This is a genomic window from Pseudomonas sp. 22526 (genome assembly GCF_052044735.1).
Classification (GTDB): Bacteria; Pseudomonadota; Gammaproteobacteria; order Pseudomonadales; family Pseudomonadaceae; genus Aquipseudomonas; species Aquipseudomonas piscium.
Genome location: NZ_JBQENK010000010.1, coordinates 75,350 through 131,985 on the forward strand (window position 1 = coordinate 75,350; position 56,636 = coordinate 131,985).

The 56,636-nt window shown below is 64.8% G+C and carries 50 protein-coding genes (1 of these 50 cut by a window edge); 29 read left to right on the plus strand and 21 right to left on the minus strand.

Annotated elements, in window-relative coordinates:
* Positions 1–51: 51 nt before the first annotated feature.
* Both hexR and ACTJKT_RS16820 read right to left on the minus strand, forming a co-directional pair.
* Positions 52–918, minus strand: coding sequence for a transcriptional regulator HexR (gene hexR / locus ACTJKT_RS16815; RefSeq protein WP_025131545.1), 867 nt, complete (start codon positions 916–918; stop codon positions 52–54).
* Positions 919–1,165: 247 nt separating this feature from the next.
* Complete coding sequence (locus ACTJKT_RS16820; protein ID WP_440787840.1) at positions 1,166–4,030, minus strand: putative bifunctional diguanylate cyclase/phosphodiesterase; 2,865 nt, start codon at positions 4,028–4,030, stop codon at positions 1,166–1,168.
* Positions 4,031–4,276: 246 nt separating this feature from the next.
* Here ACTJKT_RS16820 and uvrD point away from each other — a divergent pair, with 246 nt between their 5' ends.
* The 4 genes from uvrD to ACTJKT_RS16840 all read left to right on the plus strand — a co-directional run bounded on the left by uvrD (position 4,277) and on the right by ACTJKT_RS16840 (position 9,074).
* Positions 4,277–6,460, plus strand: coding sequence for a DNA helicase II (uvrD, locus tag ACTJKT_RS16825; RefSeq protein ID WP_009041397.1), 2,184 nt, complete (start codon positions 4,277–4,279; stop codon positions 6,458–6,460).
* Between the two features lie 276 nt (positions 6,461–6,736).
* Positions 6,737–7,615, plus strand: a complete 879-nt coding sequence (locus tag ACTJKT_RS16830; RefSeq protein ID WP_063433438.1) for a Tim44 domain-containing protein — start codon at positions 6,737–6,739, stop codon at positions 7,613–7,615.
* A gap of 139 nt (positions 7,616–7,754) precedes the next feature.
* Positions 7,755–8,162, plus strand: coding sequence for an SMI1/KNR4 family protein (locus ACTJKT_RS16835; RefSeq protein ID WP_007927598.1), 408 nt, complete (start codon positions 7,755–7,757; stop codon positions 8,160–8,162).
* Between the two features lie 147 nt (positions 8,163–8,309).
* The gene (locus ACTJKT_RS16840; RefSeq protein WP_440787986.1) at positions 8,310–9,074 is read left to right on the plus strand and encodes an alpha/beta hydrolase; all 765 of its coding nucleotides are present in this window, start codon (positions 8,310–8,312) and stop codon (positions 9,072–9,074) included.
* Here ACTJKT_RS16840 and ACTJKT_RS16845 read toward each other — a convergent pair.
* Complete coding sequence (locus tag ACTJKT_RS16845; protein ID WP_440787841.1) at positions 9,071–10,834, minus strand: cation:proton antiporter; 1,764 nt, start codon at positions 10,832–10,834, stop codon at positions 9,071–9,073. The two genes, ACTJKT_RS16840 and ACTJKT_RS16845, sit on opposite strands and share 4 nt — an antisense overlap.
* A gap of 265 nt (positions 10,835–11,099) precedes the next feature.
* Here ACTJKT_RS16845 and ACTJKT_RS16850 point away from each other — a divergent pair, with 265 nt between their 5' ends.
* Entirely contained in the window at positions 11,100–11,582 is a 483-nt protein-coding gene (locus ACTJKT_RS16850) for an acyl-CoA thioesterase (protein ID WP_025806946.1), read from the plus strand.
* A 69-nt stretch (positions 11,583–11,651) separates the two neighbouring features.
* On the opposite strand, the gene pdxY is transcribed toward ACTJKT_RS16850, so the two are convergent.
* A complete protein-coding gene (gene pdxY, locus ACTJKT_RS16855; protein WP_009051636.1) occupies positions 11,652–12,524 on the minus strand; it encodes a pyridoxal kinase PdxY in 873 nt (290 codons plus the stop codon).
* 116 nt (positions 12,525–12,640) lie between these two features.
* Between pdxY and ACTJKT_RS16860 the strand changes: the two genes are divergently transcribed.
* Positions 12,641–13,036 carry a DUF3301 domain-containing protein gene (locus ACTJKT_RS16860; RefSeq protein ID WP_009051637.1) on the plus strand — a complete coding sequence of 132 codons (396 nt, stop codon included), beginning with the start codon at positions 12,641–12,643 and terminating at the stop codon, positions 13,034–13,036.
* Between the two features lie 131 nt (positions 13,037–13,167).
* Here ACTJKT_RS16860 and ACTJKT_RS16865 read toward each other — a convergent pair whose 3' ends face one another.
* The 4 genes from ACTJKT_RS16865 to dksA form a co-directional block, all read right to left on the minus strand.
* Entirely contained in the window at positions 13,168–14,130 is a 963-nt protein-coding gene (locus ACTJKT_RS16865) for a CobW family GTP-binding protein (RefSeq protein ID WP_440787842.1), read from the minus strand.
* A 162-nt stretch (positions 14,131–14,292) separates the two neighbouring features.
* Positions 14,293–15,003, minus strand: coding sequence for a DUF1826 domain-containing protein (locus tag ACTJKT_RS16870; protein WP_440787843.1), 711 nt, complete (start codon positions 15,001–15,003; stop codon positions 14,293–14,295).
* Positions 15,003–16,211 carry a zinc metallochaperone GTPase ZigA gene (gene zigA / locus ACTJKT_RS16875; protein WP_440787844.1) on the minus strand — a complete coding sequence of 403 codons (1,209 nt, stop codon included), beginning with the start codon at positions 16,209–16,211 and terminating at the stop codon, positions 15,003–15,005. The genes ACTJKT_RS16870 and zigA overlap by 1 nt, the downstream gene beginning before the upstream one ends.
* A gap of 24 nt (positions 16,212–16,235) precedes the next feature.
* Positions 16,236–16,640 (minus strand): RNA polymerase-binding protein DksA, encoded by a 405-nt coding sequence (dksA, locus tag ACTJKT_RS16880; protein WP_440787987.1) that lies wholly within the window; start codon positions 16,638–16,640, stop codon positions 16,236–16,238.
* 134 nt (positions 16,641–16,774) lie between these two features.
* Here dksA and ACTJKT_RS16885 point away from each other — a divergent pair, with 134 nt between their 5' ends.
* On the plus strand, positions 16,775–17,155 hold the full coding sequence (locus tag ACTJKT_RS16885; protein ID WP_440787988.1) for a glutamine synthetase: 381 nt from the start codon (positions 16,775–16,777) through the stop codon (positions 17,153–17,155).
* A gap of 116 nt (positions 17,156–17,271) precedes the next feature.
* Here ACTJKT_RS16885 and ACTJKT_RS16890 read toward each other — a convergent pair whose 3' ends face one another.
* Positions 17,272–18,492 carry an N-acetylmuramoyl-L-alanine amidase gene (locus ACTJKT_RS16890; protein ID WP_440787845.1) on the minus strand — a complete coding sequence of 407 codons (1,221 nt, stop codon included), beginning with the start codon at positions 18,490–18,492 and terminating at the stop codon, positions 17,272–17,274.
* Positions 18,493–18,622: 130 nt separating this feature from the next.
* Between ACTJKT_RS16890 and folE2 the strand changes: the two genes are divergently transcribed.
* Genes folE2 through thrS form a run of 8 tightly spaced genes read left to right on the plus strand, consistent with a single transcriptional unit; the run spans position 18,623 to position 26,217 of the window.
* The gene (gene folE2 / locus ACTJKT_RS16895; RefSeq protein ID WP_440787846.1) at positions 18,623–19,519 is read left to right on the plus strand and encodes a GTP cyclohydrolase FolE2; all 897 of its coding nucleotides are present in this window, start codon (positions 18,623–18,625) and stop codon (positions 19,517–19,519) included.
* The gene (locus tag ACTJKT_RS16900) at positions 19,516–20,184 is read left to right on the plus strand and encodes a metal ABC transporter ATP-binding protein (RefSeq protein ID WP_307949376.1); all 669 of its coding nucleotides are present in this window, start codon (positions 19,516–19,518) and stop codon (positions 20,182–20,184) included. The genes folE2 and ACTJKT_RS16900 overlap by 4 nt, the downstream gene beginning before the upstream one ends.
* A complete protein-coding gene (locus tag ACTJKT_RS16905) occupies positions 20,184–21,050 on the plus strand; it encodes a metal ABC transporter permease (protein WP_440787847.1) in 867 nt (288 codons plus the stop codon). Before ACTJKT_RS16900 ends, ACTJKT_RS16905 begins: the two co-directional genes overlap by 1 nt.
* Positions 21,051–21,061: 11 nt before the next feature.
* On the plus strand, positions 21,062–21,946 hold the full coding sequence (locus ACTJKT_RS16910; protein WP_440787848.1) for a metal ABC transporter substrate-binding protein: 885 nt from the start codon (positions 21,062–21,064) through the stop codon (positions 21,944–21,946).
* A complete protein-coding gene (hisI, locus tag ACTJKT_RS16915; RefSeq protein ID WP_440787849.1) occupies positions 21,943–22,380 on the plus strand; it encodes a phosphoribosyl-AMP cyclohydrolase in 438 nt (145 codons plus the stop codon). The genes ACTJKT_RS16910 and hisI overlap by 4 nt, the downstream gene beginning before the upstream one ends.
* Entirely contained in the window at positions 22,377–22,937 is a 561-nt protein-coding gene (locus ACTJKT_RS16920) for a gamma carbonic anhydrase family protein (RefSeq protein WP_440787850.1), read from the plus strand. Before hisI ends, ACTJKT_RS16920 begins: the two co-directional genes overlap by 4 nt.
* A 2-nt stretch (positions 22,938–22,939) precedes the next feature.
* A complete protein-coding gene (locus tag ACTJKT_RS16925; RefSeq protein WP_440787851.1) occupies positions 22,940–24,277 on the plus strand; it encodes a dihydroorotase in 1,338 nt (445 codons plus the stop codon).
* 41 nt (positions 24,278–24,318) lie between these two features.
* Positions 24,319–26,217, plus strand: coding sequence for a threonine--tRNA ligase (thrS, locus tag ACTJKT_RS16930; protein WP_440787852.1), 1,899 nt, complete (start codon positions 24,319–24,321; stop codon positions 26,215–26,217).
* A 132-nt stretch (positions 26,218–26,349) separates the two neighbouring features.
* Here thrS and ACTJKT_RS16935 read toward each other — a convergent pair whose 3' ends face one another.
* Entirely contained in the window at positions 26,350–26,871 is a 522-nt protein-coding gene (locus ACTJKT_RS16935) for a DUF3617 domain-containing protein (protein WP_025806930.1), read from the minus strand.
* Positions 26,872–27,003: 132 nt separating this feature from the next.
* Between ACTJKT_RS16935 and cls the strand changes: the two genes are divergently transcribed.
* Positions 27,004–28,443, plus strand: a complete 1,440-nt coding sequence (gene cls, locus ACTJKT_RS16940; RefSeq protein WP_440787853.1) for a cardiolipin synthase — start codon at positions 27,004–27,006, stop codon at positions 28,441–28,443.
* Between the two features lie 10 nt (positions 28,444–28,453).
* On the opposite strand, the gene cfaB is transcribed toward cls, so the two are convergent.
* The 5 genes from cfaB to ACTJKT_RS16965 all read right to left on the minus strand — a co-directional run bounded on the left by cfaB (position 28,454) and on the right by ACTJKT_RS16965 (position 35,918).
* Positions 28,454–29,641 (minus strand): C17 cyclopropane fatty acid synthase CfaB, encoded by a 1,188-nt coding sequence (gene cfaB / locus ACTJKT_RS16945; RefSeq protein ID WP_025806928.1) that lies wholly within the window; start codon positions 29,639–29,641, stop codon positions 28,454–28,456.
* Positions 29,642–29,954: 313 nt separating this feature from the next.
* Positions 29,955–31,859, minus strand: a complete 1,905-nt coding sequence (locus tag ACTJKT_RS16950) for a cation-translocating P-type ATPase (RefSeq protein WP_440787855.1) — start codon at positions 31,857–31,859, stop codon at positions 29,955–29,957.
* Positions 31,856–32,914: a protease modulator HflK gene (hflK, locus tag ACTJKT_RS16955; RefSeq protein ID WP_123412955.1), complete on the minus strand. Its 1,059-nt coding sequence runs from the start codon at positions 32,912–32,914 to the stop codon at positions 31,856–31,858. Before hflK ends, ACTJKT_RS16950 begins: the two co-directional genes overlap by 4 nt.
* Complete coding sequence (gene hflC / locus ACTJKT_RS16960) at positions 32,911–33,954, minus strand: protease modulator HflC (protein ID WP_028683618.1); 1,044 nt, start codon at positions 33,952–33,954, stop codon at positions 32,911–32,913. The genes hflK and hflC overlap by 4 nt, the downstream gene beginning before the upstream one ends.
* Entirely contained in the window at positions 33,951–35,918 is a 1,968-nt protein-coding gene (locus ACTJKT_RS16965) for an SPFH domain-containing protein (RefSeq protein WP_440787857.1), read from the minus strand. Before ACTJKT_RS16965 ends, hflC begins: the two co-directional genes overlap by 4 nt.
* Before the next feature lie 240 nt (positions 35,919–36,158).
* On the opposite strand from ACTJKT_RS16965, the gene ACTJKT_RS16970 reads away from it, so the two are divergent.
* The 7 genes from ACTJKT_RS16970 to lpdA all read left to right on the plus strand — a co-directional run bounded on the left by ACTJKT_RS16970 (position 36,159) and on the right by lpdA (position 43,593).
* On the plus strand, positions 36,159–36,827 hold the full coding sequence (locus tag ACTJKT_RS16970) for a CDP-alcohol phosphatidyltransferase family protein (RefSeq protein WP_440787858.1): 669 nt from the start codon (positions 36,159–36,161) through the stop codon (positions 36,825–36,827).
* A 10-nt stretch (positions 36,828–36,837) separates the two neighbouring features.
* Positions 36,838–38,595: a bifunctional alpha/beta hydrolase/class I SAM-dependent methyltransferase gene (locus ACTJKT_RS16975; RefSeq protein ID WP_440787859.1), complete on the plus strand. Its 1,758-nt coding sequence runs from the start codon at positions 36,838–36,840 to the stop codon at positions 38,593–38,595.
* A complete protein-coding gene (locus tag ACTJKT_RS16980; protein ID WP_440787860.1) occupies positions 38,595–39,938 on the plus strand; it encodes a phosphatase PAP2/dual specificity phosphatase family protein in 1,344 nt (447 codons plus the stop codon). Before ACTJKT_RS16975 ends, ACTJKT_RS16980 begins: the two co-directional genes overlap by 1 nt.
* Entirely contained in the window at positions 39,928–40,395 is a 468-nt protein-coding gene (locus ACTJKT_RS16985) for a hypothetical protein (protein WP_440787861.1), read from the plus strand. The genes ACTJKT_RS16980 and ACTJKT_RS16985 overlap by 11 nt, the downstream gene beginning before the upstream one ends.
* Before the next feature lie 9 nt (positions 40,396–40,404).
* Positions 40,405–41,028 carry a lysophospholipid acyltransferase family protein gene (locus ACTJKT_RS16990; RefSeq protein WP_440787862.1) on the plus strand — a complete coding sequence of 208 codons (624 nt, stop codon included), beginning with the start codon at positions 40,405–40,407 and terminating at the stop codon, positions 41,026–41,028.
* Position 41,029: 1 nt separating this feature from the next.
* Complete coding sequence (locus ACTJKT_RS16995) at positions 41,030–41,962, plus strand: phosphatidate cytidylyltransferase (RefSeq protein WP_124303795.1); 933 nt, start codon at positions 41,030–41,032, stop codon at positions 41,960–41,962.
* Between the two features lie 230 nt (positions 41,963–42,192).
* On the plus strand, positions 42,193–43,593 hold the full coding sequence (gene lpdA / locus ACTJKT_RS17000) for a dihydrolipoyl dehydrogenase (protein ID WP_440787863.1): 1,401 nt from the start codon (positions 42,193–42,195) through the stop codon (positions 43,591–43,593).
* An 87-nt stretch (positions 43,594–43,680) separates the two neighbouring features.
* On the opposite strand, the gene ACTJKT_RS17005 is transcribed toward lpdA, so the two are convergent.
* A complete protein-coding gene (locus tag ACTJKT_RS17005) occupies positions 43,681–44,154 on the minus strand; it encodes an Lrp/AsnC family transcriptional regulator (protein WP_009051665.1) in 474 nt (157 codons plus the stop codon).
* A 146-nt stretch (positions 44,155–44,300) separates the two neighbouring features.
* Here ACTJKT_RS17005 and ACTJKT_RS17010 point away from each other — a divergent pair, with 146 nt between their 5' ends.
* Positions 44,301–44,927 carry a LysE family translocator gene (locus ACTJKT_RS17010; protein WP_440787864.1) on the plus strand — a complete coding sequence of 209 codons (627 nt, stop codon included), beginning with the start codon at positions 44,301–44,303 and terminating at the stop codon, positions 44,925–44,927.
* Between the two features lie 166 nt (positions 44,928–45,093).
* Here ACTJKT_RS17010 and ACTJKT_RS17015 read toward each other — a convergent pair whose 3' ends face one another.
* From ACTJKT_RS17015 to ACTJKT_RS17035, 5 genes are read right to left on the minus strand one after another with little or no spacing between them, the layout of a single operon-like run.
* The gene (locus tag ACTJKT_RS17015) at positions 45,094–45,918 is read right to left on the minus strand and encodes a class I SAM-dependent methyltransferase (protein ID WP_440787865.1); all 825 of its coding nucleotides are present in this window, start codon (positions 45,916–45,918) and stop codon (positions 45,094–45,096) included.
* Positions 45,912–47,069, minus strand: a complete 1,158-nt coding sequence (locus tag ACTJKT_RS17020) for an acyltransferase family protein (RefSeq protein WP_440787866.1) — start codon at positions 47,067–47,069, stop codon at positions 45,912–45,914. The genes ACTJKT_RS17015 and ACTJKT_RS17020 overlap by 7 nt, the downstream gene beginning before the upstream one ends.
* On the minus strand, positions 47,066–47,953 hold the full coding sequence (locus ACTJKT_RS17025; protein WP_440787867.1) for a methyltransferase domain-containing protein: 888 nt from the start codon (positions 47,951–47,953) through the stop codon (positions 47,066–47,068). The genes ACTJKT_RS17020 and ACTJKT_RS17025 overlap by 4 nt, the downstream gene beginning before the upstream one ends.
* A complete protein-coding gene (locus tag ACTJKT_RS17030; protein WP_440787868.1) occupies positions 47,953–49,257 on the minus strand; it encodes a glycosyltransferase in 1,305 nt (434 codons plus the stop codon). The genes ACTJKT_RS17025 and ACTJKT_RS17030 overlap by 1 nt, the downstream gene beginning before the upstream one ends.
* Complete coding sequence (locus ACTJKT_RS17035; protein ID WP_440787870.1) at positions 49,257–50,861, minus strand: glycosyltransferase; 1,605 nt, start codon at positions 50,859–50,861, stop codon at positions 49,257–49,259. Before ACTJKT_RS17035 ends, ACTJKT_RS17030 begins: the two co-directional genes overlap by 1 nt.
* 430 nt (positions 50,862–51,291) lie before the next feature.
* Between ACTJKT_RS17035 and ACTJKT_RS17040 the strand changes: the two genes are divergently transcribed.
* The 5 genes in view from ACTJKT_RS17040 to ACTJKT_RS17060 are tightly spaced (at most 3 nt apart) and all read left to right on the plus strand, a layout consistent with a single transcriptional unit that may run on beyond the window.
* Complete coding sequence (locus tag ACTJKT_RS17040) at positions 51,292–52,203, plus strand: GDP-mannose 4,6-dehydratase (protein WP_440787871.1); 912 nt, start codon at positions 51,292–51,294, stop codon at positions 52,201–52,203.
* Positions 52,200–53,171 (plus strand): GDP-mannose 4,6-dehydratase, encoded by a 972-nt coding sequence (gene gmd / locus ACTJKT_RS17045; RefSeq protein ID WP_440787873.1) that lies wholly within the window; start codon positions 52,200–52,202, stop codon positions 53,169–53,171. The genes ACTJKT_RS17040 and gmd overlap by 4 nt, the downstream gene beginning before the upstream one ends.
* Before the next feature lie 3 nt (positions 53,172–53,174).
* On the plus strand, positions 53,175–54,617 hold the full coding sequence (locus ACTJKT_RS17050) for a mannose-1-phosphate guanylyltransferase/mannose-6-phosphate isomerase (protein WP_440787875.1): 1,443 nt from the start codon (positions 53,175–53,177) through the stop codon (positions 54,615–54,617).
* Entirely contained in the window at positions 54,617–55,414 is a 798-nt protein-coding gene (locus ACTJKT_RS17055; protein WP_025806910.1) for an ABC transporter permease, read from the plus strand. Before ACTJKT_RS17050 ends, ACTJKT_RS17055 begins: the two co-directional genes overlap by 1 nt.
* A protein-coding gene (locus tag ACTJKT_RS17060; protein WP_440787877.1) for an ABC transporter ATP-binding protein crosses the window boundary here: on the plus strand, positions 55,414–56,636 show its 5' portion. The gene runs 43 nt beyond the window's last position; only the first 1,223 of its 1,266 coding nucleotides appear in the window; its start codon is at positions 55,414–55,416; the stop codon falls past the right edge of the window. Before ACTJKT_RS17055 ends, ACTJKT_RS17060 begins: the two co-directional genes overlap by 1 nt.

Consider the following 56,636-nt stretch of genomic DNA (forward strand, 5'->3'; position numbering starts at 1 on the left):
CAAGCCTCGCTCCTACAAGGTATGCGGCGCCCGCGATGACGGCGCTCGCGATCAATCGTCCAGGGCTTTCACCGACTTGGGCGACAGGCGCAGGCTGCGAAGGCTGCGCTTGACGCTCTTGAGGTGGTTGACCAGGCTCGGGCCGCGGGCCATGGCCACGCCCATCGCCAGGACGTCGATCACCACCAGGTGGGCGATACGCGAGGTCAGCGGGGTGTAGATCTCGGTGTCTTCGTGCACGTCGATCGCCAGGTTGACGGTCGACAGCTCGGCCAGCGGTGTCTGGCTCGGACACAGGGTGATCAGCGAAGCGCCGCTTTCACGCACCAGGTTGGCGGTGATCAGCAGGTCCTTGGAACGCCCGGACTGGGAAATGCAGATCGCCACGTCGCTGGGCTTGAGGGTCACCGCCGACATCGCCTGCATGTGCGGGTCGGAATAGGCCGCCGCGGTCAGCAGCAGGCGGAAGAACTTGTGCTGGGCATCCGCCGCCACCGCGCCGGAAGCGCCAAAGCCGTAGAACTCCACGCGCTGGGCCTGGGACATGAGGGTCACAGCCCTTTGCAACTCCACCGGATCGAGCTTCTCGCGAACCTCCATCAGGGTGTGCAGGGTGGTGTCGAAAATTTTCAGGCTGTAATCGGCGACCGAATCGTCTTCGTGGATCGCGAACTGGCCGAAGCTCGCCCCGGCCGCCAGGCTCTGCGCCAGCTTGAGCTTCAGGTCCTGGAACCCCGAGCAACCGATGGCCCGGCAAAAGCGCACGATGGTCGGCTCGCTGATACCCACGCTGTGGGCCAGATCGGCCATGGAACTGTGCATCACAGCCGCAGGGTCGAGCAGCACATGATCGGCGACCTTGAGCTCCGACTTGCGCAAGAGATGGCGTGATTGGGCAATGTGCTGCAACAGATTCAAAGGGCTGGACTCATTGTTATGGGGCAGACGCCCAAGGATGTAGCAATTTTGTAGTTATACTACATGAATTCGCTTTTTGCCTGCTCAATGCGTAACTGAATCACCTTTGCACCCCACTGTTTTAGCCTCGCGTGCTCTTTGTAGCTGCTGGCGCAGCCTGCACTCGCACTGGGCGGTATCGCCGCCGCAGCTTCGGTGAAAGCCGAATCTCAGATATTCCTGAAAACCTGCTGCCCCCTGGCGACGGCTACAAAGTCTCGGCCCTCAATAGCGCCGCAAGGCCCTCGGCTTCCACCGGCCGGCTGATCAGGTAGCCCTGCACCTCATCGCATTTCTGCTCCTTGAGAAACGCCAGCTGCCCCGGATGCTCCACCCCTTCGGCCACCACTTTCAGCGACAGCCCATGGGCCATGGCGATGATCGCCCGGGTGATCGCCGCGTCGGCACCGCCCTCGCTCAGGCCGCGGATGAACGCCTGGTCGATCTTTACGTAGTCCACCGGAATCCGCTTGAGGTAACTCAGCGAGGAATAACCGGTGCCGAAATCGTCGATGGCCAGTTTCACCCCCAGGTCACGCAGCTGCTGGAAGGTGGAAACGATGTGTTCGACGCTGTCGAGCAGATGGCTTTCGGTCAGCTCCAACTCGAGGAAATGCGGCGCCAGCCCGGTTTCTTCCAGCACGCTGCGCACCTGGCTGACCAGCTTGCCCTGGCGCAGCTGATGCACCGACAGGTTCACCGACACCCGAATCGCCGGCAGCCCCTGGCGCTGCCACTCGCAGGCTTGCCAGCAGGCCTGGCGCAATACGAACTCGCCGATCGGGCCGATCAGCCCGATCTCCTCCGCCAGGCCGATAAAGTCCCCCGGCGGCACCCGCCCCAGGTCGGGATGGTCCCAGCGCACCAGGGCCTCGGCGGCATTCAGGCGCCCAGTGGCGAGGCACAGTTTCGGCTGGTAGAACACCTTCAGCTGGCGCTCCTCGACCGCCTTGCGCAGCTGGTTCTCCAACTGCAGGCGCTCCAGGGTGCTGGCTTGCAAGCTGGCGGTGTAGAACTGGAAATTGTTGCCGCCCAGGTGCTTGGCGTGTTGCATGGCGATGTTCGCCTGGCTGATCAGCGCCGGAATTTCCCGCGCGCTGTCGGGCAGCATGCTGATGCCCATGGAGGCGCTGACCACCAGCTCATGGCCTTCCACGGTGATCGGCAAGCGCAGCTTGGCCGACAGGCGCGTGGCCACCCGGGTCAGGCTCGACAGGCTGCCATAGGCATCGAACAGCACCGCGAATTCATCGCCAGACAACCGGGCGATGGTGTCGGCTTCCGGCAGCGCGTTGACCAGCCGCCGCGCCATTTTCTGCAACAGCTGGTCGGCGACGTCGTGGCCCAGGCTGTCGTTGAGCAGCTTGAAACGGTCCAGATTGATATGCACCAGGGCCAGGCTACGGCCGCCCTGGCGCATCCGTTGATGGGCTTCGCGCAAGCGTTCGCGGAACAGCGAACGGTTGGCCAGGCCGGTGAGTTCGTCGTAATGGGTCAGGTAGCGCATGCGCTCTTCGGATTCGCGCCGCGCCGACAGATCGGCGAAGAAGCCCACAATATGGCTGATATTTCCCCGAGCATCGCGCACCACATTCAATTGCAGCCACTGCGGGTACAGCTCGCCGTTCTTGCGCGCCTCCACCAGTTCGCCCTGCCAGCTGCCGTGCTGTTCGAGGGCCTGATGAATCACCGGATAGTGCCGCCGCGCATCGCGGCTGCACGGCAGGTCGACCACATTGCGCCCGAGCATGTCCTCGATCTGGTAACCGGTAACCCGGCTGAAGGCCTGGTTGACCGCCAGCAGCACGTAATCCGGGTCGAGGATCACGATGCCCTCGCTGGCCGCCTCGAACACCATCGCCGCCAGGCGTTGCTGCTCTTCCTGCTGCTTGCTGGCGCTGATATCGCGCCGGGTGCCGACCATGCGCAGCACCCGTCCACCGGGGCCGCGCTCCACGGCGCGCCCACGGTCCTCGATCCACACCCAGTGGCCATCGCCGTGGCGCACGCGGTATTCCACCAGGTAATCCTCGGTGCGCCCCTTCAGGTGCTCCACCAGCGCGCGCTTGAGCAGCGGCAGGTCTTCGGGGTGCAGCAACGGCTTGAGGTGGCTGAGCATCGCCCGCACGAACTCCGGCTCCAGGCCGAACAGCTCCTTGATATGGCTGTGATGGACCTCGTCGGTCTGCAGGTTCCAGTCCCACAGCCCCAGCTGGCTGGCCTTCAGGGCCAGGGCCAGGCGCGCTTCGCTCTTGCTCAGGGCCTGGTTGGCCGCGTCCAGTTCGAGGCTGCGCTGGGCCACCCGGCTTTCCAGGCCGACCTGGGCTTCGCGCAGCTCTTCTTCGGCACGGCGGCGCTGCTCGACTTCCCGCAGCAGCTCGCTGTTGAGCTGTTCGCTGCGGCTCTGCGCCTGTTGCAGGTGTTCGATCAGCGCCTGGTTCTGGAAACGCCGCAGCAAGCCCATCTGGATCAGGCGGTTGACCTGCCAGGCCACCACACTCAGCGACACCAGCAGAATCAAGCCCAGCCAGCCCCAGCCTCGCTGCTGCTCGTCGCCGCCCCAGAACAGGTAGCCGATCGCCGGCAACAGGCAGGGCAAGGTAAAGGACAGGAAGGCCGGCAGGCTGACCGCGTAGGCCACGCTGGCCGAGAGGATCGCCGCGCCGATCAGGCCGAAGACCCAGGCCTGTTGCAGGAAATTGTCGGTGGGCATCAAGGCGATGCCGGCGCAGGCCAGGGTCAGGCCGCTGACGGCGGAGCCGAGCAGGAACATGCGGCGCCAGACCGGTTGCGCCTGGCGGCTGGGAATCGCCGAGTCGAACGCCGCCACCTGGATCACCCGCAGGGCGACCAGGGCCAGCAACCAGACCATCCACACGCTGACCAGCCAATAACGCTCGGGGCTCCACAGCAGCCAGGCGCAGACCAGGCCGTTGAGCAGCATGAACAGGGTGGGCAACAGGGAGCCCTGATAAAGCAGGCGCGTGCGCTCTACCGCCATCTCCATGGCGTATTGCTTGCGAACAACCCGAGGCTCCACTGAGGGTCCGGACGGGCCAGTGCTGAGTGTCATAGGCAGTGTTCTTATAATGATTGAGCCCGAAACGTCGCCGGAGCATACACAAGCAACCGCCCGGACCAAACAGCCTGGAATCATAAAACCGACAAATCCGCTCGAGCGCCGATCCCGGTGAAATTCCTCCAGCCAAGCCCGGCCAACGGCTGCAGCCCGTGACCGACCGGTCGTCCCCAGCGTTCTTTTATCGGCTAAACCAAAGCTTGGTTTGCCCGGTGTGCGCCAGCCCCCTAGAATGCCCCGATGCGCGATGATCTCTCCCTTCTGCTGAACTCCCTCAACGATGCCCAACGCCAGGCCGTAGCCGCCTCCTTGGGTCGTCAGTTGGTCCTGGCCGGTGCTGGCTCCGGTAAAACCCGAGTGCTGGTGCACCGTATCGCCTGGTTGATCCAGGTCGAGAACGCCTCGCCCCACTCCATCCTGTCGGTGACCTTCACCAACAAGGCCGCCGCCGAGATGCGCCAGCGCATCGAGCAGTTGATGGGTATCAACCCGGCCGGCATGTGGGTCGGCACCTTCCACGGCCTGGCGCACCGCCTGCTGCGGGCGCACTGGCAAGAAGCCGGCCTGAGCCAGACCTTCCAGATCCTCGACAGCGACGACCAGCAGCGCCTGGTCAAGCGGGTAATCCGCGACCTCGGCCTGGACGAGCAGCGCTGGCCCGCCCGGCAAGCCCAATGGTTCATCAACGGGCAGAAGGACGAAGGCCTGCGTCCGCAACACATTCAAGCCAGCGGCGACCTGTTCCTGGCCACCATGCGCGGCATCTACGAGGCCTACGAGGCCGCCTGCCAGCGCGCCGGGGTCATCGACTTCTCCGAACTGCTGCTGCGCGCCCTGGACCTGTGGCGCGACCACCCGGGCCTGCTGGCGCACTACCAGAAGCGTTTCCGCCACGTGCTGGTGGACGAGTTCCAGGACACCAACGCCGTGCAGTACGCCTGGTTGCGCCTGCTGGCCAAGGGCGGCGACAGCCTGATGGTGGTGGGCGACGACGACCAGTCGATCTACGGCTGGCGCGGCGCGAAGATCGAGAACATCCACCAGTATTCCGAAGACTTCCCGGACACCGAAGTGATCCGCCTGGAGCAGAACTACCGCTCCACCGCCGGCATCCTCAAGGCCGCCAACGCCCTGATCGCCAATAACACCGGGCGCCTGGGCAAGGAGCTGTGGACCGACGGCGGTGAAGGCGAGGCAATCAACCTGTACGCCGCCTTCAACGAACACGATGAAGCGCGCTACGTGGTGGAAACCATCGAAAGCGCCCTGAAAACCGGCCTGGCCCGCAGCGATATCGCCATCCTGTATCGCTCCAACGCCCAGTCGCGGGTGCTGGAAGAAGCGCTGCTGCGCGAGCGCATTCCGTACCGCATCTACGGCGGCCAGCGCTTCTTCGAACGCGCCGAAATCAAGAACGCCATGGCCTACATGCGCCTGCTCGAAGGTCGCGGCAACGACGCGGCCCTGGAGCGGGTGATCAACGTGCCGACCCGCGGCATTGGCGAAAAGACCGTCGAAGCGATTCGCGAACACGCACGCCACAGCCATGTGTCGATGTGGGAAGCGATGCGCCAACTGGTGGCCAATAAAGGTGTGACCGGGCGTGCCGCCGGCGCCCTGGGCGCCTTCATGGAACTGATCGAACACCTCGCGACCGTGACCGCCGAGATGCCGCTGCACCTGATGACCCAGACCGTCATCGAGCAGTCCGGCCTGATCGCCTACCACGAAGCGGAAAAAGGCGAGAAAGGCCAGGCCCGGGTGGAAAACCTCGAGGAACTGGTCAGCGCCGCGCGCAACTTCGAGCACACAGAAGAAGACCAGGAACTGACGCCGCTGGCGGCCTTCCTCGGCCACGCTTCGCTGGAAGCCGGCGACACCCAGGCCGACGAGCACGAAGACAGCATCCAGCTGATGACCCTGCACAGCGCCAAGGGCCTGGAATTCCCTTACGTGTTCCTGGTGGGCATGGAAGAAGGCCTGTTCCCGCACAAGATGAGCCTGGAAGAACCCGGCCGCCTTGAAGAGGAACGGCGCCTGGCCTACGTCGGCATCACCCGGGCGATGCAGAACCTGGTGATGACCTACGCGGAAACCCGTCGCCTGTATGGCAGCGAGACCTACAACAAGGTGTCGCGTTTCGTACGGGAAGTACCGAAGGGGCTGATCCAGGAAGTGCGCCTGTCCAACAGCGTCAGCCGTCCGTTCGGCGGTGGCCAGTCGCAGAGCACCAGCAGCCTGTTCGGCGGCAGCGAGATCCCGGATACCGGCCTCAGCCTCGGCCAGGCCGTGCGCCACTCGGTATTCGGCGACGGCGTGATCCTCAACTTCGAAGGCGCCGGCGCCCAGGCCCGGGTCCAGGTGAACTTCAGCGAAGGCAGCAAGTGGCTGATGCTCGGCTACGCCAAGCTCGAAGCCATCTGAAGCTCCGACTCCGCCGTGCCGGGGCGATGCTTCTGAACGCCGCGGCACGGGGCGCAATCGGCCCGATCGGCGCCGGCAGTGAGACTGCTGGCGCCGGGATGCCTGGCCACTGAACCATCGCATCCGCCCAACGGACAAACCTGTACCGGGCCCGCTGCCTCGACCGAAGCTGAACCGCCGCTGTCAGGCAAAAGCCCGAAACACTCTGCCGCTAGCCAGTGACACTTCACCTGTGCAACATGGCGCGCGTGCCATCCACAAATGGGAATTCCCTTTATGAAACGTTTTCTTAGCATCGCCATGGCGTTGTGCATCGGCCTGACGATGAGCCTCGACGCCAATGCCAAGCGCTTTGGTGGCGGCAAAAGCGCCGGCGCTGCGCCGACCCACCAGACCAGCCAAATGGCTCCGTCCTCTTCCGGTATGGGCCCAGCTGCCGCAACCGCAGGGGCTGCCGGTGCCGCAGGCGCTGCTGCCAAAGCCGGTGGTGCTTCGCGCTGGCTCGGCCCTCTGGCCGGCATCGCCGCGGGTGGCCTGCTGGCCTCCATGTTCATGGGCGACGGCTTCCAGGGCATGCAGATCTTCGACATCCTGATCATGGCGGTCATCGCCTTCCTGGTCTTCCGCTTTATCGCCGCCCGTCGTCGCAAGCAGCAGGAGCAGTACGCTCCAGCCGGCCACGCGCCGATGCAGCGTGAAGCCTTCGAGCCAAAACCTGCCTCCGGTTCGATCTTCGGTGGTTCGGCTGCACCTGCCGCCGCAGCCCGTCCGGTGATCAACGCGCCAGCCTGGTTCAACGAAGAGCGTTTCGTCGAAGCCGCGCGCAACCACTTCCAGTCCCTGCAGCAACACTGGGACGCCAACGAAATGGACAAGATCGCCGAGTTCGTGACCCCGCAGATGCTGCAATTCCTGAAGCAGGAACGTGCCGATCTGGGCGATGGCTTCCAGTCGACCTACATCGACAACCTCAATGTGCAGCTGGAAGGCGTCGACGACCGCGCCGACAAGACCATCGCCACCCTGACCTTCAGCGGCGTGTCGAAGAGCTCGCGTTTCGACCAGGGCGAAGTGTTCAGCGAAAGCTGGAACATGGAGCGCGCCCAGGGCGAAAACCAGCCTTGGCTGGTTGCAGGTATCCGCCAGAACGGCTGATTCCCTCCAGTGTCACATCGGTAATCGCAAAACCCCGGCTCAGGTCGGGGTTTTGCATTTCACGATTGCACTTATAGCGAGCTACTGTATAAACCGCCGTCTATTTAAACCGCGCCATAGAGCTAAGAGGACCCAGGCCGTGGAAGAAGTCATCGAGCAACTCCGTGAAGCAAACGAACCGGTACCCGTTCCCCTGGAACTGCCGGATGAAGACCTGCTGGTGGAAATCGAAGAACAGCTGTTCATCAATATCCCCTTCGTCTTCAAAGAGTTCCTGTTGACCGTGAGCGATGTCGTCTACGGCAGCCTGGAGCCGGTCACCGTGACCGACCCGCAATCCCACACCTACCTGCCGGAAGTGGCGGCCACCGCCTGGGACATGGGCGTGCCGCGCGAGCTGATCCCTATCTGCCAGGACGGCGACGACTACTACTGCGTCGAGGAAGACGGCACCGTGGTGCTCTGGTCCGGCGAAGAAGAGCTGATCACCGAAGAGTCCTGGGAATCGGTGTGGCACTGGGCGCGGGACGTCTGGCTGGAAAGCTGATCGGCCTTGCGCGGTTTCGCCCCGCGGGCGCAGGCGCATGGATCGACTGCCGCCCGTTGCCTGACGTTCACAAGCGGTCGCCCCAGCGGGTTGATCGCCGCATTGACGCTACTCGCCAGCAGCCTGCTGGCGGGTTGTCAGTCGCCCATGGCTCAGTTGCAAAGCCTGAGCACGCAGTACGCCCATCAGGTCGAAGTCCTGCCCACTTCAGCCTTCCCGCTCGCCAGCAGCCTGCCCCTGCGCTTACCCAAACAACCCCGCCTGCGGGTCTATCTTGAAGGCGACGGCCATGCCTGGGCGACAGCCCGCCAACCCAGCCTCGACCCCAGCCCGCAGCACCTGCTGATGGCGCAACTGGCATTGAGCGATCCCCGCCCCAGCGTCTATCTGGCCCGCCCCTGCCAATTCGTCAGCGCGGCCGACTGCACCGCGGCCATCTGGACCGACCAGCGCTTTTCCCCAGCGGTACTGCGCAGCCTCGACCAGGCCCTGGACCGCCTCAAGCAGCGTTATGGCAATCAGGATTTCGAGCTGATCGGCTATTCCGGTGGCGCGGCCCTGGCCCTGTTGCTGGCCGCGCGGCGAGACGACATTGCCCAGGTGCAAACCCTGGCCGGCAATCTGAGCCCTCGGCTATGGGTCGGTGCGCTGGGGCTGAGCCCGCTGCATGGCTCCCTCGAGCCGCTGGACCAGGCACCCAAGCTGGCCCTGGTAGCGCAACGGCATCTGCTCGGCCAGGCCGACCGCAGCGTGCCTGCCAGCCTCTACCCCGCCTATCGGCAGGCGCTGGGGACTAAGGCCACCTGCGTGCAATCCATCAGCCTGCCCGGGGTCAGCCACGACCAGGGCTGGGCCGACGCCTGGCAATACTGGCGCGACCAGCCCCTGAGTTGTGCACCGTCCAACGATTAGTGCCCGTTGTCTTGCTTGTGGTTATCCAGGGTATCCAGCAGGGCTACTTGCATGCGGGTGTGCACGCGGATAAACCAGCGCCACAGCAGCGCGGCTACCGCCGCCGTCACCACCGCGATCAGCACCAGCAGTTCGGTGGTCGGCAGGATGCTCGAAGACAGCGCCGCCAATAGCAGGAAGATCACCAGCAACGACAGCACCGGAATCACCTCGGCGATCACCCGGCGCACGCGCTGGGTGTGGCGCCCAGCCATTTCCGGCTTGACCCCCATCTCCGCCAGCAGCATCGACAGGGCCTTGAGCTTGCGATAGGCAGCGATCAGGAACGGTAGCGACAGCAGCAGCGCTCCCCCCCAGATCAGCGCCTTCTGCCAGCTCGGGTCGCTGATCCAGTCCTGCAGGTATTCGCCGATGCGCGCGGCGAAATAGCCGCCGGAGAAGAAGATCGCCACCACCAGCGCCAGATTGACCCCGACCTGCAACAGGATCCGCCGGATCATCGACGCCAGCAGCGCGCCCTCGCCTTGCGGCTGGATACTGCGCAGCCATTCGCCGTACATGCCCAGCACCCGGCTCAGGCGGGTCGGCATCACGGCGGCGAGCTTCAGCGACAACGGGTCGGCGGCGCGGATCAGATAAGGCGTGAGCAAGGTGGTAACGGCCGATACCGCGACCACCACCGGGTAGAGAAAGTCGCTGGTGACCTGCAGGGTCATGCCCAGCGCCGCGATGATGAAGGAGAACTCGCCGATCTGCGACAGGCCCATGCCGACCCGCAGCGAGGTACGGCCATCGTTGCCGGCGATAAAGGCGCCCAGGCCGCAGGACAGCATCTTGCCCAGCACCACCGCGACGGTGATCACCGCGATCGGCCAGGCGTATTGCAGGAGGATCTGCGGGTCGATCATCAGGCCGATGGCGACGAAGAAAATGGCGCTGAACAGGTCGCGAACCGGTTCGATCAGGCGTTCGATCTTCAGCAATTGCCGCGACTCGGCCATGATCGCGCCGATCAGGAAGGCGCCGAGCACCATGCTGTACTCCAGCTTGACCACCAGCAGGCAGAAGCCGAAACACAGCCCCAGCACGGTGATCAGCAGCATCTCATTGCTTTCGAACTTGGCCACGTAGGCCAGCAGCCGTGGCACCAGCAGGATGCCGATGACCAGGGCGACGATCATGAACAGCGATAGCTTGCCGACGGTGGAGAACACTTCCCCGGAGCTGACGGTGCCGCTGACCGCGATGCTCGAGAGCAAGGCGATGATGCCGATGCCGAGGATGTCTTCGACGATCAGCACGCCGAAGATCAGCTGGGCGAAGCGCTGGTTCTTCATCTTCAGGTCGTTGAGCGCCTTGACGATGATGGTGGTCGAGGAAATCGCCAGGATCGCGCCGAGGAACAGCGAGTCCATGGTGTTCCAGTCGAACCAGCGACCGATCTCGTAGCCGATCCAGATCATCAGCACGATTTCCATGAACGCCGCGATAAAGGCCGTGGCGCCGACCTTGAACAGCTTGCGCAGGCTGAACTCCAGGCCCAGGCAGAACATCAGGAAAATCACCCCCAGCTCGGCCAGGGTCTTGATAGTGTCTTCGTCGTGGATCAGGCCGAACGGCGGGGTGTGCGGGCCGATGATGAAGCCGGCGACGATATAGCCGAGGACCACCGGTTGCTTGAACCGGTGGAAGAGAATGGTCACCACGCCCGCGACCAGCATGATCACTGCCAGGTCCTGAATAAAGCTGATGGCATGCATGGCATGGGGCTCCTTGGGGTCGTGTTCTGGCGGGCGGCGCGGGTCGTCGTGCGACCTGCCGGCCAGCGGGAAAAGCCCTTGGGGCGGGCTTTTGAAAGATAACATCGCGACTTGTGCCAGAAAGGCGGTGCAATATATGGAAACAGATGGATCGCCGCGTGACGGCGACCACAGGTACAGCGTCCCGTTATCGATGGTTTGAAACGCTGACCAAGCACCCGCAGAGGTGCGCCCCGCAACCCCTGCCTTAACCCGTGAGTGTGCTATGGAACCCGGAAACGCCCAGCTGTCGATGACGGTATTGATGACCCCTGACATGGCCAACTTCTCAGGCAATGTCCACGGCGGCACCCTGCTCAAGTACCTCGATGAAGTCGCCTACGCCTGCGCCAGCCGTTATGCCGGCCGTTATGTGGTGACCCTGTCGGTGGACCAGGTGATCTTCCGCGAGCCGATCCACGTCGGCGAACTGGTGACCTTCCTGGCCTCGGTCAACTACACCGGCAACACCTCGATGGAAGTCGGTATCAAGGTGGTCACCGAGAACATCCGCGAGCGCTCGGTGCGCCATACCAACAGTTGCTTCTTCACCATGGTGGCCGTGGACGACCAGCGCAAACCCGCCGCCGTGCCGCCCCTGCAGCCAGAAACCAGCGAAGACAAGCGCCGCTTCATGCAGGCCCAGCAACGCCGGCAGATCCGCCAGGAGCTGGAAAAGCGCTATCAGGAAATCAAGGCCGACGCCTGATCCTTCGCTTCATCGCGAGCCAGCACGTTCCTGCAGGAGCGAGCTGGCTCGCGATAAGGCCGCAGCCCATCACAACTCGATCGGCACCGCCTCGAACCGCACCCGTGGATGGGTGATCCGGTCCTGGGCCCGTACCAGCTGCAGCTCGTAACTGGCGCAGGCCTGGGTTTCCAGCAGCACTTCATGCACTGCCGCGGCGGTGAACTCGAACGCCGCCACCAGGCTGTCGCCCAGCAGCACCCGGGCCAGGAACAGGCCCGAGGTCAGGTCGCCCACGCCCACCGGCTGGCGCGGGAATGCCAGCAGCGGACGACGCAGGTGCCAGCTGCCTTCGGCGGTCACCAGCAGCATCTCGAAGCCGTCCGGCAGCTTGCCCGGGTAATCCAGGTGCTTGACCAGTACGGCTTTCGGACCACGAGCCAGCAGCGCCCGGGCCATGGCCAGGCAGTCGAACAGCGACTGCGGCTTGCGTCCGGCGAAGCTGTCCAGCTCCAGCTGGTTGGGGCAGAGGAAATCCGCCACGGCGGCTGCTTCTTCCAACAGGAAGTCGCTGACCTCCTGCGGCACGCTGCAGCCCTTTTCCGGGTGGCCCATCACCGGGTCGCACAGGTACAGGGCCTTGGGGTTGGTCGCCTTGATCCGCGCCACGCCACCGAGGATCGCCCGCCCCTGCGCCGCGCTGCCCAGGTAGCCGGACAACACCGCATCGCAATTGCCCAGCTCACCAATGGCAGCAATGCCTTCCACCAGCTCCGGAATCTGATGTGGCGACAGCACTTCGCCGGCCCACTGACCGTATTGCGTGTGGTTGGAGAACTGCACGGTATTGAGCGGCCAGACATTCACCCCGACCCGCTGCATGGGAAACACCGCGGCGCTGTTACCGGCATGGCCGAAGACCACATGGGACTGGATCGCGAGCAGATGAGGCGTACGTTTCATTCGGGTCATTCCGTAAAACGATTGAAATTCGAGCCGCGCAGTATGCGACTAAACACAACCTGTACGACAGACCGAAGACGCAGTTAAGCTGGTGCGACTTCGTTGGAGCGCACCTCATGCTGACCCTTGGAAACATTTTCGTGCTGATGCTGCTGGCGACCGGCGCCGCCTGGCTATGGCACAACCACGGCCTGCGCGAGCGGGCGCTGGAGAGGGTCAAGCAGCATTGCGCACGGCTCGATATCGAGCTGCTGGACGGCAACGTGGCGTTGAAGCGCATCGGCTTCGTCAGGGACGCCAGTGGTCGCCGGCGCCTGGCCCGGATCTACAACTTCGAATTCACCGTCACCGGCGAAACCCGCCATGCGGGGACCATCACCCAGTTCGGCGCCCACAGCGCGCAGATCGAACTGGCACCCTACCCGATTGCAACTCCCGCGCCCCCACCCGTGCCGACACGCAGCGCCGAGGTGATCGAGCTGAGCCAATGGCGCGAAGAGCGCAGCAAGTAAGGCCAACCGCCTAGGCAATCCTGTAGGAGCGAGGCTTGCCCGCGAAGAATGTCGACGATGACACGGTGTGGCAGATAGACCGCCGCTTCGCGGCTATCGCGAGCAAGCTTCGCTCCTACAGAAGCGTTGGATTAGCGGCAGCACCCGGCCAGGGACTGTTGCAGGGCGGCCACGTCTTGCGGCTCGCTGAAGATCAACTCGATCCGTGAATCGCGGCGCCATTCGCTGGCTTGCCAGTGCAACGCGGCGTTATCCAGGGCGTTGCCCGACACCCAGCCATCGGCACCCTGGATCACCAGCTTGGCCCGACGCCAGTCGAGGCTCGCCAGCCATTGCTCGACGCGCCCGACCTCGAACACCCGGCTCGGGTGCCAGCGCCAACCGATGCTCCAACCGCCCTCCTGGGCCTGGCTCAGGCAGATGGGCTGGGCCGGATCGGTCCAGATCGCCGGCAGCTGCGCCAATCCCTTGGGTACTTCGAAGGCCTCTACAGCCGCCCCCGCCTGAACGCTCGCGCCAGGCAAATGCTCCAGAGGCAAGGTCCCGCGAGTGGTCCAGAGCACCGGACAGGCCGGCAACTGCTCGAGAATGCCCTGACGCTGCACCGCGTCGAGCCCCTCCTCCTTGTTCAGCAGCAACAGACCAGCGCTGGGCAGCGCCTCCTGTTGGGCCCGCGGCAACGGCTTGCCGGCCGCCAATGCCTGGGCATCGAGTACCAGCACGCAGGGCTGCACGGCCAGGACTTTTTGCCAGGGGGCCTCGCGCAATTGCTGGAGCAGCTGCGCCGGGTGCCCCAGGCCGGAAGGTTCAATGAACAGGCGATCGGGCCGGGCCTTGCGCAACAGGCGCCCCAAGCCCACCTGGAACGGCGCGCCGTTGACGCAGCACAGGCAGCCACCGGCCACCTCGCCAAGGGCGATACCCTCCTCGTCCCGGGTCAGCAACGCCGCGTCCAGGCCGATCTGGCCGAACTCATTGATCAGCACCGCCCAGCGCTCATGGGCCGGACGCTGCGCCAACAGGTGCTGGATCAGGCTGGTCTTGCCCGCGCCGAGGGGACCGGCGATGACGTGGGTGGGGATGTTGTGCAGCATGGGTGAGGCGCTCGGAAAAGAGGTGATTGATCCTACGCGCTAACCCAGGACAACGAAACGTAGCCGCTGCCGCAGGCTGCGATCGGCAGCGAAGCTGACGTGTTTTTGAGGACGTCAAAGGCGCTGCGCGCCTTATCGCAGCCTGCGGCAGCGGCTACAGAATCAGCCAAGCCAGTCCAGGGTGAGGATCAGCCGGCGTTCGCCGGGGGCCGGTTGCGGCGAGCGGTGGATCAGGCCGAAGCCCTCGTTGCCCAGCCACTTCTCGCCCTTGAGCAGGGCCACCTCGCCGCTGGCGATCTGCTGGATCAGCGCGCCATCCTCGGGTTCGGCCTCGGCCTGGCCCAGTTGCCGGCGATCCATCGCGCCCTCGCGCAGCCATTGGCTGCCGACACCGGCATAGGTGGTGATCAGCCGTACCGGCACATGGTCGACATGAAAACGCGGGCACATGGCCTTATCCAGCACCCGCAGGCGCAAGCCGACGCGCTTGGCACCCAACAGGCAGGCGAAGGCACTGACCAGCCAGGCGACATCGGCGATAAAGCCGTCGTATCCCTGCAGATCGCCGAAGCCAGAGGCCAGGCCGCGCAGGTTCGGCTCGGCGTCCTCAGTGTCGAGTTCCAGCGACAGCGACTCGGCCAGCGGTTCGTTCAGCGACAGCAGCAAGGCGCCGAAATCGGCGATATGCGCCGGCAACTGGCGCCGCCACAGGGCCAGGTTGACCTCATCGTCCAGCACCTCGGCGAGGACTATGGGGGCCGAGCCGGAGGCCTGGCGGCGGGTCGGCTTTTGCTGGATTGGCCGCAGGACTTCTGCACGAGCGATCGAGCGTCGACCAGCGGCTCTTACAGGGCTCAGGGATATATAGGGCATCAAGCGGCGGCCTCTTCATGCCAGGAGCCGAACGGATCGTACATCAGGCGCCAGCCCTCCACGCCCAGGGCCATTTCGTCGTCAGTCAGCAGGCAGTCGTCGAGTTCGGCGGTGAGCCGGGCGAAGTCGATGTTCTGCCCAATGAACACCAGTTCCTGGCGGCAGTCACCGGTGGCGGCGGTCCAGTTGTGCATGATCGCCGCGGTGCTTTCCGCGTCCTGCGGCCAGTGCTGCTTGGGCACGAAACGCCACCAGCGTCCGGCGAAACCATGACGCATCAGACCGCCGGCCTGGGACCAGCTACCAGCCTCCTGGTGCTTGCTGGCAAGCCAGAAAAAGCCCTTGGAACGCAACAGCTTGCCGTTGATCCAGGGGCGGTTGATGAAGTCGAAAAAGCGCTGCGGATGGAAGGGCCGCCGCGCCCGGTAGGCGCTGGAGGCAATACCGTATTCTTCGGTTTCCGGCACATGCTCGCCGCGCAGTTCCTGCAACCAGCCCGGCGCCTGGGCGGCCCGCTCGAAGTCGAAACGGCCGGTGTTGAGGATCTTCGCCAGCGGCACTTCGCCCATCACCATGGGGATGATTTCCGCCTGGGAATTGAGGCGTTCGAGGATGGCGATCAGCTCCTGGCGCTCGTCGCTGCCAATCAGGTCGATCTTGCTGATCAGGATCACGTCGGCGAACTCGATCTGCTCGATCAAAAGGTCAGTGATCGAACGCTCGTCCTCCTCACCCAGGGTTTCGCCACGGGACGCCAGGCTTTCCGCCGCCTGGTAATCGAGCAGGAAGTTCATGCCATCGACCACTGTGACCATGGTGTCCAGGCGCGCGATGTCAGCCAGGCTCTGCCCCGCCTCATCACGAAAGGTGAAGGTCTCGGCCACCGGCAGCGGCTCGGAGATGCCGGTGGACTCAATCAGCAGGTAATCGAAACGCCCGTCCCTGGCCAGCTTGCCGACCTCTTCCAGCAGGTCTTCGCGCAGGGTGCAGCAGATGCAGCCGTTGCTCATTTCCACCAGTTTTTCTTCGGCGCGGTTGAGGCTGACATCGCGCTGCACTTCGCTGCCATCGATGTTGATTTCGCTCATGTCGTTGACGATCACCGCCACCCGCAGGTGGTCGCGGTTGCGCAAAACGTAGTTGAGCAGCGTGCTTTTGCCGGCGCCGAGAAAGCCGGACAGCACGGTAACGGGGAGACGGTCGGTCATCAGGTGGTCCTCATCGGGGCTGGGTCAGATCGCCCGTTGGTGGCGTTCGCGCAGCTCTTGGCGTTCTTTGGCTTCGATACACAGGGTGGCGGTGGGCCGCAGCAGCAGGCGCTTGAGGCCAATGGCCTCGCCGGTTTCGCGGCACCAGCCGTACTCGCCGCGGGCCAGGCGTTCGAGGGCTTCGTCGATCTTGTCCAGCAGCTTCTTTTCCCGCTCCAGCAGGCGCAGTTGCCACTGCCGCTGCTCTTCGGCGCTGCCGATATCGGCGGGGTCGCTATGGGGTTCCTGCTCGCGCAGCACCTCGAACTCACCGTCGATGCGTTCTTGCAGCTCGACGCGCTGGGCCAGCAGCAGTTCACGGAAATAGACCTGCTGGACATCGTTCATGTAGTCCGCCTCAGGCTGGGCGAGAAGTTGCGCTTCGGTCATGGGGCGTTCAGTCATGGCGGGTCACGGATCAGGCTTTATTTAATGTTATAGTATAACAATACAAATAAGCCAATCCTCTCTTGCCGCCCGCGACGAAGGGCGGGATGCTTGAGCGTCCCTTGCCGAGAAACCCGATGCGCAATGCCCTGAAATACACGCTGCTGAGCCTGTCCCTGCTGGTCGCGAACGCCGCCATCGCGCAGGTACCCAGCGCCTTGGCGACCTGCACCCGCAGCGCCAACCTGCTGGCCTGCGTGGATGCCGAAGGCAATGCCTACAGTGTCGCGGCCGCGGGCAGCACCACCTATCTGCGAGGCTTCGAGGTGGCCGGCAAACGATATTGGGCGCAGACCAACAGCCGCTACGGCCAGCTGACCTTCTTTACCGGCCTGGCCTCCGACGGCGAAGCCTGGGTCGGTTACAGCCAGCGCGTCGGCTGGACCACCCGCAACCGTTTTTCCAGCTCCGGCGGCAGCAGTGGCAAGTTCACTTGCAGCCGAATCACTGGCTGCTGAACCGATCCCTGCGTAGGAGCACAGCTTGCGTGCGATGAAGGCGCCGCGGTGTATCTGGCCTACCGCGTGAGCCTTGATCGCGGGCAAGCCTCGCTCCTACAGAAGTCTGGGCGACGTCAGACCTGGGCATTTTTCTGCTCCTGCAACCAGGCCATATAGCTGTTCACCGGCGGGTTCTTCTGGAAGTAGCTCTGCAAGCCCGCGAACAGCCCATCGGCAATCGCCTGCTGGTGCCGCGCGGTCACCAGGCGCTGGCTGTCGCGGCTGTTGGAGATGAAACCGGTCTCCACCAGGATCGAGGGCACGTCGGGGGACTTGAGCACCGCGAAGCCGGCCTGTTCCACGCGCTTCTGATGCAGGGTGGTGATGCCCGCCAGGCTGCCCAACACGGTGCTGCCCAACTGCAGGCTGGCGGCGATGGTGGCATTCATCGACATGTCGAGAATCACCCCGGCGAGCATCGGGTCCTTGTCTTTCAGATTGAGCAGGCTGGTGGCGCCCAGCAGATCGGCGCCGTTCTCCCGCTGTGCCATGAAGCGTGCCGTGGCCGAGGTCGCGCCGCCTTCCGACAACGCATACACAGAAGCCCCGGACGCCGTCAGGCGCGGCGCCGCATCGGCGTGCACCGAGATAAACATGTCGGCCTTATGCTTGCGGGCAATCTCCACCCGCTTGCGCAGCGGCACGAAGAAATCGTCGTTGCGCACCAGCTTCACATCGAAGCCCTTCTCACGCTTCAGCCGCTTGGCCAGCAGTTGGGCGATCGCCAGCACCACATCCGTCTCCCGCTCGCCCCGGGCGCCGACCGCCCCCGGGTCCTTGCCGCCGTGGCCCGGGTCGACCACGACGATGATGTCGCGCTTGGGATGCGCCCGGCCCGCGGGTGTTTCACGCGGCAAAGCCGGGGCGGTGACCGCCGCAATCTGCTGTGGAACACGGGTGGCGTTGCTCAGGTCGAGCACCAGGCGGTGGCCCTGACCGTCCTGGGGCGGCAGCAAAAAACTGTCGAGCCGCAGCGGCTGGGCCAGGTCGAGGACGATCCGCGTATCGCCCTGGCCAAAGTGCCCGGAGCGGATCGAGCGAATCGGCGTGTTGGCCAGGGCCAGCTGGCTGAAATCGCCACTGAGCTGCGCGCCGCTGAGATCGATGATCAGCCGCTCCGGCGCGCTGAGTGAGAAGGTTTTGTAGTGCACCGGCCCACTCAGATCGAGCACCAGGCGCAACTTGTCGGCCGAGTTCCATAACCGCAGGTTGCGAATCTGGGTGGCGGATACCCCCAAAGGCAGAACCAGGGCCGCGCTGGCCAACAGCAGGTTGAGCAACTGACGTCTGTGCATGACTTACACCGCAGATTGAGGAGCATCCGTACTCGATAAGGCTGGATGAAAAAACGTTCAGGAAAAAGGTTTCATCGACTGCATTGTTATAATATAACATGGCGAATTGTTTCCAACGATGGACCTGCTCATGAATGCGTTGACTCTGCCGGATATCGCCGCGCAGGCCGCACGCCAGGCCCTGCCCCTTGAGTGGGTGGGCATGTGCGGCATTGCCTTACCTGTGTTGTTTGATGGCCAGCGGATTGGCGCAAAAGCGGATGCCGGCGTCAGCCTCGACGATGGCGAAGCACGCGGCATTCATATGTCGCGCCTGTATCTGGCGCTGGAAATGCTCGAACAGGAAAACCTCACCCCGGCCCTGATGCGCCAGGTACTGCAACGTTTTCTCGACAGCCACGACGGTCTGTCCAGCAGTGCCTACCTGCGAATTCACGCCGATCTGCTGCTGAAACGCCCGGCCTTGATCAGCCCATTGGCCGGCTGGAAAACCTATCCGGTGAGCATCGAAGCGCACCTGAAAAACGCAATGTTCCACGTGGAACTAAAAATCGAGGTGCCTTATTCCTCTACGTGCCCCTGCTCCGCCGCGCTTTCCAGGCAGCTGATTCAGCAGCAATTCATCGATGACTTCGCCAACCGGCCGCTGCAGCATGCCGACGTCCTGACCTGGCTCGGCTCTTCGAAAGGCATAGTCGCCACGCCTCACAGCCAGCGCAGCACCGCGCAATTGCAGCTGCGCCTGGACGACTTTCTCGACGAGTTACCACTGATGGCCGCGATCAACGACGCCGAAGCCGCCCTCGGCACCGCCGTGCAAACCGCGGTGAAACGCGCCGACGAGCAAGCCTTCGCCCTGGCCAACGGCCAGAACCTGATGTTCTGCGAAGATGCCGCGCGCCGCCTGAACCTGGCCTTGCAACGCTCGCCCGGCATTCGCGCCTTCCAGCTGCGCGTGGTTCATGCCGAAAGCCTGCACGCCCATGACGCCGTAGCGGAAAGCCGCTGGAACTGGGAGGCCGCATGATCAGCCTGCAATCACTGCGTTGGGGCGCCCCCGGCCAACCGCTGACGCCAGCCCTCGACCTCGAGCTGAAGCCAGGCAGCCTGACCGCCATCATCGGCGCCAACGGCTCGGGCAAAAGCAGCCTGCTGAAGGTCATTGCCGGCCTGCAAAAACCCTTGGCCGGGAAGATCAGATTGCAGGTTCCCCGACGTGGCGGCCTGTCCTTTCTGCCGCAGCAGCAATACCTGGACCGGCAGTTCCCCATCACCCTGCAAGAGCTGGTGGCCGCCGGTTTCTGGGGCGATCGGCAAAGCTCGCAACAGCGAGCCGAACGCTTGCAGCAGGTGCTCGAAGACTGGTGCCTTAGCGGCCTGGAACAACGCCCGCTGATGGCCTTGTCCGGCGGTGAATTGCAGCGTGCCCTGCTCGCCCGCCTGAGCCTCGCCGATGCCCCGCTGTTGTTGCTGGACGAACCCCACGCCGCCCTCGACGAACTGGGCCAGGCCCTGCTGTGGCAACACATCCACAGCTGGCAGCAGCAAGGCCGCACGCAAATCCTGGTCTGCCATGACCTCGCCGCCGTGCGCCAACACATCCCCCAGACGCTGGTGATCAAAGCCAGCGGCTGCCTGTTCGGCAGCAGCGAGGAACTGATCGTCCAGCCCCTGCGGATGCAGGTGGCCTGATGCTTATCGCCGCCCAGCTCTGGCAACCCTTCCACGAGTTCGTATTCATGCGCCGGGCGTTGCTCGGCGGCCTGGCGCTGGCGTGCAGCACCGCGCCGCTGGGGGTGTTTCTGATCCTGCGGCGCATGAGCCTGATTGGCGACGCGGTGGCCCACGGCATCCTCCCCGGCGCGGCGCTGGGCTTCTGGTTCGCCGGGCTGAGCCTGCCGGCGCTGACCCTCGGCGGCCTCGGTGCCGGCCTGGGCATGGCCGGCCTGGCCGCCTGGATTACCCGGCGCACCGGCTTGCGCGAAGACGCCAGCCTGGCCGCGATCTACCCGATTTCCCTGGCCAGCGGCGTGCTGATTCTCGGCCTCGCCGGCAAGCGCCTGGACCTGTTGCACCTGCTGTTCGGCTCGGCCCTGGCAGTGGATGGACCGACCCTCGATGGCATGCTCTGGGTCTCCGGGTTCAGCCTGGTAGCCATGGCGCTGATCTACAAAGCCCTGCTGCTGGACACCCTCGACCCACTGTTCCTCAACAGCGTCAGCCGCCTCGGCCCTCTCGCCCACGGCCTGTTCCTGACCCTGGTGGTGCTGAACCTGGTGATAGGTTTCCAGGCCATCGGCGCCTTGATGGTGGTCGGCCTGATGATGCTGCCGGCCGCCGCCTCGCGTTTCTGGAGCCGCCGCCTGCCGGTGCTGATCGGCATTGCCGCGGTGCTCGGCTGCCTCTCGGTGTGGCTCGGCCTGTTGCTGTCGTTCCACTACTCGCTGCCCAGCGGCCCGGCGATCGTCCTGGTGGCGGGCGGCCTGTACCTGCTGTCCGTGGTGTTCGGTCCGGTGCACGGCCTGCTACGCCGCCCGCCTTTGCTCACATCCCCATGAGGTGTTCCCCGATGCGCGCCCTACTCGTGCTCTTCAGTCTGTTGCTGCCGCTGTCGCTGTCGCCCGCCCAGGCCGCGGACAAACTCGCTGTGGTCACCAGCTTCAGCATCCTCGCCGACATCACCCGACAGGTCGGCGGCGAGCACATCCAGATCACCGACATGGTCGGCCCGGACGCCGACGCCCACACCTACGAACCGACACCGGACGATGCCAAGGCCTTGCTCAAGGCCCGGCTGATCATCAAGAACGGCCTGGGTTTCGAGCCCTGGTTGGATCGCCTGGTGGCCAGTACCGGCACCCAGGCTCCGGTGATCAGCGCCAGCCGCGGGGTGATCCCGCGCTCGCTGGATGAGGACGGCGAGACCATTCCCGACCCGCACGCCTGGCACAACCTGGCGAACGCCGAACTCTATGTGAGCAACATCACCAAGGCGCTGGTGGCCGCCGACCCGGCGAACAAAGCTGATTACGAACGCAACAGCCAGGCCTACCTGAAACGGATCTACGCGCTGCTGGCCGAGGCCAAGGCCAAGTTCGGCGCGCTGCCGCCAGGCAACCGCAAGATCGTCACCTCCCACGACGCCTTCGGTTACCTGGGCCAGGCCTACGGCATCGATTTCATGGCCCCGCAAGGCCTGTCCACCGAGCGCGAACCCTCGGCCGCCGAAGTCGCCGCGCTGATCACCCAGATCCGCAACGCCAAGGTCAAGGCGGTGTTCATGGAGAACATCAAGGACACGCGCCTGCTCAAGCAGATCGCCGACGAAAGCGGCGCCCATATCGGCGGCACCCTGTACTCCGACGCCATCGCCGCCAAGGGCCCGGCCAGCACCTTCACCGGGCTGTTCGAATACAACCTGAACACCCTGTACGACGCCCTGAGCCAGCCATGAACAAGCGCCCATCACTGTCGATGCTCGACCTGGAAAGCGCGCCCCTGGGCAGCCGTTGGCCGCTCACCGGCGTGCTCGATGCCCTGCCGTGGAACGCCGACGGCCTGATCGCCGCCATCGCCCAGCAGCACGACACCGGCGAGGTGCTGATGCTGGCCTGGATGAACCGCAAGGCGCTGGCCGAGACCCTGGCCAGCGGGCAGGTCTGCTACTGGTCGCGCTCGCGCCGGCAACTGTGGCGCAAGGGCGAAAGCTCGGGGCATCGCCAGCGTCTGCTCGAAGCGCGCCTGGACTGCGACGGTGACGCCGTTCTGCTGCTGGTGGATCAGCAAGGCCCGGCCTGCCACACCGGGCGCCCCAACTGTTTTTACAACGCCATTCGCGACGGCGCGGTGCAGGTCATCAGCACGCCGCTACAGGAAACCCCAGCATGATTCGCAAGAACCCTTCCGGCGATCTGCCGGTCATCGCCGAGTCGGCCTACGTCGACAAGACCGCCATCATCTGCGGCAAAGTGGTGATCGGCGAGAACGTCTTCGTCGGCCCCTACGCGGTGATCCGCGCCGACGAAGTCAACGAACAGGGCGCCATGGACCCGATCATCATCGGCGCCAATTCGAACATCCAGGACGGCGTGGTGATCCACTCCAAATCCGGCGCGGCGGTGACCATCGGCGAGTTCACCTCCATCGCCCACCGCTCCATCGTCCATGGCCCGTGCACGGTCGGCGACCGGGTATTCATCGGCTTCAACAGCGTGCTGTTCAACTGCGCGGTCGGCAACGGCAGCGTGGTGCGGCACAACTCGGTGGTCGATGGCCGCGACCTGCCGCAGGGCTTCTACGTGCCCTCCACCACCCGCATCGGGCCCAACACCGACCTCTCGCAGTTCCCGCCGGTCAGCGTCAGCGCCTCGGAGTTTTCCGAAGACGTGGCGCGCACCAACGTCGATCTGGTGCGCGGTTACAAAGCCCTGCAGAACGAGTTCTGAACATGAGCAGCGTGCTGATTCGCAATGCCCGGCTGGTCAATGAAGGACGCGAGTTCGACGCCGACCTGCTGGTAGACCATGGGCGCATCGTGAAGATCGCCAGCAGCATCGAAGGCGAGAATGCCCGCACCGAGATCGACGCCCAAGGCCAGTGGCTGGTGCCCGGAATGATCGACGACCAGGTGCATTTCCGCGATCCCGGCGCGCCGGAAAAAGGCAGCTTCTACAGCGAGTCGCGGGCGGCCGTGGCGGGTGGCATCACCAGTTTCATGGATATGCCCAACACCCAGCCCGCGACCCTGACCCTGGCCGCGCTGGAGGACAAGAAGCGCCGCGCGGCCATCCATTCGGTGGCCAACTACGGCTTTCACTTCGGCGTCAGCCGCGACAACCTCGACACTGTCGCCGCCCTCGACCCCTGCCTGGTGGCCGGGGTCAAGGTGTTCATGGGCGCCTCCACCGGCAACATGCTGGTGGACGATCCGCAGGTCCTGGAGCGGTTGTTCGCCGAGGTGCCGACCATTCTCCTGGCGCACTGCGAACACACGCCGAGCATCCAGGCCAACGAGCGGCGCATGCAGGAGCGTTTCGGCGAAGCGATTCCCGCCGTGGCCCACTCCCTGATACGCGATGCCGAAGCCTGCTACCGCTCCTCATCGCTGGCCGTGGATCTGGCCAAGCGGCATGGCACTCGCCTGCATGTCTTGCACCTGACCACTGCCCGCGAGCTGGCGCTGTTCGAAGACAAGCCGCTGGCGCAAAAACGCATCACTGCCGAGGTCTGCCTGCACCATCTGCTGTTCGACGACCGTGACTACGCGCGCCTCGGGCACCTGATCAAATGCAACCCAGCGATCAAGACCCGCGCCGACCGCGACGCCCTGCGCCAGGCCTTGCTCGGCAACCGCCTGGATGTGATCGGCAGCGATCACGCGCCGCATACCTGGGCGCAGAAACAGCTGCCCTACCGCCAAGCCCCTTCCGGCCTGCCGTTGGTGCAACACGCCCTGCCCGCCCTGCTGGAACTGGTGGCCGACGGCGTGCTGCCCATCACCACCCTGGTGGCGAAAACCAGCCACCGGGTCGCCGATCTGTTCGCCATTCCCGACCGTGGCTACCTGCGCGAAGGTTACTGGGCCGACCTGGCGCTGATCAGGCCCGAGCCCGAGGGCATCGCCGTGTCCCAGCAGCCGATCCTCGCCCAATGCGGCTGGACGCCCTTCGCCGAACGGCGTTTTCGCCACAGCGTCGCTACCACCCTGGTGTCGGGGCAACTGGCCTGGCACGCCGGGCGCCTGTACGACAACTGCCAGGGTCTGCCGCTGCGTTTTACCCGCTGACCCCTTTCCCCGAATCCCCCCTGAAACACCAAGGAACACCGATGATTCACATCACCCTGCCCGACGGCTCACAACGTGAGTACGACCAGCCGCTTTCCGTGTACGAGGTGGCCGCGAGCATCGGCCTCGGCCTGGCCAGGGCGGCCGTCGCCGGCCGGGTGAACGATCAACTGGTGGATTGCTCCTTTATGCTCGAGGCCGATGCCCGGGTCAGCATCGTCACCGCCCGCGAGCCCGAGGGCCTGGAGATCCTGCGCCACTCCTGCGCGCATCTGCTGGCCATGGCGGTGAAGGAGTTGTACCCCTCGGCCCAGGTCACCATCGGCCCGGTGATCGAGGACGGCTTCTTTTACGACTTCGCCTACGAACGGCCTTTCACCCCCGACGACCTGCAGCGTATCGAAGCGCGCATGACCCGCCTGGCCGCGACCAACCATGGGGTGCGCCGGCGCGAACTGTCCCGTGACGACGCCCTGGAATACTTCGGCAACCTCGGCGAGCACTACAAGGCCGAACTGATCCGCGACATCCCGCAAGACCAGGTGCTGTCGCTGTACCGCCAGGGCGATTTCGAAGACCTGTGCCGGGGCCCTCACGTGCCGTTCACTGGAATCCTCCAGGCGTTCAAGCTGACCAAGGTCGCCGGCGCCTACTGGCGCGGCGACGCCAACAACGCACCGCTGCAACGGATCTACGGCACCTGCTGGGCCACGCCGAAAGACCTCAGGGACTACCTGACCCGCCTGGAAGAAGCCGGCAAGCGCGACCACCGCAAGCTCGGGCAGCAACTGGACCTGTTCCACTTCGACGACTGCGCGCCGGGCTCGGTGTTCTGGCATGCCAAGGGCTGGACCCTGTTCCAGCAACTGATCGGCTACATGCGCCGGCGCCAAGACCAGGCCGGCTATCAGGAAGTGAACACCCCGGACGTGATGGACCGCGGCCTCTGGGAAACCTCCGGGCACTGGCAGAACTACCGCGACCACATGTTCAGCACCACCACCGAGGACCAGCGGGTGTTCGCCCTCAAGCCGATGAACTGCCCCGGCGCGGTGTCGATCTTCAGCCGTGGCCTGAAAAGCTACCGCGACCTGCCGCTGCGCATCGCTGAGTTCGGCAAGGTGCATCGCTACGAACCCTCAGGTGCGTTGCACGGGCTACTGCGGGTGCGTCACTTCACCCAGGACGACGCGCACATCTTCTGCACCCCGGCGCAGATGCAGGCGGAGTGCGAAAGCACCATCGCCCTGGTGTTCGACATCTATCGCGACTTCGGCTTCCACGACGTCGCGGTCAAGCTCTCCACCCGGCCGGCCCATCGCATCGGTAGCGACGCACTCTGGGACCAGCTGGAAGGCGCCTTGTCCGGCGCCCTGGAAACCATGGCGATCGACTACCGGATCAACCCCGGCGAAGGTGCGTTCTACGGCCCGAAACTGGAGTTCGTGCTGCGCGACGCCATCGGCCGCGACTGGCAATGCGGCACCTTGCAGGTCGACCTCAACCTGCCGGAACGTTTCGATATCAGCTACATCGACGAGCACGGCGAACGCCAGCGCCCGGTGATGCTGCATCGCGCGCTGTTCGGTTCCCTGGAGCGCTTTATCGGCATCCTCATCGAGCATTACAGCGGCGCCCTGCCGTACTGGCTGGCGCCGCAGCAGGCGGTGGTCATCACCATCAGCGAAGGCCAGGCGGACTACGCCCGGTCGGTGGCCGAGACTCTGCAGCGCCAGGGTCTGCGGGCCGGCGCCGACCTGCGCAACGAGAAGATCAGCTACAAGATCCGCGAGCACAGCCTGCAAAAGGTGCCGTACCTGCTGGTGGTGGGCGAGAAGGAAAAGGATGGGGGATTTGTCAGCTTGCGCAGCCGCCATGGCGAGGATTTGGGGCGGTGGGCAGTGAGCGAAGTGGCCGAGCGGATGCGCTCGGGGTTGTAGAGCCGGCGTCTGGACGGACGCTATCGCGGGCAAGCTCCGCTCCTACAGGGTTGCGAGCGTTCATGAAAGGTATGAACGATACGCGGATCTGTAGGAGCGAGCGGGCGGCGATCCGACTTGCCCGCGATGCTTTTAGGCCCTTGGTTTAACCGTCCCGCAATCCTGCCCCAGCCACACCGCGCGGGTGTCCATGCTGCCCTTCTGCTGGAAGCCGGTGGCATTGAAGGTGCCGCTGACGTTGGTGGTGAACTCACGGTCGCTGAGGAATTTCGCCACGCCCGAGCCCTGGGCTTTCGGGCAGCTGAAGCGGAATTTCCACTGGTTGGAGGTGCGGTCGGTGACCTCCTGGCGGCAGCCCGATTGCGGATCCTGCAGCGGAATGGTGTCGGACTTCACCTGCTCCGGCGTCAGGCACACGCGGATGCCCTTGCCGCCCATGGTCACGCCCTGCTTCTCCAACTGCGCCCGTTGCTCGGGCGTCAGCTGTTGTTGCAACTGGCCGAGAATCAACGACAGATCCGGCAGGCTCTGGTCATCGACTTTCATATTGCTGGTGGTCAGTTCCCACAGGCCCGGTTGCAGCATCTGGGCCTGCGCGGCCAGCGGAAGCGAGACAACGGCAGCCATGGCCAAACCCAGTAGACGAAGCTTCATCGAATGACTCCTAGACAGTAGTGGCCCGTTAGACGCTAAAAATGCTGCGGCGTTGCATGGCGAATTAATTAGCGACAATCGCCGTGGAACATGATCTGTTAGGCATTGAATCTTCAGGAGCAAGGCTGCCCCATGGATTATTTTGGCCCACATATCTTCGGCTATCTGATTGCCACGTTGCACTTTCTCGGCCTGATCGCCGCCATCCACGCGGTGTTGACCGTCAGGACCGCCCAAGGCGCCATTGCCTGGGCCCTGTCGCTGCTGTTCATGCCGTACCTGACCCTTGTTCCCTATCTGGTATTCGGCCGCAGCACCTTCGACGCCTATATCAAGGCCCGGCGCCAGGCCAACCTGGAAATGCGCAAGGCGATCAACGACCTGAACTGGCGCCCCTGGATCGAGGAAGCCCTGAGCGCCCGCGCCTCGGCCGCCTACACCTCGCTGCGGGCCATGCCCAAGCTGGGGCGCATGCCTTGCCTGGCCAGCAACCATGTACGGCTGCTGGTCAACGGCGATGCCACCTTCGCCGCAATTTTCGCCGCCATCGAACGCGCTCGCACGACGGTGCTGATCCAGTTCTTCATCATCCACGACGACGACCTTGGTCGGCGCCTGCAAAGCCTGCTGCTGAAAAAGGCCAGCGAAGGTGTGGCGATCCACCTGCTCTACGACCGCATCGGCAGCCATTCCCTGCCCCACTCCTATGTGCAGCCACTGCGCGATGCCGGCATCCAGGTGCATGCCTTCGCCACCCGCAGCGGCTGGCTCAACCGCTTCCAGATCAACTTCCGCAACCACCGCAAGATTGTGGTGGTGGATGGCCTGCTGGGGTTTGTCGGCGGGCATAACGTCGGCGACGAGTACCTGGGTAAAAAGCCGCCCCTGTCGCCTTGGCGCGACACTCATGTGTCCGTCAGTGGCCCGGTGGTGGCCTGCCTGCAAGAGTCTTTCGCCGAAGACTGGTTCTGGGCCTCACGGCAATTGCCGCCGCTGATCCTGCCCGACACCTACCCCGACGACGGCGTGCTGTGCCAGGTGCTGGCCAGCGGCCCGGCGGACCCTTATGAAACCTGCTCGCTGTTCTTCGTCGAAGCCATCCACGCGGCGACCGAACGGATATGGATCACCAGCCCCTATTTCGTCCCCGACGAAGCGGTGTTTTCCGCCATGCGCCTGGCCGTCCTGCGCGGGGTGGACGTGCGGATCCTGCTGCCGTCGCGCGCGGACCATCGGATCGTCTACGCCGCGTCCAGCCTGTACGCCTTTGAAGCAGTACGCGCCGGGGTGCGGGTGTTTCGTTACCAGCCAGGTTTCCTGCACCAGAAAGTGGTGCTGATCGACAGCGAAATCAGCGCGATCGGCAGCGCCAACCTGGACAACCGCTCGTTCCGTCTGAATTTCGAGGTGATGTTGCTGACGGTGGACAAAGCTTTCGCCAGCGAGGTGGAACAGATGCTCAACCTCGACTTCGAGCGCTCGCGCGAAATCGCCAAAGAAGAAAGCCGGGAAACCCACCGCCTGCAACAGCTTGGCATGCGGGTAGCCCGGCTTATTTCACCGATCCTTTAGAGTCGGTGTTTCACGAGTAATACAGGTCGTCACGGGTCCAAGGCAATTCATGACTGCCATCGGCGTGAGCCTTGACCGCGAGAATCTGGTGCAGGTTGATCCAGCCGCGGGCGAAGGCGTAGGCACAGCCAGCCAGGTACAGGCGCCAGATACGCAGGACCTGTTCCGGCACCAGCCGCGAGGCGGCTTCCAGATTGTCTTCCAAACGCTCGCTCCAGTGGTCCAGGGTACGGGCGTAATGCAGGCGCAGGCTTTCCACGTCGACGATCTCCAGCCCCGCTTCGCTGATCTCGGCCGAAATCATCGACAGGTGCGGCAGCTCGCCGTTGGGGAACACGTACTTCTCGATGAATTCGCCGGCGCCGCGGCCCACGGGACGTCCATCGGTGTGCTTGGCGGTGATCCCATGGTTCATCACCAGCCCGCCTTCGCGCACCGCGCCGAACAGCGTCTTGCAGTACTGCGCCAGGTTGGCGTGGCCCACGTGCTCGAACATGCCAACGCTCACCACCTTGTCGAAGCGGCCGTCCTGGGGCAGGTCGCGATAGTCCAGCAGTTGCAGTTCTACCTGGTCCTGCAGGCCTTCGGCGATCACCCGCTCCTTGGCCAGCGCCAGTTGTTCCTTGCTCAGGGTGATACCGAATACCTTGACCCCGAATTCCCGCGCCGCGTAACGCGCCAGCCCGCCCCAGCCACAACCGACGTCCAGCAGGTACTCGCCGGGCTGCAAGCGCAACTTGCGGCACAGATGACGGAATTTGGCTTGCTGGGCCTGTTCCAGGCTTTCACTGCCGGTCTCGAAATAGGCGCAGGAATAGGCCATGTCGCTGTCGAGCCACAGCTGGTAGAAGTCGTTGGAAAGGTCGTAGTGGTAGGAGATGGCGGCCGCATCGGTGGCCTTGTCGTGCTGGGAGCGTACTGGCAGCACTTGTTCATCGCCGTCCAGCAGCACCTGGGTCAGTTCGTCGCAAACCCGGATGACTTCGCTGATCGAGCCTTCCAGTTCAAGTTTGCCCTCGACGAACGCCGCCCCCAGCGCGTCGAGAGTGGGATGGGTGAGCTGGGTGACCAGTTGCGGGTCCTTGACCACAATGGTGACGCTGGGCGCCGGCCCCAGGTTGAATTCATGGCCGTCCCAGAGTCGCAGGCGTAGCGGTAGTTGCAGATTCTGTAAGGCCGGTGGAAGTTGCGCGAGCATGGATTATCCCCCCTTGTTTCAGACGTCTGAGTGAGGTTAGACCATACTGAAAAATTAGCAGGCTATCGATCTGATAGCTGAAATTCATCAGTGCCGGCATTGCAACAATCCATGCTGAACAGCCAGCCGACCGTCCCGGGAGCTGGGCCCTCTCCACAGAGGACCGCCAAGCAGGCACGCAGTTCGATCTGGTTTAATTCTAGCTCCAGACGCTCAAACCCGCGCTTCTCACCCTAGCCGCCGACACTCGCCCTTCTGTAGGAGCGAGCTTGCTCGCGATAGCCGCAAAGCGGCGCTCCATCAGCCCCGCTCTTTACAACTTGAGCAACGGTTCCTGAAAGCGCAACAAACGCCCGGCATTGCCCAGCACCAGCAAGGTGCTGAGGTTATGCAGCACCGCCGCGATCATCGCCCCCGCCGCGCCGAGCCAGCCGAACGCGGCGAAGGCGACGATGGCCAGGGTCCAGCCCAGGCCAATGATCACATTGACCTGCAGGGTCTGGCGGCACTGGCGGCTCAGGCGCACACAGGTGCCGAGACGCCGCAGGTCGCTGCCGATCAGCACGATATCGGCCGAGGCCAGGGCAATGTCCGCCCCGCCCGCGCCCATGGCCACGCCGACCACGCCAGCCTTGAGCGCCAGGGAATCGTTGATCCCGTCGCCCACCACCATAGGCCGGAAACCGCTGTCGATTTCCCCCAGCACGCGCTTGAGCTTGTCTTCCGGCAATGCCTGGGCTTCGACATCGCCGATGCCGATATCCCGCGCCAGGCTGTCGGCGACACTCTGGCGGTCGCCGGTCAGCAACAGCTGGCGGCCCAGCCCCAGTTCGCGCAGTTCGTCGAGGGCAAAACGCGCTTCCGGCTTGACGCTGTCGGCCAGCAACAGCCAGGCGAGAAATTCACCGTTCAGCGCCAGCCCGGCAATAGGTCCGTCATGTTCCGGAACCGCGGTGGTGACGATACCGAGCTGGCCGAACAACTCGGGACGCCCCAGGGCCGCTTCGCCCTGCTCGGTCTGCGCCACCACGCCGAGGCCCTGGCGCTCGCGAATATCCGACAACACCAGGAAATGCTCCTGGGTCACCAGGCCGGCCAGCGCGCGGCTGACCGGGTGACTGCTGGCTGAGCCCAGGCTGGCCGCCAGGTTCAACAAGGCCTGGCGGTCTTCCCGCGGGCTGTCGATGGATTGCAGGCGCAAGGTGCCGAACGTCAGGGTGCCGGTCTTGTCCACCACCAGCGAGGTCAGGTCCGCCAGCTCCTCGAGGAACGCCGAGCTGCGAATCAGGATGCCGTGACGCGCCGCCACGGCGATCCCGGCAATCGCCGTGGCCGGCGCGGACAGCACCAGGGCACAGGGACAGGCCGCCACCAGCACCGCGAGCATCGCCTGGGCATCGTTGGTGATGAACCAGGTCACCGCCGCCAGCAGCAACACCAGCACCATGTAGCTGCCGGCGTAACGTTCGAGCAAACGGGTGATCGGCGGCTTGGAACGCTCGGCGCTTTGCATCAGCGCGATGACCTTGCCCAGGGTCGATTCGTGGCCGGTGCGGGTCACTTCCAGGCGCAACAGGCCATCGAGGTTGATCGCCCCGCCGAATACCTGCATGCCGACATCAGCCTCCAGCGGCACCGACTCGCCAGTGATCGGCGCAGTGTCGAGACTGGCTTGCCCGGACAGCACCAAACCGTCGGCAGGCACCCGGTCGCCGGCGCGCACTTCGACGATATCGCCGGCCTTGAGCGTGGCGTTGTCCACCTCGCCAATGCTGCCGTCGGCCTGCACCAGTCGCGCATGGCTGCGGGTCAAACGACCCAGGGCATGAATGGCTTCCTGGGAACCGATGACGCTGCGCTCTTCCAACACGTGGCCGAAGATCATGATGATCGGCAACAGCGCCGCGGTCAGCAGGTCGCCGGTGGCCCAGGCGCCGAGCATGGCCAGGGCGATCAACTGGTCGGTGATGCCGTGCAGGCTCGGGTAACGCAGGCTGTACCAGGCCGAACGCATCACCGGCAGCGCCACCAGCAACGAAGCGAAACCCAGCAGCAGCTGGCTGACGCCGCTCTGCTCCGGGGCCAGCCAGCGCCAGACCAGGCCCAGGCCGAGCAGCCCCAAGGCCAGCATGGCCAGGGTCAGCTGGCGCGCGGCGCTGCGTTGTTCGGCAGAGGTGAGCATGCTCGCCGGCGCGGCGGCATGGGTGTGGGCAGTCATGGTTGGGCTCCCTGAATGATCAGGCGGGAATCGTCTTTGGGATTGACCGTGGTCACCGAGCCGGCCTGGCCGAGAATCTTCGGCAGGCGTTCGCGGTAGATGCGCAGGAGCATTTCCGGGTCGGTGCCATTGCGTTGCGCCTGGGCCAGGCTCTGGATAGTCGCGGTATCGGCCTGGGCCTTGGCCAGGCGTTCACCGGCCTGGGCGTGCGCCACCTGCAAGGTGCGGTCGGCCTGTTCGTTGGCGGTTTGCGTGAGCTTTTCGGCTTCGGTGCGGGCGTTGGCCACCGCCTTGTCGGCCTGCTGGCTGGCAGTCAGCACCGCGTTGAAGGCGCTGACCGCCGGCCCCGGCAAGCTGGACTGGACATCGACCCGGGTCACTTCGATACCTATCCCCTGCCCGGTCGCCGCCAGATCCGCCAGCCGCTGGTTGATGCCTTGCACCAGATCGCCGCGCAGCCGTTCGCGACGCTCGGCGGCCTGATTGTCGGCCCCGATCAGTTCCGGACGCGCCACCAAAATGGTGTCGAGATCGCGGGCGGCGGTCAGGGCCAGGGCGCTGCGGGTCACCAGCCGATCCAGCGCCGGCAACACATGCTCACCCTGCAACACGAAGGCATAAGGCTCGGTAACCTTGTAGAACACCCGCACATCCAGCTGCACCACCCCGGCGTCGCCGGTCAGCAGGTAACCGGAACCGGCCAGGGCATCGCTCAGGGGCACGGCGAAACTCGCCACCTTGTCACCCTTCAAGGCCGCGTCGGAACGCAGCAGGCTTTCCACCCGCCGCTCGATCACCCGGTCCGCGGCAGGCAACAGCACCACCTGTTCGAAGGGTTGCGGCCAGGCCAGTAACAGGCCGGCGTTCTGGATCCGGTCCAGGGCGCCAAAATGCAGAACCACCGCGCGATTCTGTGGATCGATCTGCCGCACATTGGAAAACGCCCAGGCCAAGGCTGCCAGCACGGTCACCGCATACAGGGCGAGAAACGCCAGGCGCCCGGCCTGAATCCATGGGCTGCCAAGTTCATGTGTTCCACGTGGAACCAAACTCATGGTTGCGACCCGGCGGCTTTATTACCGAGGGTTGGCGGCCCGTCCACCAGCACCCGGAATGGTGCGGCATCGGTACGCAGAATCAGCTTGGTGCCTGGGGTCACCACGGTGCCCAAGGTGTCCAGCGAACGCAGCAGGTTGTACAGCTGCGGCGAACCGGCGTAGGCACGGCCGTAGATCTCCGCCGCCTGCACCCGGGATTGGGCTTCGATATCCGCGGCTTTCACCGTGGCGTCGGCCTGGACGATGCGCGCATCGCGCTCGGCGGCGGAACGGATTTGCGCCGCTTCGCGCTTACCGATGGCCGTGCGTTCGGTGGCGATGGTTTCACGCTCGGCACGCATGCGGTCGACGGTGGCGGTCAGGGTTACCGAGGGCAGGGTCAGGCGTTCCACGCCGACTTGCAGCACGCGCACGCCATAGGTGCTCAGCAACTGCTGTTCGATCTGTTTACGCAACTGGGCTTCGAAGTCGGCGATGCGCACCTTGCTCGCGTCGGTGTTCACCAGATTGGCCAGGTCGAAACTGCTGGCGGTGGTTTCCAGGGCCGAGCCGACAAAGGTGCGGATCTGCCGCGCCGCTTCGTCCGGCTGGTTCTGCACCGCGCGCATAAAGCGTTTCACGTTGTCCGGATCGCCCTGCACCTGCCACGCCACATAGGCCTGGACGATGATGCGCAAACCGTCGCGGGTACCGACATCCTGCAAGCCACTGGACGTGGTGCGCAGGCGCAGGTCCACCGGGATCGCCGCCTCGAAGGGTGCCGGCCAGCGCCAACCGAGGCCCGGCTCCAGCAGCACCCGCGCCGGGTTGCCGAAACGGGTAATCACCGTGGCCTCTCCGGAGCGCACTTGCACCAGGCTCGCCGCGGCAACGGCGAACAGCACCAGCAACAGCGCCCAGGCCATGCGCCGCCAGGGAAAGGGCCCCGCCTCTTCCGGCGCGCCGTGGTGATGATGGTGCCCGTGATGGTGATGGCCGCCATGGCCGTGATCGTGGCCGGCGTGATCCTGATGATCGTGGGAATGGGACTGGCTCAATGGACGGCTCCTGGCTGAGCGGTGTTACCCGGCACCGAAGGCTCGGTCGGCAAAGTGAATGTACGCAGGTCGAGGGTCGGTGCGCTGGCGCCGCCCAGGCGATGATCGAGCACCAGCAACTTGGCGTTGCGCAGGCCCTGGCTCAGCTGGCTCAGATACTGCTCCAGCACGAACGCCTGGCCGGCGCTGGCATAGGCCTTTTGCTCGGCGCTGAAACGCAGGTCGGCCGCTTGCGCCGTGGCTTGCACTTCATGGGCCGTGGCTGTGGCCTGATCGCGGGCGATGCTGGCCTGCAACTGCGCCTGATTGGTCTGTTCGCTGGCCGCGCCGCGCTCGCGGGAAATCAGCGCCTGGGCGCCGATCTGCGCGGCCTGGACGCCGTGATAGGCATTGGCGGCGCCCGCCGGCGGGTGAATGGCCTCTACCACGGTGGCGAGAATCTCCACCCCGCTGTCGAGTTTCTCCAGGTCGGCCTGCACCGCGCGGCCGATGTCCTCGGCCAGGCTGGTACGGTCTTCGCCCAGCAGACCATCGAGGGTGCGCGAGGCAAAGTCATGGACCAGGATGCGGCTGGCGGTGCTGCGGATCAGCATTGGAATGTCGGCGCTGTTGTAGGTCGCCGCCAGCGCCGCCTGATCGCTCAGACCGATGCGATAGACGAAGCGCACGTCCATGTTGACGATCTGGAAGCTCTGCTTGTCGGCACTGCCGCTGGCGATCACCTGGGACTTGTCGTTCACATGGCTGGCGTCCCACAAGCGGTTGGCCACCAGCGGTGGCGGCCCTTCGGCAGATGCCGGCTCGATCACTGTAGGCGCCTCGCCGACACTGGTGGCCAATTCATGCACCACGCCGTTCTCGACACTCAGCACCCGGCCCAGCGGCCACGGCAGACCCGCGTGCAAACCCGGACCAAAGACCGCCACCGGCTTGCCGAAACGTTCGTAGATGCCCCGCCCTTGCAACGGCACTTCATGCAGGCCGGTGAGCAGCCAGCCCACCCCGAGCACCACCAGCAGCACCGGCAGGAACGCCCGGCGCATATAAGTGAAGGCCCAGATCTGCCGCAGGTCGATGCCGAAGCGGTTGTGCAGTTCGTGCTGCAAGGCCAGCAAAGGCTGCGGCGGCCAGCGCAACAGATCGGCGACCACGCTGTGGGCCAGCATGCGCGGCTCCAGTTGCTCGCGACGCGGGCTGAACAACGACAGCACCGCGCGCAGCAGGAACTCCAGGGCCACCAGCGCCGGCAATACGCCGATCAGCACGCCCAGGCGCACCGGCCAGATCGCCGTATCGCTGCTGAACAACAGGCACAGCGCCGCCAGCACCAGGCTGATGATCGCCACCCGCGCCAACTGCGCCAGCGCCGCGGCCTCCGGCCATTCGCCGGGGTGTTCCTGGCTCAGTTGGCGCTCGAACACCAGCAAGCCGAAGGCCAGCAACAACGCCAGCACCGTGCCGACATTGCCCGCCAGGCCCAGGGCCGCGGCGGGCAGGCTCAGGTTCCACGCCTGCTCGATCACCACCAGCACCAGCAAGGCCCAGCCGGCGAGCCACAAGGTCGGCGCGCCGATCTGCGCGAGCAACCCGGACCAACGCTGGCTGATGCCGTCCAGCAGGCGTTCATACCAGCCGTCATCGGGCAAGGGTTCATCCACAACCGGCTCCGGGCTCGGCGCCACATCTGGAGCCCGCAATACAGCCGCGCGCCAGGCGCTGACCCAGCCCGCCGCCTGCAGGCCGCCGACCAGCACCAGCAAAGCCGCGGCCAGATTGACCAGCAACACCGGCCATAGGGATTGCGGGGCAAACAGCTCGACGAAAAACGCCAACGCCAGCCCCACCCCGGCCAGCCCCGCCAGCCCGATGCCCCAACGCTTCAGACGGCGTTCGTGAAAGGCCGCCCGCTGAAACCTCGGCAAGGCTTCGACCCCCGCCCCTTCAGTCTCAAGATCGACTTGCATACCACCCCAACGCTGGTCGTTAACCCGTTCCGGCCTGTGGATAACTCTCCTGCAAGCCGCCGTACATGTCACAAATCGTTACGATATAACGATAGTAGTGAAATTTTCGTCGCTTACCTATGCCTTTATTTGCCATGGGCGCGTCACAAAGCCAGGGAAAACCGCTGCTGCGCTGATGCCAGCCCGCGAGATCTATGGCCATAATCCGTGGCCCACTTTGTGACAAGGAACCGTCCAGCCATGCTCTCCATCTACCAGCTCAAACCGCGCTTCCAGAACCTGCTGCGGCCCTGGGTCCAGCGCCTGTACGATAACGGCACCACGGCCAACCAGATCACCGTGCTGGCGGGGGTGATTTCGGTGCTGGTGGGGGCCCTGATCGGCAGTTTCGCCAGCCACCTCTGGCTGTTCATCCTGATCCCGCTGTGGATGATCCTGCGCATGGCGCTGAACGCCATCGACGGCATGCTGGCCCGGGAATTCGGCCAGCAATCGCGCCTGGGCGCCTACCTCAATGAATTGTGCGACGTGATTGCCGACAGCGCGCTGATCCTGCCTTTCGCGCTGATTGCCGGCGTCAGCCTGCCGCTGGTCCTGCTGGTGACGCTGCTGGCGCTGTTCAGCGAGTACGCCGGCGTGCTCGGGCCGATGATCGGCGCCTCGCGCCGCTACGACGGCCCCATGGGCAAAAGCGACCGGGCGTTCGTGCTCGGCGTGCTGGCCACCGGCATCGCCCTGGGCTGGCTCAGCGCCGCCTGGATCAATGGCGTGCTGGCAGTGGTCGCCGCGTTGTTGGTCTACACCTTGATCAACCGGGTTCGCCAGGGCCTGCTCGAAGTACAGAAACACGAAGTACAGAAACAGGACGCACAACAACAAGAAGTGCAGCAAAACGCCCCCTCAGAATAAGGAAGTTGTCATGCGCGAAGCTCAACACCAGACCTTCACCACCCACGACGGCGTCGAGCTGTTCTATCGCCACTGGCCAGCCACCGCCGCCCCTTCGGACGGCCCGCGCCAGGCCGTGCTGCTGTTCCACCGCGGCCACGAACACTCCGCGCGCATCGCCCACCTGGTGGACGAACTGGACCTGCCGGCATTCGATTTCTTCGCCTGGGATGCCCGTGGCCACGGCCAGTCGCCCGGCGCCCGGGGCGACAGCCCGAGCTTCGCCACCAGCGTGCGCGACGTGCAGACCTTCTGCGATCACCTGCGGGCCAGCCACGGCATCGACGAAGAACACATGGCCGTGGTGGCCCAGAGCGTTGGCGCGGTGATCGCGTCCACCTGGGTCCACGATTACGCGCCGCGCATCCGCGCCCTGGTGCTGGCGTCGCCGGCGTTCAAGGTCAAGCTCTACGTGCCTTTCGCCCGTCCGGGCCTGGCGCTGCTGCGGCGTTTTCGCGGCAACTTTTTCGTCAACAGCTACGTCAAGGCGCGCTTCCTCAGCCATGACCCGGCGCGGGTGGCCTCCTATGACAGCGACCCGCTGATCACCAAGGCGATCTCGGTGAACGTGCTGCTCGGCCTCTACGAAGCCGCCGAACGGGTGGTGGCCGACGCCCAGGCGATCCAGGTGCCGACCCAGTTGCTGATCTCCGGCGCCGACTTCGTCGTCCATCGCCGGCCCCAGGAACAGTTCTTCGAACGCTTGGGCAGCCTGCACAAGGAAAAACACATCCTGCCGGGCTTCTTCCACGACACCCTCGGCGAGAAGGCCCGGGCCCCGGCCGTCGCCAGTGCCCGGCGGTTCATCCTGCAAAACTTCGCGCGGCCGCTGAACCGCCCTTCCCTGCTCGACGCCGACCGACTGGGCCTGACCTGCGCCGAATCCGAGGCACTGGCGGCGCCCCTGCCGCGCAACTCCCTGCGCGACCTCTACTGGCGTATGACCCGTGCCAGCATGCGCCTGGGCAGCCAGCTCTCGGCCGGGGTCAAGCTGGGTTTCGACACCGGTTTCGACTCCGGCAGCACCCTGGACTACGTGTACCGCAACCAGGCGACCGGCACCTCGGCCCTGGGCCGGATGATCGACCGCAACTACCTGGACTCCATCGGCTGGCGCGGCATTCGCCAGCGCAAGCTGCATGTGGAAGAACTGCTGCGCCTGGCCATGGAGAAACTGCGCGACCAGCAGCGCGAGGTGCGCATCGTCGACATCGCCGCCGGCCACGGACGCTACATTCTCGAAGCCTTGCAGGGCGTCAGCCCGCTGCCGGAGTCGATCCTGCTGCGCGACTACAGCGACATCAACGTGCGCGACGGTAGCGCACTGATCGCCGAGAAAGGCCTGGGCCAGATCGCCCGCTTCGTCAAAGCCGACGCCTTCGACCGCGACGACCTCGCGGCCCTGGAGCCGAAACCGACGCTGGCGGTGGTGTCCGGCCTGTACGAACTGTTCGCCGACAACCAGATGGTCAGCGACTCCCTGGCGGGACTGGCCGCCGCCGTGGAGCCTGGCGGCTATCTGGTCTACACCGGGCAACCCTGGCATCCGCAGCTGGAGCTGATCGCCCGTGCCCTGACCAGCCACCGTGCGGGGCAGGCCTGGGTCATGCGTCGCCGGACCCAGGCCGAGATGGACCAACTGGTGGAGGCCGCGGGGTTCCGCCGGATCACCCTGCGCGTCGATCAGTGGGGCATTTTCAGCGTGTCGCTGGCGCAGCGGGTGCAATGATGACTGCCGCCGCGACATACACGCGCGAGCCCGGCCTGCTGAAACCCGCGGTGCTCTGGCTGTTGCTGCTGGCGCCGCTGTTTTTCGGCACCTATGGCTTCGCCACCTGGGTTACTTCGCAGCGGGCCGAGGTCGGCAGCCTGGTGTTCGACTGGGAACAGCAGATGCCGTTCTGGGCCTGGAGCATCGTGCCCTACTGGTCGATCGACCTGCTGTACGGCTTTTCCCTGCTGCTGCCTTCCAGCCGCGAAGAACTCAAGCGCCACGCCTTGCGCCTGCTGACCGCGCAAGTCATCGCCGTCAGCTGCTTCCTGCTCTGGCCGTTGCGCTTCACCTTCCAGCGCCCGGAGCTGGATGGCCTGTTCGGCTGGTTGTTCGACGTGCTGGCCGGCTTCGACAAGCCGTTCAACCAGGCGCCGTCGCTGCACATCGCGCTGCTGGTGGTGCTGTGGGTCTGCTACGCGCGGCATGTCCAGGGCATCTGGCGCTGGCTGGTGCACGGCTGGTTCGCGCTGATCGGCGTGTCGGTGCTGACCACTTATCAACACCACTTTATCGACCTGCCCACAGGCGCCCTGGCCGGCTGGCTGTGCGTCTGGCTGTGGCCGCTGGACCGCCCCGGCCTGCTGCAGAACCTGCGCCTGGCCCGCGATCGCCAGCGCTGGCGCCTGGCATCGTTCTATGCCCTGGGAGCCGTGGCGTTTGCCGTCCCGGCTTTCGCCCTGGGCGGTGCCTGGTTGTGGCTGTTGTGGCCGGCGGTGGCGCTGCTGTTGGTGGCGCTGAACTATGGGCTGTTCGACGCCAAGGGCTTCCAGAAAGGCGCAGACGGCCGCCTGGGCAACGCCACGCGCTGGCTGCTGGCGCCTTACCTGGCGGCGGCCTGGCTCAATTCCCGGCTGTGGACCCGCAAGCATCCACAGCCCGACGAGGTTGTGGATAACGTCTGGCTGGGACGCATCCCGACCCCGGGCGAGCTGCAGGACAGCCCGTTCAGCGCGGTGGTCGACCTGTGTGCCGAGCTGTCGGTGGACGGCCGCCATCTGGCCTATCGCTGCGTGCCGGTGCTCGACCTGACCGCGCCCACCCCCTTGCAATGCCGCGAGGCCGCGCAAGCCATCGAAAGCCTGCGCGAGCACGCGCCGCTGCTGGTCTGCTGCGCCCTGGGCTATTCGCGCAGCGCCACCGCCGTGGCCGCCTGGCTGTTGTACACAGGCCGTGCCGCCAGCGTCGATGCGGCCATAGTGCAGATCCGCCGCGCGCGCCCACAGATCGTCCTGCAACCCGCGCACCGCCGGGCCCTGGAGCCTTTATCCACAGCCCAGGGGAGCGTGCATGGCCACTGATATGGAACTGCATGCGGTGGCCAGCCTGTTGCGCCGCGGGCATTCGCTGGACCTGTTATCCACAGGCCTGAGCCTGCTCGGCGCCCTGCTCGGCGCCCTGCTCGGCCTCGGCCAGTGGTTGCTCGGCGTGTCCGCTCCCTGGGCCATCGCCCTGAGCGTTGCCCTGCTGGTCCTGGGATTGCTGCAAAAGTACTGGGCGCTGCGGGTGGCCTTCGATGCCGAGCTGTTCCAGCGGGTAGCGGACAGCCCGCTGCCGCTGGCCGAACGCAGCGCCGCCCTGGACCAGGCGCTGAGCGCCCTCGGCCTGCAACCGGCGAACGCCGGCGGCCGCCCGTGGCAGCAACGCAGCCGCGGCGCCCTCAACCTGTTGCGTCGCCAGGCCTGGCTGCTGGCGGCGCAAGTACTGCTGACACTGGGCTTCATCCTGGCCAGCCCCTGGCTGGCCATCGCCGGATAAGGAATTCTCATGCTCGAACCCCTGGTCGCCACCCTCATCACCTCCGCCGCCCGCACCATCACCGGGGCGCGCAGCCTGTGGCTCGGTTGCGGGCCGCAGGCGGTGCAACGCATCTACTTCGCCAACCACAGCAGCCACGGCGACTTCGTGCTGCTCTGGGCCTCGCTGCCGCCCGCGCTGCGCAAGGTGACGCGGCCGGTGGCCGGCGCCGATTACTGGCAGACCCGCCCGCTGCGCCGCTACATCATCAACCGGGTGTTCAACGGCGTGTTGATAGATCGTGAGCGCAAGGAGCCTGTGGATAACCCCTTGCAGCCGATGCTCGATGCCCTGGCCAACGGCGATTCGCTGATCATCTTCCCCGAAGGCACGCGCAACCTGGAGGAGGAAGGCCTGCAGCCATTCAAGAGCGGCATCTATCACCTGGCGAAAAGTTACCCACAGGCCCAGGTGATTCCGGTGTGGATCGCCAACCTCAACCGCGTGATGCCCAAGGGCCGTTTCCTGCCCCTGCCGCTGTTGTGCACCACCAGCTTCGGCGCGCCGCTGTCCCTCGAAGACGGCGAAAGCAAAGAGCAATTCCTCGAACGCAGCCGCGCAGCGCTGCTGGCCATGGCCCCGGAGCATTCTTGAGATGGATAGGCAAACCCTGATGTTGTTCGGCGGGATCGGCGCGGTACTGGTGCTGGCCTCGCTGATCGGTTTTCTGCTCAAGCTGCGCACCCGTGGCGCGCCGAGTTCGGTGATCGACAACCTCAACGCGCGCATCAACGCCTGGTGGGTGATGGTGCTGGTGATCGGCATCGCCTTCTGGCTCGGCACCAGCGCGGTGATCCTTCTGTTCTACGCGGTGTCCTTCTACGCCCTGCGCGAATTCCTGACCCTGATGCCGACCCGGCGCAGCGACTACCCGGCGCTGGTGGCGGCGTTCTACCTGGCCCTGCCCCTGCAATACCTGCTGATCTACTTCGACTGGTACGGGCTGTTCTCGATCTTCATCCCGGTCTATGTGTTCCTGCTGCTGCCGATCCTCGCGTCCCTGGGCGGCGACAGCACGCACTTCCTCGAGCGCGCCTCCAAGGTCCAGTGGGGGCTGATGATCGCGGTGTTCTGCGTGTCGTTCGTGCCGGCGCTGCTGACCCTGGATATCGCCGGCTACGAAGGACGCAACCTGCTGCTGATCGCCTACCTGGTGATCGTGGTGCAGATGTCGGACGTGTTGCAGTACGTCTGTGGAAAACTCTTCGGCAAACGCAAGATCGCCCCACGGCTGTCGCCGTCCAAGACCGTGGAAGGTTTTGTCGGCGGCATCCTGCTGGCCTCGCTGATCGGCGGCGCGCTGTGGTGGATCACCCCCTTCAATATCTGGCAGTCGTTCCTGATCGCCCTGCTGATCAACCTGCTGGGCTTTGCCGGCGGCATCGTCATGTCGGCGATCAAGCGCGACCGCGGGGTAAAGGACTGGGGCCACATGATCGAAGGCCACGGCGGCATGCTCGACCGCCTGGACTCGGTGTGTTTCGCCGCGCCGATCTTCTTCCACCTCGTACGCTACTGGTGGACCTGAACACCCGCCCTCTTCTTCTGTAGGAGCAGCCGGTCGACGCTCGATTGCTCGCGATGCGACCAACGCGGTTTGACGACAAGACCGCGTCGATGCCATCGCGAGCAAGCTTCGCTCCTACAGGGGATGCGAACCCCTGCTTGACCAGCCAGCCTTCGCACGCTCATATTATGGTCATAATTTTTTGCTCGACTACCTTTAACGCCCTTCCTTCCGATTGCAGGAGAACAGCCATGAGCAGCTACGACGTCGTCATCCTCGGTGGGGGCCCCGGTGGCTACAACGCCGCCATTCGTGCCGGCCAGCTGGGGCTCAAGGCCGCCTGCGTCGAAGGTCGCGCCACCCTCGGCGGCACCTGCCTGAACGTCGGCTGCATGCCGTCCAAGGCCTTGCTGCACGCCTCGGAGCTGTACGACGCGGCCATGGGCAAGGAATTCGCCGAACTGGGCATCGAGGTCAAACCCAGCCTCAACCTCGCCCAGATGATGAAGCAGAAGGACGACAGCGTGGCGGGCCTGACCAAGGGCATCGAGTTCCTGTTCCGCAAGAACAAGGTCGACTGGATCAAGGGCTGGGGCCATATCGACGGCCCGGGCCAGGTCACGGTAACCGACAGCGCCGGCGGCAAGACCCGGTTGCAGGCCAAGGACATCGTGATCGCCACCGGCTCCGAGCCGACACCATTGCCCGGGGTGGAGATCGACAACCGGCGCATCCTCGACTCCACCGGCGCGCTGTCCCTCGGCGAAGTGCCGCGGCACCTGGTGGTGATCGGCGCCGGGGTGATCGGCCTGGAGCTGGGTTCGGTCTGGCGGCGCCTGGGCGCCCAGGTGACGGTGGTCGAGTACCTGGACCGCATCTGCCCCGGCGTCGATGGCGAAGCCGGCAAGACCCTGCAACGGGCCCTGGGCAAACAGGGGATCGCCTTCAAGCTCGGCACCAAGGTCAGCAGCGCCAGCACCTCGGCCAACGGCGTGCAGTTGAGCATCGAACCGGCAGCGGGCGGCACCGTGGAGCTGCTGGAAGCCGACTATGTGCTGGTGGCCATCGGGCGCCGGCCTTATACCCAGGGCCTGGGCCTGGAAAACGTCGGCCTGGGCACCGACCCGCGCGGCATGCTCGCCAACCGCCAGCACCGCACCGAGGCCCCTGGGGTGTGGGTGATTGGCGACGTCACGTCCGGGCCGATGCTCGCCCACAAGGCCGAGGACGAGGCCATGGCCTGTATCGAGCAGATCGTCGGCAAGGCTGGTGAAGTGAACTACAACCTGATCCCCAGTGTGATCTACACCAAGCCGGAGCTGGCCAGCGTCGGCCAGACCGAAGAGCAGCTCAAGGCCGAGGGCCGGGCCTACAAGGTCGGCAAGTTCCCTTTCACGGCCAACAGCCGGGCCAAGATCAACCACGAGACCGAAGGTTTCGCCAAGGTCCTGGCGGACGCACAGACCGATGAAATCCTCGGCGTGCATCTGGTAGGACCGAACGTCAGCGAAATGATCGGCGAATACTGCGTGGCCATGGAGTTTTCCGCCTCGGCCGAAGATATCGCCCTGACCTGCCACCCACACCCGACCCGCTCCGAGGCCTTGCGCCAGGCGGCGATGGATGTCGAGGGGATGGCGACGCAGATGTAGGCCTCGGTCCCGCCCCTGTAGCCGCTGCCGCAGGCTGCGATAAGGCCGAAGGCCTTCAGCGATCTTNCAGCGGCTACAGGTAAGCCATCAGGCCGGCAAATGTCCCAGCGGCAACGCCCCCGGGGTTTTCACCGTGTGGATCGCGAAGTTGCTGCGGATATCGCTGACGCCCGGCAGTTTCAGCAGGCTGCCGGTGAGAAAGCGGTCGTAGGCCCGCAGGTCCGGCACCACCACCTGCAACAGAAAGTCCGACTCGCCGGACACCAGGAACGCCGAAAGTACCTCCGGCAGCGCCGTCACCGCCTTGTGGAAGGCTTCGGAATGCTCGTCGGTGTGCCGCTCGACCTTGACCCCGACGAACACCGTCAGCCCCAGACCGACTTCATCGCGATCGAGGTTGGCCTGGTAGCCGCGAATCACCCCGGCTTCTTCCAGCATCCGTACCCGGCGCAAACAGGGTGAAGGAGACAGGCCGATCTCCTCCGCCAGTTGCACGTTGCTCAGGCGGCCGTCGCGCTGCAGGGCGGCGAGAATCTTGCGGTCGTAGGCGTCCAGTTTCATTTTTGGCATTTTCCGATAGTCACTCCATGTCCAGGTGGAAGATTATGCCAATTTCCGCCCTCTTGCTGGCTGACTACGCAAGCACCTGCCCTGCCCTTCGGCCCTAGACTTTGCCTACCGAATCGACAACGAAAGGGGGTGGCAAGGTGGCGCAACTCTGGATGTTTTTCCTGGCGCTGGCGGTGGTCTATCTGCTGCCCGGCCCCGACATGATCCTGCTGCTGCAAACCGGCGCCCGCCAGGGCAAGGGCCTGGCGCTGGCCACCGCGGCAGGCCTGGCGATCGCCAGGGGCTGCCATGTGGCGCTGGCGGCACTGGGCCTGGCCGCCCTGTTCAAGGCCGCGCCCTGGACCTTCGAGGTGGTGCGCCTGGGCGGGACCGCGTACCTGTTGTGGCTCGGCGTGCAGTGCCTGCGGGCCAACCTGCTGCCCAGCCTGCAGGATGGCGAGGCCACGAGCGCGCTACGCTGGCGCGAAGCGATCCGCCGCGGCCTGCTGACCAACCTGCTCAACCCCAAGGCGCTGCTGTTCTGCTCGGTGTTGCTGCCACAGTTCATCGACCCGCAGGCCGGCCCCGTGGCCGCGCAGTTCGCCAGCCTCGGTCTGCTGCTGGTTTTGGTGGGTTTGCTGTTCGACAGCGCCTACGCCCTGGCCGGCGCCTGGATCGGCCGCTGGCTGGCGCACAACCGCGCCGCCCAGCGGGTCCAGCAATGGCTGTTCGGCAGCCTGCTGATCGGCTTCGCCCTGCGCCTGACCTTCGTGCAACAGGCCTGAGGCCCTACGCCTGGCGCTGATTGAGCGGCGCTGAGCCCCCCTGTAGCCGCTGCCGCAGGCTGCGATAAGGCCGCAGGCCTTCAGCGATCTTACGGCCTTGCGCGCCCTNCGCGATCGCAGCCTGCGGCAGCGGCTACAAAAGCCTGCGCCTACCGCATTCGCCGGTTCAGGCCGGCTTGCGGGCAATGATGACCTGGCTCTTGGCGACCACGGCGTCCAGCGCGTGCTTGATCTGCACCCCGCGCGGCGAGTTGAGGATGGTCTGCCAGGTGTTCGCCCACTGGTCGAGCAGCGGGTGGTCGGGGTTGCTGAATTCGACCTTGGCTTCCCAGAACAGCAGCATCCACATCGACCAGTAGAAGCCGTACTGGCTATGGCTGAGCACTTCCAGCCCGGCGTCGCTGACCATCTGCTTGAACTGCTCTTCGCTGATGATGCGGATATGGTTGGGCTTCTGGAAATACTCGGGCGCGGCGATGTCCTTTTGCAGGTCCTCGGAGCTCGGGTGCGGCACGCTCAACAGGTACAGCGCACCCGGCTGGCCGACCCGCACCAGCTCGGAGAGGAACTGCGCCGGGTCGTCCACATGCTCGATCACCTCGGTGGACACCACCCGGCTGGCGGTGCCGTCGGCGATCGGCAGCGGGTTGCAGTCGGTGACATGGCATTCCACGCCACGGGCTGGGGTATCGCTCAGGCGCTGGCGGGTCGCCTCGACCTTGGCCGCGTCGATGTCGGCAATGATGATCTTCGCCCCGCGCATCGCGCAGTAATGCACGTTGCCGCCGTCACCACAGCCGACGTCCAGCAGGGTGTCCTCGGCCCTCACCGGAAAGCCGGTGAACAGCTCGCCGTTTTCCTGGTTGAACCAGCCGCTGAGCATGGCGTCCTGCAGGCCCAGCATGTACGGATCGACCTTGGCCGGCGGCGGTGTCTCGGGCGTCACGGCCGCAGGAGCGCTCGCCGTGAGTTTTTTCAGAAGGCTCAGCATGAAGTGACTCCAGTGGAAGGAACGGGAGAACGGGATGGACCCAGGCGTCGCACCAGCTCGACGCCCCGATTGCGCAGGGGCAACTCGATGACACGGTAGTTGAGTTCGCTCAACAACAGCAGCAGGCCCAGGGCGCAGGCCATTGCCAGCAGCGGCTGCTGGTTCAGCCCGGTCGTGCCCAGGGGCGCCAGGCGGAACCAGGCTTCGCGGAGCAGCAGGAACACCGGGATATGGATCAGGTAGATCCCGTAGGAACGGCTGCCAACCCAGGCCAGCAGGCTTTTCAGCCGGCCGCGGGGCAACAGGTAGTCGCGGTCGTAGGAAGCGATCCACACCAGCAGCGCGCAGAGCACGGCCAGGGCGCCGACCCGGTAGTGGGTGACATTGAAAGCATCGGTGGCCAGCCAGCCCATGCCCAGGCCGGACAGGATCAGCAGCAACGGCCCGAGCCCCGGATGCCGTCCCAGCCACTTCGGTTCCCAGTGCCGGTAGCTGGATTGGGCTGTCCACAGCGCCAGCAACACGCCGAGGGCCATGGCATCGGTGCGGATAAACATCAACAGCACCGAACGCAAGCTCACCAGTTGCACCACCACCAACGCCAGCAACACCCAGACCAGGTACTTGCGGCACAACAGCACCAGCAGCGGCAGCAACAGGTAGAACTGTTCCTCCAGCGCCAGGCTCCAGTAGACGAAACTGGCGCCGTATTCATAGTGGAAAAAACTGTCGGCGAAACGCAGATTGGCGAACTGCAGCAGGCCGGCAACCGTGGCCCACAGGTTGGCGTGCAGGCTGCCGAAGGCCCCCGAACGATTGAGGAACAGGCTCGCCAGCAACATCAGCAGCAGCCACAACCAGGCCGAAGGCAACAGGCGAAAGGCGCGGCGAATCCAGAAATCGCGGGTCCGCTGCCAGCACTGCGCGGCGCTGGTGCAGGCGCGCAGCTGCGGGATCAGGCTGCGGGCGATGACAAAACCGGAGATGGCGAAGAACAGGTCCACGCCCCACCAGAACTGGCCGTAGGCCGCGACGCTGCCCAGCCAGGAAAGCCCGCCTGGAAACAGATTGCCTTGCAGATGATGGAACACCACGCCCAGCACCGCGATGCCCCGCAGCAGCTCGATGTCCATGATCCGCTTGTCGTTCAAGACGGCTCTGCCACTGCGCCGGACAGCGGCTTGCGGGCGATGATGACCTGGCTTTTCGGCATGAAGCCATCCAGCACCTGCTTGATCGCCAACCCGTCGGGTTGCGCCAGCAGCTCCTCCCAGGTCCGTGCCCAGCCTTCCATCAGCGCCGGGTACGGCGCCTGGATACGATCGCGCACGGCGCCCGGCGGCTCGCGCCCGGCGGCGCGTTCGCTGGCCCAGAAAAAGATCATGCCCATGACCCAGAAAAAACCCGTGGCCTGCCGGTGTTCGATAACCAGCCCGGCGTCTTCGATCATCTGGCCAAAACCCTCGCGGGAAAATACCTGCACATGGTTCGGCGCGCGGTAATAGCCGGGCGGCGCGATACCCTTCTGCAAATGCTCGCCCACCGGGTCCGGAACGCTGATCAGGTACTGCGCGCCGGGGCGGCCCATGCGCACCAGCTCGGCGAGAAACGGCTCGGGCTGTTCGATGTGCTCCAGCACCTCCATGCACACCACTTTGCTGGCGCAGCCCTGGGCCAGGGGCAACGGCAGGCTGTTGCTGACCAGCCCCAGGGCGGGCACGTCCGACTGCTCGGCGACTTGCCGGGCCAGCTCGCGCACCTTGTCGAACTCGCTGTCGGTGAAAATCACCGAGGCGCCCTGGCGCATGGCGAACAGGGTCGCCACGCCCTCGCCACAACCGACATCGAGCAGGGTGTCTTCAGCGCTGATGGCAAAACCCTTGAGCAGTTCGCCGGTTTCGGAGCGGAACCAGCCGTCGAGCATGGCGTCGCGCAAGCCGCAATCGCGGGGAGAAACCGCAGGCCTGGGCGCTTCGACCAACAGCGGCGCAGGCAACGGCGCGCCCCTGCGCAAGCGCCGCAGAAACGCCCGCATCACGCAGGCAGCTCTGGAGTGACAGGCGCCTTGCGCCGCTCCAGCACCTGCTGGAAGAACTCGCCCAGGCGCTGTTCGGCCGTGGCCTGGCTACAGAAGCGCCACAGACTTTCGATCGCATGGGTCGACATTCGCGCATAACGCTCCGGGTCCCGCAGGGCGACGTCGTAGCTGGCGCGATAGGCCGAACACAGCGAATCCCAGTTGGTGATGTAGCGCAGGGTCCGATAGGCGGCCCGGGGATCGTGGGGCCAGGCGGTCAGCTCGTCGGTGGAGTCGACGATGAAAGTGTTGTCGTGGTCGATGTAGTCGGCCATCGCGGTGTTGCACGGCGCCACCGCCGGCTTGCCGCAGGACATGAACTCCATCAGCGGCAGGCACTGCCCTTCGCCGAACGAGGAATTCACCACATAGCTGGTGGCCTCCACCAGCCGCTCGTAGTCCGGATCGGACAAAAAGCCGTGGATCAGCACGATACGGCACTGGTAGGACTGGTTCTTGTAGAGGTGGTGCAGCATGTCGGCCAGCGCGTTGCCGATATCGTGGTGGGTCAGTTTCAGCACCAGGGTGGCGTCGGCACAATCGCGGAAGGTGGTGCAGAACGCACTGATCATGTCCTGCCAGTTCTTGCGCCCGTCGTAGGGGTTGAACACCGAGGTGTAGATCACCCCGTCGAGCAGCAGCTGGCAATCGCGGGCCGGGGCATCGAGCAGTACTAGCGAGCCTTCGCGCAGCGGGCTCGGGCCATAGGCATTCAGGTCCAGGGTGCGGCTGTCGAGCAGCAGGCCATGCAGGTTGAGGGTCACCTGGGACGCCCGCGCCTGCTTGCCCAGTTGCTCGCCACGGCTGGCGAAACGATCCCAGACCGGGGCCGGGATCGCACAGATCGGATAGTCCTCGCCCATCACATCGCGCACCGCTCGCACGGTAAAACTGGAGTGGGTGATCGCCGCGCCCGCGGTGCCCAGGACCAGCCGCCAGTCATGGCGCGGTTCGCCATGCCAGCTTTCGGTGGGAATGGTGCTGAACTCCCAGGCGAACACCGGGATGGTCGGGCAGGCGTAATGGTTGGGCGTGCGATGGGGCGGCGAGAACGACAGGAAAATGCACGCCTCGCCGCGGCTCTGGCAGTCGAAGTACAGGCGGTCCACCAACTCGTCGGGGTTGCTGACTTCCAGCACCTGGCCCAGGCGTTCCAGCACCGGCCGGAACTCCTTGAGCACGAAGTAGTAGCTGTATTCGGGACGGCCGAGGTTCTGCTGGATGTTGCTCTTGTTGGTTTCCGAATGGATGAGGATCAGCATCAGGCGTTACCCGCCACAGCCAGGGAGGACGCGTCGTCGGCCCCGGTCAGCGGGGTCAGGGCGAAGAAGTCCCGCAGGCGCCCCTGGACGCTGGCGAAGCTGCTGTACTCCTGCATGCGCCGGGCCGCGGCCAGGGACATCGACTGGTAGCCCGCGGGGTTTTCCTTGGCCATGCGGTAGCTGTCCTGGTAGGCGGTTTTCAACGAGCCCCAGTCCGGGCGGTGGCGCAGGGTGCGAAACAGGATGCGCGAGTCCTGCGGCCAGATCGCCGGCTCCTGGCTGGACTTGACGACAAAGGCCAGCTCCTCGTCGATGTAATCCAGCATGGCGGTATGCAGCGGCGCGATCACCGGTTTGCCGCAGGCCATGAACTCCATCAGCGGCAGGCACAGGCCTTCGCAACGCGAGGCATTGACGTAGAAACTGGCCGCGCCGTACAGCCGGGCGAACTGCTCGTCGTCCAGGTAACCGTGCATGGCCACGACCCTGCAACGGAAGGGTGACAACTGCGACAGCAGGGTCAGCATTTCGACGTAATAGGTCGACAGGTCGTTCTGGGTCATCTTCAACACCAGGGTGGCGTCTTCGGTGTCGCGCATCGCCCAGCAGAACGCAGTGATCAACTGATGCCAGTTCTTGCGGCCGTCATCGGGGTTGAACACGCTGACATAGACCACGCCATCGACCTGGAACTCCACCTGCTGGTCGGTGGCCGGGAGGACGGCCTGGGGATGTTCCGGCGCAGGCTCGGGTTCCGGCAAAATGACGGGCAGCGGTGCCGCGTGCTCCGGACTCGATTTCGCCATCAGCGCCCGCAGGCGCTCGGGGACCCGGTCGCGCAGCCCCTCGCGGTAGCATTCGCGAATGTAGTGCTTGCTGATGAACAACGGCCGGCGCCATTCGCCGCCGACCAGCGCCCGATACCATTCGTGCAGATAGTGCTTGGCAATGAACAGCCGGCGCCTGGCGGTCAGCGGCGGGGCTTCGACGATTTCGACCTCGACGGGGGCAGGAGGCGGTGCCTCCTCCAGCACTGGCGCGATCAGGCCGTCGGCGGACAGCCCCAGCGCCCGGCTGTCGATGATGCAGCCCTTGATTTGCAAGGTGGTGCCGGCATTGACCGGCACATTGGGGTATTGCCCACGGACGCCGTCGAAACGCTCCCACAACGGGGTGGGCAGCACCAGCACCGGAAAATGTTCACCCAGCACCCGACGCACCGCCCGGGCCGTATGGCTGGACAGGGTGATCACCCGGCCATGGCGGCCAAGGGTGCGGCTCCAGTCCTGGTGCGGGTCGTTATCCCAGTATTCGTGGGGGATCGAGTCGAACTCCCAGGCCACCACGCACAGGGTCGGGCAGTCCAGGTCGAGCGGGGTTTTCTGGGGTGGGGTGAACGAAAGAAAAAGACTGTCTTCGCCCTTGAGCCGCAGCTCGTGATACAGCCGATCGACTTCGGCGGGCGCCTGCACCACGTGAACGCGCCCAAGGCTTTCCAGCACCGGGCGATAGGCCTTGAGCACGAAGTAATAACTGTATTCCGGACGCCCGAGGCTCTGGCTGATGGAGCCGTCGTTAACATCCGAATAAAGAATGAAATTCATGGCATCTCACGATGAAGCCGCCATCCTGGCAACTTCACACAATGACGGTAGAGCCATGGCACCACGCCGGTGTTGTGGGCGTGCGTCCATCGTTCTCATGCCCGTCTACGTTCTTGTTCTATTGGTCAGTTTTGCATGGCTCCGAGACAGCCATTCTGATCGCTTTGGGGTCGAGACGAGGGGCATTCTAAACACATCCGTTTAAGATTCGGGAACCTCCCGACAAGATTTTTCCTATGCTGGAAAACGAGAACTTACCGGTCACGGTAGGACTTGTTGAAATTCCAACGTAATTGGCACAGATTGACCGCCAAACAACTACAACAAACTTCGTCAATAGGAAAACTCTTAGAAGTAGAAGGGTTTTCAATTTTTTCACATGACTTATGTGTCGAAATATTGCCGAAGTCTCCGTCTGAGAGGCTGCTGCTTGAAAAAGCGTCTGTTTGTAACGGGCTTGAATGGATTCGTGGGGCGTCACCTGCGCTCCCGCTTGAGCGCCGCCGATTCAGGCTGGGAACTGTTGCCCGCGCCGCCCTTCGACCTGACCCAACCGCAAAGCCTGCAAGACCTGTGGCCCGAGTTGCCGGATGCGGTGATTCACCTGGCCGGCCAGACCTTCGTCCCCGAAGCCTTCCGCGATCCTGCCCGGACCTTGCAGATCAACCTGCTGGGCACCCTCAACCTGTTACAAGCCCTGAAAGCCCGCGGCTTCAGCGGCACCTTCCTGTACGTCAGCTCCGGTGATGTCTACGGCCAGGTCGGCGAAAACGACCTGCCCATCGACGAGCACCAGCCACCCTGCCCGCGCAATCCTTATGCGGTGAGCAAGGCCTCGACCGAACTCTTGTGCCTGCAGTGGGGCATGAGCGAAGGCTGGTCCGTGTTGGTGGCCAGGCCGTTCAATCACATCGGTACCGGGCAGCTGGACAGCTTCGCCGTCGCCAGCGCCGCGCGCCAGATCGCCCGGATCAAGCACGGCCTGCAGGCACCGCGGCTGGAAGTCGGCGATATCGACGTCACCCGCGACTTCCTCGATGTCGCTGACGTGGTGAGCGCCTACCTGGCCCTGTTGCGCAGTGGTGTGCCAGGCCAGGTCTACAACATCTGCTCCGGCCAGGAGCACAGCATCCGCAGCCTGATCCAGCAGTTGGCGGACATCGCTCAGGTGGAAATGGAGCTGGTTCAAGACCCCGCCCGTCTGCGACGGGCAGAACAGCGTCGCGTCTGCGGCAGTCACGCCAGGCTGCAACAGGCCACCGGATGGACGCCTGAAACCACAATAAAACAATCCCTGCGGGCGATCCTGTCCGACTGGGAGTCACGGGTATTACAAGAATGACAAAAAGTGCACTGATCACAGGGATCACCGGGCAGGACGGCGCCTATCTGGCCAAGTTGCTGCTGGACAAGGGCTATCAGGTTCATGGACTGGTGGCGCGACGCAGCAGCGACTCGCGCTGGCGCTTGCGTGAGATGGGCATCGAGAGCGAGATCCGCTACCTGGATGGCGACATGGCCGACGCCTGCTCCGTGCAACGGGCGGTGATCAAGGCGGCGCCCGACGAACTCTACAACCTGGCGGCGCAGAGTTTTGTCGCCGCCTCCTGGGACCAGCCGGTGACCACCGGCATCGTCGACGGGTTGGGCGTGACCCACCTGCTCGAGGCGATCCGCCAGTTCAGCCCGCACACCCGCTTCTACCAGGCCTCCACCAGCGAAATGTTCGGCCTGATCCAGGCCGAGCAGCAGGACGAAAATACCCCGTTCTACCCGCGCAGCCCCTACGGCGTGGCCAAGCTCTACGGGCACTGGATCACCGTGAACTACCGCGAGAGCTTCGGCCTGCATGCCAGCAGCGGCATCCTGTTCAACCACGAATCGCCCCTGCGCGGCATCGAGTTCGTGACCCGCAAGGTCACCGACGCCGCCGCCCGGATCAAACAGGGCAAGCAGCAGGAGCTGCGCCTGGGCAACATCGACGCCAAGCGCGACTGGGGATTCGCCGGCGACTATGTCGAAGCCATGTGGCTGATGCTGCAACAGGGCAAGGCCGATGATTACGTGGTGGCCACCGGCGTCACCACCACCGTGCGCGAGATGTGCCAGATCGCCTTCGAGCACGTCGGCCTGAACTACCGTGACTACGTGAAAATCGACCCGGCGTTCTTCCGACCCGCGGAAGTCGACGTGCTGTTGGGTAACCCGGCCAAGGCCCAACGGGTGCTCGGCTGGAAACCCAAGACCCACCTGGAAACCCTGATCCGCATGATGATGGATGCGGACATGAAACGCGTCGCCAAGGAGTAAGGCATGCTGATTCCAGTGATTCTTTCCGGCGGTGCCGGGACCCGCTTGTGGCCGGTTTCGCGTGAAGGCCATCCCAAGCCCTTCATGATCCTGCCCGACGGCCAGAGCCTGCTGGGCAAGACCTACCGCCGCGCCGCCGGGTTGCTGGCCGGTAGCGGCGACATCGTCACCGTGACCAACCGCGACCACTTCTTTCAAAGCAAGGATCACTTCCAGGCCGCCCGGCTGGATCGGCACCTCGGGCATTTCATCCTCGAACCTTCGGGCCGCAACACCGCCCCGGCCATCGCCATCGCAGCCCTGGCCGTGCAGGCCCGGCATGGTGACCAGGCGACCCTGGTGGTGATGCCCGCCGACCATCTGATCCGCAACGAAGAAGCCTTCAAAAGCGCGGTCGCCCATGCCGCGCAACTGGCCGAAACCGGGCATCTGGTTACCTTCGGCGTCACCCCGAACGCACCGGAAACCGGCTTTGGCTATATCGAGTCGGGCGACGCTCTCGACGACCAGGGCGCCTCCAGGGTGCTGCGCTTCGTGGAAAAGCCCGACCTGAAGACCGCCCTGGGCTACCTCGAAAGCGGCCGGTTCCTGTGGAATTCGGGCCTGTTCTGTTTCACCGTCGCCACGCTGCTGGAGCAGCTGCAACAGCACGCCCCCGAGCTGCTGGAACTGGGCCGCGCCTGCCTGGCCGCGAGCACGCCGGTGGAAACCGGGCGCATCCTCCAGCATGAATTGTCGGCGGAACATTTCGCCGAGATGCCGGACATTTCCATCGACTACGCGCTGATGGAGGTTTCCGACCAGGTCGCGGTGGTGCCCGCCCGGTTCGACTGGAGCGACATCGGTTCCTGGGGCGCCATCAGCGCCCTGGTCGATGCCGATGCCCAGGACAACCGCGCCAGCGGCGAGGCGCTGTTCATCGACAGCCACGGCAACTTCGTGCAGAGCGAAGGCCGGATGATCGCCACGGTGGGCGTCGACAACCTGATCGTGGTCGAGACCGCCGACGCCATCCTGGTGGCCCACGCCGACCGCGCCCAGGACGTGCGCCAGGTGGCCCGGCAGCTCAAGGATCGCAACCACGAATCCTATCGCCTGCATCGCACGGTCAGCCGGCCCTGGGGCAGCTACACCGTGCTGGAGGAAGGCCCGGGCTTCAAGATCAAGAAAATCGTGGTCAAGCCGGGCGCCGCGCTGTCGCTGCAGATGCACCACCATCGCAACGAACACTGGGTGGTGGTCAAGGGCACGGCCATGGTCACCAACAACGGCGACGGCTCGCACCTAGTCAACAGCAACGAATCCACCTTCATCGCCGCCGGGCACAAGCATCGGCTGGCGAACCCGGGGGTGATCGACCTGGTCATCATCGAAGTGCAGAGCGGCGAGTACCTGGGCGAGGACGACATCGTCCGCTTCGAAGACCAATACGGCAGGACGGCCTGATGCTGCTCAATCTGTACCGCTCGCTGCGCAGCTACCGGGGCTTCATCCTCGGCAGCGTGCAGCGGGAGTTCCAGGCGCGTTATCGCAACTCGCTGTTCGGTGCCTTGTGGACCGTGCTCAACCCGCTGTCGATGATCGTTGTCTACACGGTGATCTTTTCCCAGGTGATGCGCGCCCGCCTGCCGGGGGTGGAGGACGGCCTGGCCTACAGCGTCTACCTGTGCGCCGGGCTGCTGACCTGGGGCCTGTTTTCCGAGCTGACCCTGCGCAGCCAGAGCATGTTCCTGGAAAACGCCAACCTGCTGAAGAAGATCAGCTTCCCGCGCATCTGCCTGCCGGTGATCGTGCTGCTCAACGCCGGCATCAACTTCGCGATCATTCTCGGCCTGTTCCTCGGCTTCCTGCTGATCACCGGGCGCCTGCCGGGCCTGGCGCTGCTGGCGCTGATCCCGCTGCTGCTGTTGCAGGTGCTGTTCTGCGCCGGCCTGGGGATGATCCTCGGGGTGCTGAACGTGTTCTTCCGCGATGTAGCGCAGTTCTTCGGCATCTTCCTGCAGTTCTGGTTCTGGCTGACGCCCATCGTCTACCCCATCAGCATCCTGCCCGAGTCGATCCAGCGCCTGCTGGCGCTCAACCCGCTGACCGCGCTGATGCACAGCTACCAGAACCTGTTCCTGTACGACCAGTGGCCGCAGTGGAGTTCGCTGACCCCGATGCTGGTGATCAGCCTGTTGTTCTGCGGCATGGGGCTGCGGCTTTTCCGCCAGCGCGTCGGTGAAATGGTGGATGAGCTCTGATGGGACAGATACGCGTCACTGGCCTGGGCAAGGCCTACAAGCAGTATCCGAACCGCTGGAGCCGGCTGTTCGAATGGATGATTCCATTTTCCAGGCCGCGCCATCACCTGCACTGGGTGCTGCAGGGCGTCGACTTCGAGATTGAGCCGGGCCAGGCCGTGGGCATAGTCGGCGTCAACGGCGCCGGCAAAAGCACCTTGCTAAAAATGATCACCGGCACCACCCAGCCGACCTGCGGCGAGATCCATCTGCACGGTCGGGTGGCGGCGTTGCTGGAGCTGGGCATGGGTTTTCACCCGGACTTCACCGGGCGTCAGAACGCGATCATGGCCGGCCAGTTGCTGGGCATGCAGGTCGAGGAAATCGAGGCCCTGATGGCGGAAATCGAAGCCTTCGCCGAAATCGGCGAGGCCATCGATCACCCGGTACGCACCTATTCGAGCGGCATGCAGATGCGCCTGGCGTTCAGCGTGGCCACGGCCCGGCGCCCGGACATCCTGATCGTCGATGAGGCGCTGTCGGTGGGCGACGCCTACTTCCAGCACAAGAGTTTCGAACGCATCCGCAGCTTCCGCCGCGCCGGCACTACCCTGCTGATCGTTTCCCACGACCGTTCGGCGATCCAGTCGATCTGCGACACCGCGATCCTGCTCGAGCAGGGCCGCGTGGCCATGCACGGCAAGCCGGAAGAGGTGATGGACTACTACAACGCCATGCTCGCCGAACGCGAAGGCCAGACGGTGCGCCAGGAAATGCTCGCCAACGGCCAGGTGCGGACCATTTCCGGCACCGGCGAAGCCGGGATCCTCAGCGTGCACTTGCGCGACGAACGCGAGCGCTCGATCGAAATGGCCGAAGTCGGCCAGCCAGTGGTGCTGGAAGTGCAGGTCGAGGTACGCCAGGACATCGAACGGCTGGTGCTGGGTTTCATGATCAAGGACCGGCTCGGCCAGCCCATGTATGGCATCAACACCCATCGCCTGGACCAGGCCCTGACCGATTTGAGCGCCGGCGAAAAGGTCACCTTCCGCTTTGCCTTCACCATGGGCCTGGGCAAGGGCAACTACTCGGTGGCCCTGAGCCTGTCGCGGCTGGATTCGCACCTGGATCGCAACTTCGAATGGCGCGACTACGGCCTGGTCTTCCACGTGATCAATAACCGCCAGGAAGACTTTGTCGGCTGTTCCTGGTTGCAGGCGCGGACCAGCATTGTCCGCTCGCC

Excerpts from the sequence above, each read along its gene's own strand:
- ACTJKT_RS16820 (WP_440787840.1), bottom strand. The coding sequence starts at position 4,030 with ATGACACTCAGCACTGGCCCGTCCGGACCCTCAGTGGAGCCTCGGGTT.
- uvrD (WP_009041397.1), top strand. The coding sequence starts at position 4,277 with ATGCGCGATGATCTCTCCCTTCTGCTGAACTCCCTCAACGATGCCCAA.
- ACTJKT_RS16830 (WP_063433438.1), top strand. The coding sequence starts at position 6,737 with ATGAAACGTTTTCTTAGCATCGCCATGGCGTTGTGCATCGGCCTGACG.
- ACTJKT_RS16840 (WP_440787986.1), top strand. The coding sequence starts at position 8,310 with ATGGCTCAGTTGCAAAGCCTGAGCACGCAGTACGCCCATCAGGTCGAA.
- ACTJKT_RS16845 (WP_440787841.1), bottom strand. The coding sequence starts at position 10,834 with ATGCATGCCATCAGCTTTATTCAGGACCTGGCAGTGATCATGCTGGTC.
- ACTJKT_RS16850 (WP_025806946.1), top strand. The coding sequence starts at position 11,100 with ATGGAACCCGGAAACGCCCAGCTGTCGATGACGGTATTGATGACCCCT.
- pdxY (WP_009051636.1), bottom strand. The coding sequence starts at position 12,524 with ATGAAACGTACGCCTCATCTGCTCGCGATCCAGTCCCATGTGGTCTTC.
- ACTJKT_RS16860 (WP_009051637.1), top strand. The coding sequence starts at position 12,641 with ATGCTGACCCTTGGAAACATTTTCGTGCTGATGCTGCTGGCGACCGGC.
- ACTJKT_RS16865 (WP_440787842.1), bottom strand. The coding sequence starts at position 14,130 with ATGCTGCACAACATCCCCACCCACGTCATCGCCGGTCCCCTCGGCGCG.
- ACTJKT_RS16870 (WP_440787843.1), bottom strand. The coding sequence starts at position 15,003 with ATGCCCTATATATCCCTGAGCCCTGTAAGAGCCGCTGGTCGACGCTCG.
- zigA (WP_440787844.1), bottom strand. The coding sequence starts at position 16,211 with ATGACCGACCGTCTCCCCGTTACCGTGCTGTCCGGCTTTCTCGGCGCC.
- dksA (WP_440787987.1), bottom strand. The coding sequence starts at position 16,640 with ATGACCGAAGCGCAACTTCTCGCCCAGCCTGAGGCGGACTACATGAAC.
- ACTJKT_RS16885 (WP_440787988.1), top strand. The coding sequence starts at position 16,775 with ATGCGCAATGCCCTGAAATACACGCTGCTGAGCCTGTCCCTGCTGGTC.
- ACTJKT_RS16890 (WP_440787845.1), bottom strand. The coding sequence starts at position 18,492 with ATGCACAGACGTCAGTTGCTCAACCTGCTGTTGGCCAGCGCGGCCCTG.
- folE2 (WP_440787846.1), top strand. The coding sequence starts at position 18,623 with ATGAATGCGTTGACTCTGCCGGATATCGCCGCGCAGGCCGCACGCCAG.
- ACTJKT_RS16900 (WP_307949376.1), top strand. The coding sequence starts at position 19,516 with ATGATCAGCCTGCAATCACTGCGTTGGGGCGCCCCCGGCCAACCGCTG.
- ACTJKT_RS16905 (WP_440787847.1), top strand. The coding sequence starts at position 20,184 with ATGCTTATCGCCGCCCAGCTCTGGCAACCCTTCCACGAGTTCGTATTC.
- ACTJKT_RS16910 (WP_440787848.1), top strand. The coding sequence starts at position 21,062 with ATGCGCGCCCTACTCGTGCTCTTCAGTCTGTTGCTGCCGCTGTCGCTG.
- hisI (WP_440787849.1), top strand. The coding sequence starts at position 21,943 with ATGAACAAGCGCCCATCACTGTCGATGCTCGACCTGGAAAGCGCGCCC.
- ACTJKT_RS16920 (WP_440787850.1), top strand. The coding sequence starts at position 22,377 with ATGATTCGCAAGAACCCTTCCGGCGATCTGCCGGTCATCGCCGAGTCG.
- ACTJKT_RS16925 (WP_440787851.1), top strand. The coding sequence starts at position 22,940 with ATGAGCAGCGTGCTGATTCGCAATGCCCGGCTGGTCAATGAAGGACGC.
- thrS (WP_440787852.1), top strand. The coding sequence starts at position 24,319 with ATGATTCACATCACCCTGCCCGACGGCTCACAACGTGAGTACGACCAG.
- ACTJKT_RS16935 (WP_025806930.1), bottom strand. The coding sequence starts at position 26,871 with ATGAAGCTTCGTCTACTGGGTTTGGCCATGGCTGCCGTTGTCTCGCTT.
- cls (WP_440787853.1), top strand. The coding sequence starts at position 27,004 with ATGGATTATTTTGGCCCACATATCTTCGGCTATCTGATTGCCACGTTG.
- cfaB (WP_025806928.1), bottom strand. The coding sequence starts at position 29,641 with ATGCTCGCGCAACTTCCACCGGCCTTACAGAATCTGCAACTACCGCTA.
- ACTJKT_RS16950 (WP_440787855.1), bottom strand. The coding sequence starts at position 31,859 with ATGACTGCCCACACCCATGCCGCCGCGCCGGCGAGCATGCTCACCTCT.
- hflK (WP_123412955.1), bottom strand. The coding sequence starts at position 32,914 with ATGAGTTTGGTTCCACGTGGAACACATGAACTTGGCAGCCCATGGATT.
- ACTJKT_RS16965 (WP_440787857.1), bottom strand. The coding sequence starts at position 35,918 with ATGCAAGTCGATCTTGAGACTGAAGGGGCGGGGGTCGAAGCCTTGCCG.
- ACTJKT_RS16970 (WP_440787858.1), top strand. The coding sequence starts at position 36,159 with ATGCTCTCCATCTACCAGCTCAAACCGCGCTTCCAGAACCTGCTGCGG.
- ACTJKT_RS16975 (WP_440787859.1), top strand. The coding sequence starts at position 36,838 with ATGCGCGAAGCTCAACACCAGACCTTCACCACCCACGACGGCGTCGAG.
- ACTJKT_RS16980 (WP_440787860.1), top strand. The coding sequence starts at position 38,595 with ATGACTGCCGCCGCGACATACACGCGCGAGCCCGGCCTGCTGAAACCC.
- ACTJKT_RS16985 (WP_440787861.1), top strand. The coding sequence starts at position 39,928 with ATGGCCACTGATATGGAACTGCATGCGGTGGCCAGCCTGTTGCGCCGC.
- ACTJKT_RS16990 (WP_440787862.1), top strand. The coding sequence starts at position 40,405 with ATGCTCGAACCCCTGGTCGCCACCCTCATCACCTCCGCCGCCCGCACC.
- ACTJKT_RS16995 (WP_124303795.1), top strand. The coding sequence starts at position 41,030 with ATGGATAGGCAAACCCTGATGTTGTTCGGCGGGATCGGCGCGGTACTG.
- lpdA (WP_440787863.1), top strand. The coding sequence starts at position 42,193 with ATGAGCAGCTACGACGTCGTCATCCTCGGTGGGGGCCCCGGTGGCTAC.
- ACTJKT_RS17005 (WP_009051665.1), bottom strand. The coding sequence starts at position 44,154 with ATGAAACTGGACGCCTACGACCGCAAGATTCTCGCCGCCCTGCAGCGC.
- ACTJKT_RS17015 (WP_440787865.1), bottom strand. The coding sequence starts at position 45,918 with ATGCTGAGCCTTCTGAAAAAACTCACGGCGAGCGCTCCTGCGGCCGTG.
- ACTJKT_RS17025 (WP_440787867.1), bottom strand. The coding sequence starts at position 47,953 with ATGCGGGCGTTTCTGCGGCGCTTGCGCAGGGGCGCGCCGTTGCCTGCG.
- ACTJKT_RS17030 (WP_440787868.1), bottom strand. The coding sequence starts at position 49,257 with ATGCTGATCCTCATCCATTCGGAAACCAACAAGAGCAACATCCAGCAG.
- ACTJKT_RS17035 (WP_440787870.1), bottom strand. The coding sequence starts at position 50,861 with ATGAATTTCATTCTTTATTCGGATGTTAACGACGGCTCCATCAGCCAG.
- gmd (WP_440787873.1), top strand. The coding sequence starts at position 52,200 with ATGACAAAAAGTGCACTGATCACAGGGATCACCGGGCAGGACGGCGCC.
- ACTJKT_RS17050 (WP_440787875.1), top strand. The coding sequence starts at position 53,175 with ATGCTGATTCCAGTGATTCTTTCCGGCGGTGCCGGGACCCGCTTGTGG.
- ACTJKT_RS17055 (WP_025806910.1), top strand. The coding sequence starts at position 54,617 with ATGCTGCTCAATCTGTACCGCTCGCTGCGCAGCTACCGGGGCTTCATC.